69 protein-coding genes and 1 tRNA gene (2 of these 70 cut by a window edge) are annotated in these 51514 nt (G+C 63.2%); 47 read left to right on the top strand and 23 right to left on the bottom strand.

Features of this window, described 5'->3' with window-relative positions; genetic code table 11:
- The 10 genes from ACDI39_RS00980 to ACDI39_RS00935 form a co-directional block, all read right to left on the bottom strand.
- Positions 1 to 313: the 5' end (the start) of a hypothetical protein gene (locus ACDI39_RS00980; protein WP_486537284.1), read on the bottom strand. It extends 377 nt beyond the left edge of the window; the window shows 313 of its 690 coding nt (coding positions 1-313); the start codon lies at positions 311 to 313; the stop codon falls past the left edge of the window.
- A gap of 115 nt (positions 314 to 428) precedes the next feature.
- Complete coding sequence (locus ACDI39_RS00975) at positions 429 to 1028, bottom strand: recombination protein NinG (RefSeq protein ID WP_486537283.1); 600 nt, start codon at positions 1026 to 1028, stop codon at positions 429 to 431.
- On the bottom strand, positions 1025 to 1495 hold the full coding sequence (locus tag ACDI39_RS00970; protein WP_486537282.1) for a hypothetical protein: 471 nt from the start codon (positions 1493 to 1495) through the stop codon (positions 1025 to 1027). Before ACDI39_RS00970 ends, ACDI39_RS00975 begins: the two co-directional genes overlap by 4 nt.
- On the bottom strand, positions 1492 to 1686 hold the full coding sequence (locus tag ACDI39_RS00965; RefSeq protein ID WP_486537281.1) for a hypothetical protein: 195 nt from the start codon (positions 1684 to 1686) through the stop codon (positions 1492 to 1494). Before ACDI39_RS00965 ends, ACDI39_RS00970 begins: the two co-directional genes overlap by 4 nt.
- Positions 1683 to 2069: a phiTE_015 family protein gene (locus ACDI39_RS00960; RefSeq protein WP_486537280.1), complete on the bottom strand. Its 387-nt coding sequence runs from the start codon at positions 2067 to 2069 to the stop codon at positions 1683 to 1685. The genes ACDI39_RS00965 and ACDI39_RS00960 overlap by 4 nt, the downstream gene beginning before the upstream one ends.
- Positions 2070 to 2193: 124 nt before the next feature.
- Positions 2194 to 2478: a hypothetical protein gene (locus ACDI39_RS00955; protein ID WP_486537279.1), complete on the bottom strand. Its 285-nt coding sequence runs from the start codon at positions 2476 to 2478 to the stop codon at positions 2194 to 2196.
- Between the two features lie 2 nt (positions 2479 to 2480).
- A complete protein-coding gene (locus ACDI39_RS00950) occupies positions 2481 to 3311 on the bottom strand; it encodes a hypothetical protein (RefSeq protein ID WP_486537278.1) in 831 nt (276 codons plus the stop codon).
- Positions 3301 to 4284 (bottom strand): phage replication protein, encoded by a 984-nt coding sequence (locus ACDI39_RS00945; protein ID WP_486537277.1) that lies wholly within the window; start codon positions 4282 to 4284, stop codon positions 3301 to 3303. The genes ACDI39_RS00950 and ACDI39_RS00945 overlap by 11 nt, the downstream gene beginning before the upstream one ends.
- Position 4285: 1 nt before the next feature.
- The gene (locus ACDI39_RS00940; RefSeq protein WP_486537276.1) at positions 4286 to 4594 is read right to left on the bottom strand and encodes a CII family transcriptional regulator; all 309 of its coding nucleotides are present in this window, start codon (positions 4592 to 4594) and stop codon (positions 4286 to 4288) included.
- 2 nt (positions 4595 to 4596) lie between these two features.
- Positions 4597 to 4809, bottom strand: coding sequence for a YdaS family helix-turn-helix protein (locus tag ACDI39_RS00935; protein WP_486537275.1), 213 nt, complete (start codon positions 4807 to 4809; stop codon positions 4597 to 4599).
- Between the two features lie 87 nt (positions 4810 to 4896).
- Between ACDI39_RS00935 and ACDI39_RS00930 the strand changes: the two genes are divergently transcribed.
- From ACDI39_RS00930 to ACDI39_RS00845, 18 genes are all read left to right on the top strand, one after another.
- A complete protein-coding gene (locus tag ACDI39_RS00930) occupies positions 4897 to 5580 on the top strand; it encodes a LexA family transcriptional regulator (protein ID WP_486537274.1) in 684 nt (227 codons plus the stop codon).
- Between the two features lie 9 nt (positions 5581 to 5589).
- Positions 5590 to 5826 carry a hypothetical protein gene (locus tag ACDI39_RS00925; protein ID WP_486537273.1) on the top strand — a complete coding sequence of 79 codons (237 nt, stop codon included), beginning with the start codon at positions 5590 to 5592 and terminating at the stop codon, positions 5824 to 5826.
- Positions 5827 to 5968: 142 nt separating this feature from the next.
- Positions 5969 to 6982 carry a P63C domain-containing protein gene (locus ACDI39_RS00920; protein WP_486537272.1) on the top strand — a complete coding sequence of 338 codons (1014 nt, stop codon included), beginning with the start codon at positions 5969 to 5971 and terminating at the stop codon, positions 6980 to 6982.
- A gap of 216 nt (positions 6983 to 7198) precedes the next feature.
- Positions 7199 to 7456 (top strand): DUF1654 domain-containing protein, encoded by a 258-nt coding sequence (locus ACDI39_RS00915; protein ID WP_486537271.1) that lies wholly within the window; start codon positions 7199 to 7201, stop codon positions 7454 to 7456.
- 739 nt (positions 7457 to 8195) lie between these two features.
- Positions 8196 to 8426, top strand: a complete 231-nt coding sequence (locus ACDI39_RS00910) for an Acb2/Tad1 domain-containing protein (protein ID WP_486537270.1) — start codon at positions 8196 to 8198, stop codon at positions 8424 to 8426.
- A 712-nt stretch (positions 8427 to 9138) separates the two neighbouring features.
- Positions 9139 to 9480, top strand: coding sequence for a hypothetical protein (locus tag ACDI39_RS00905; RefSeq protein ID WP_486537269.1), 342 nt, complete (start codon positions 9139 to 9141; stop codon positions 9478 to 9480).
- 20 nt (positions 9481 to 9500) lie between these two features.
- On the top strand, positions 9501 to 9758 hold the full coding sequence (locus tag ACDI39_RS00900) for a hypothetical protein (RefSeq protein ID WP_486537268.1): 258 nt from the start codon (positions 9501 to 9503) through the stop codon (positions 9756 to 9758).
- Complete coding sequence (locus ACDI39_RS00895) at positions 9751 to 10197, top strand: hypothetical protein (protein ID WP_253102966.1); 447 nt, start codon at positions 9751 to 9753, stop codon at positions 10195 to 10197. The genes ACDI39_RS00900 and ACDI39_RS00895 overlap by 8 nt, the downstream gene beginning before the upstream one ends.
- A gap of 263 nt (positions 10198 to 10460) precedes the next feature.
- Positions 10461 to 11213, top strand: coding sequence for a hypothetical protein (locus tag ACDI39_RS00890; protein ID WP_253168228.1), 753 nt, complete (start codon positions 10461 to 10463; stop codon positions 11211 to 11213).
- Positions 11210 to 11707: a siphovirus Gp157 family protein gene (locus tag ACDI39_RS00885; RefSeq protein ID WP_253091064.1), complete on the top strand. Its 498-nt coding sequence runs from the start codon at positions 11210 to 11212 to the stop codon at positions 11705 to 11707. The genes ACDI39_RS00890 and ACDI39_RS00885 overlap by 4 nt, the downstream gene beginning before the upstream one ends.
- A gap of 10 nt (positions 11708 to 11717) precedes the next feature.
- Entirely contained in the window at positions 11718 to 12206 is a 489-nt protein-coding gene (ssb, locus tag ACDI39_RS00880) for a single-stranded DNA-binding protein (protein ID WP_486537267.1), read from the top strand.
- Positions 12207 to 12208: 2 nt separating this feature from the next.
- Entirely contained in the window at positions 12209 to 12370 is a 162-nt protein-coding gene (locus ACDI39_RS00875; protein WP_486537266.1) for a hypothetical protein, read from the top strand.
- 93 nt (positions 12371 to 12463) lie between these two features.
- Positions 12464 to 12652: a hypothetical protein gene (locus ACDI39_RS00870; protein ID WP_486537265.1), complete on the top strand. Its 189-nt coding sequence runs from the start codon at positions 12464 to 12466 to the stop codon at positions 12650 to 12652.
- Between the two features lie 65 nt (positions 12653 to 12717).
- Positions 12718 to 13194, top strand: coding sequence for a hypothetical protein (locus ACDI39_RS00865; RefSeq protein WP_486537264.1), 477 nt, complete (start codon positions 12718 to 12720; stop codon positions 13192 to 13194).
- 116 nt (positions 13195 to 13310) lie between these two features.
- Positions 13311 to 13883 carry an Lcl C-terminal domain-containing protein gene (locus tag ACDI39_RS00860; protein WP_486537263.1) on the top strand — a complete coding sequence of 191 codons (573 nt, stop codon included), beginning with the start codon at positions 13311 to 13313 and terminating at the stop codon, positions 13881 to 13883.
- 52 nt (positions 13884 to 13935) lie between these two features.
- On the top strand, positions 13936 to 14289 hold the full coding sequence (locus tag ACDI39_RS00855; RefSeq protein ID WP_486537262.1) for a four helix bundle protein: 354 nt from the start codon (positions 13936 to 13938) through the stop codon (positions 14287 to 14289).
- A gap of 198 nt (positions 14290 to 14487) precedes the next feature.
- On the top strand, positions 14488 to 15645 hold the full coding sequence (locus ACDI39_RS00850) for an RNA-directed DNA polymerase (RefSeq protein ID WP_486537261.1): 1158 nt from the start codon (positions 14488 to 14490) through the stop codon (positions 15643 to 15645).
- A 59-nt stretch (positions 15646 to 15704) separates the two neighbouring features.
- On the top strand, positions 15705 to 17078 hold the full coding sequence (locus ACDI39_RS00845; RefSeq protein WP_486537260.1) for a DNA cytosine methyltransferase: 1374 nt from the start codon (positions 15705 to 15707) through the stop codon (positions 17076 to 17078).
- On the opposite strand, the gene ACDI39_RS00840 is transcribed toward ACDI39_RS00845, so the two are convergent.
- Positions 17071 to 17313 (bottom strand): hypothetical protein, encoded by a 243-nt coding sequence (locus tag ACDI39_RS00840; protein ID WP_486537259.1) that lies wholly within the window; start codon positions 17311 to 17313, stop codon positions 17071 to 17073. The genes ACDI39_RS00845 and ACDI39_RS00840 overlap by 8 nt on opposite strands.
- Positions 17314 to 17376: 63 nt before the next feature.
- On the opposite strand from ACDI39_RS00840, the gene ACDI39_RS00835 reads away from it, so the two are divergent.
- The 8 genes from ACDI39_RS00835 to ACDI39_RS00800 all read left to right on the top strand — a co-directional run bounded on the left by ACDI39_RS00835 (position 17377) and on the right by ACDI39_RS00800 (position 21263).
- Positions 17377 to 18042, top strand: coding sequence for a hypothetical protein (locus ACDI39_RS00835; protein WP_486537258.1), 666 nt, complete (start codon positions 17377 to 17379; stop codon positions 18040 to 18042).
- Positions 18039 to 18524 (top strand): hypothetical protein, encoded by a 486-nt coding sequence (locus ACDI39_RS00830; protein WP_486537257.1) that lies wholly within the window; start codon positions 18039 to 18041, stop codon positions 18522 to 18524. Before ACDI39_RS00835 ends, ACDI39_RS00830 begins: the two co-directional genes overlap by 4 nt.
- A gap of 81 nt (positions 18525 to 18605) precedes the next feature.
- Positions 18606 to 18902 carry a hypothetical protein gene (locus ACDI39_RS00825; protein ID WP_486537256.1) on the top strand — a complete coding sequence of 99 codons (297 nt, stop codon included), beginning with the start codon at positions 18606 to 18608 and terminating at the stop codon, positions 18900 to 18902.
- Positions 18899 to 19150, top strand: a complete 252-nt coding sequence (locus ACDI39_RS00820) for a hypothetical protein (protein WP_486537255.1) — start codon at positions 18899 to 18901, stop codon at positions 19148 to 19150. Before ACDI39_RS00825 ends, ACDI39_RS00820 begins: the two co-directional genes overlap by 4 nt.
- A gap of 341 nt (positions 19151 to 19491) precedes the next feature.
- Positions 19492 to 20259 carry a DNA-methyltransferase gene (locus ACDI39_RS00815; protein WP_486537254.1) on the top strand — a complete coding sequence of 256 codons (768 nt, stop codon included), beginning with the start codon at positions 19492 to 19494 and terminating at the stop codon, positions 20257 to 20259.
- A 127-nt stretch (positions 20260 to 20386) separates the two neighbouring features.
- A complete protein-coding gene (locus ACDI39_RS00810; protein WP_486537253.1) occupies positions 20387 to 20710 on the top strand; it encodes a hypothetical protein in 324 nt (107 codons plus the stop codon).
- Positions 20711 to 20747: 37 nt separating this feature from the next.
- A complete protein-coding gene (locus tag ACDI39_RS00805) occupies positions 20748 to 20990 on the top strand; it encodes a hypothetical protein (protein WP_253168210.1) in 243 nt (80 codons plus the stop codon).
- A gap of 27 nt (positions 20991 to 21017) precedes the next feature.
- Positions 21018 to 21263: a helix-turn-helix transcriptional regulator gene (locus tag ACDI39_RS00800; RefSeq protein ID WP_253168208.1), complete on the top strand. Its 246-nt coding sequence runs from the start codon at positions 21018 to 21020 to the stop codon at positions 21261 to 21263.
- On the opposite strand, the gene ACDI39_RS00795 is transcribed toward ACDI39_RS00800, so the two are convergent.
- From ACDI39_RS00795 to sohB, 3 genes are all read right to left on the bottom strand, one after another.
- The gene (locus tag ACDI39_RS00795; RefSeq protein WP_253168207.1) at positions 21260 to 22237 is read right to left on the bottom strand and encodes a tyrosine-type recombinase/integrase; all 978 of its coding nucleotides are present in this window, start codon (positions 22235 to 22237) and stop codon (positions 21260 to 21262) included. The genes ACDI39_RS00800 and ACDI39_RS00795 overlap by 4 nt on opposite strands.
- 139 nt (positions 22238 to 22376) lie before the next feature.
- Positions 22377 to 22450 (bottom strand) — tRNA-Cys (locus tag ACDI39_RS00790).
- Positions 22451 to 22603: 153 nt separating this feature from the next.
- Positions 22604 to 23623, bottom strand: a complete 1020-nt coding sequence (sohB, locus tag ACDI39_RS00785) for a protease SohB (protein WP_225790755.1) — start codon at positions 23621 to 23623, stop codon at positions 22604 to 22606.
- Positions 23624 to 23819: 196 nt separating this feature from the next.
- Between sohB and ACDI39_RS00780 the strand changes: the two genes are divergently transcribed.
- The 5 genes from ACDI39_RS00780 (at position 23820) to ACDI39_RS00760 (ending at position 27950) form a co-directional block, all read left to right on the top strand.
- A complete protein-coding gene (locus tag ACDI39_RS00780; RefSeq protein WP_253080875.1) occupies positions 23820 to 24533 on the top strand; it encodes a histidine phosphatase family protein in 714 nt (237 codons plus the stop codon).
- A 57-nt stretch (positions 24534 to 24590) separates the two neighbouring features.
- Positions 24591 to 24908 (top strand): SCP2 sterol-binding domain-containing protein, encoded by a 318-nt coding sequence (locus ACDI39_RS00775; RefSeq protein ID WP_225790757.1) that lies wholly within the window; start codon positions 24591 to 24593, stop codon positions 24906 to 24908.
- Between the two features lie 280 nt (positions 24909 to 25188).
- Positions 25189 to 26256: a phosphotransferase family protein gene (locus ACDI39_RS00770; protein WP_486537252.1), complete on the top strand. Its 1068-nt coding sequence runs from the start codon at positions 25189 to 25191 to the stop codon at positions 26254 to 26256.
- A gap of 37 nt (positions 26257 to 26293) precedes the next feature.
- Entirely contained in the window at positions 26294 to 27061 is a 768-nt protein-coding gene (locus tag ACDI39_RS00765; protein ID WP_225790759.1) for an SDR family oxidoreductase, read from the top strand.
- A gap of 190 nt (positions 27062 to 27251) precedes the next feature.
- Positions 27252 to 27950 (top strand): YoaK family protein, encoded by a 699-nt coding sequence (locus ACDI39_RS00760; protein ID WP_253080878.1) that lies wholly within the window; start codon positions 27252 to 27254, stop codon positions 27948 to 27950.
- A 1-nt stretch (position 27951) separates the two neighbouring features.
- Here ACDI39_RS00760 and ACDI39_RS00755 read toward each other — a convergent pair whose 3' ends face one another.
- Entirely contained in the window at positions 27952 to 28302 is a 351-nt protein-coding gene (locus ACDI39_RS00755; RefSeq protein WP_225790761.1) for a hypothetical protein, read from the bottom strand.
- A gap of 117 nt (positions 28303 to 28419) precedes the next feature.
- Here ACDI39_RS00755 and ACDI39_RS00750 point away from each other — a divergent pair, with 117 nt between their 5' ends.
- Positions 28420 to 28704 (top strand): RcnB family protein, encoded by a 285-nt coding sequence (locus ACDI39_RS00750; RefSeq protein ID WP_225790762.1) that lies wholly within the window; start codon positions 28420 to 28422, stop codon positions 28702 to 28704.
- A gap of 1 nt (position 28705) precedes the next feature.
- Here the strand turns inward: ACDI39_RS00750 and ACDI39_RS00745 are convergent, their stop codons facing one another.
- The gene (locus ACDI39_RS00745) at positions 28706 to 29863 is read right to left on the bottom strand and encodes a GGDEF domain-containing protein (RefSeq protein ID WP_486537251.1); all 1158 of its coding nucleotides are present in this window, start codon (positions 29861 to 29863) and stop codon (positions 28706 to 28708) included.
- Positions 29864 to 30119: 256 nt separating this feature from the next.
- Between ACDI39_RS00745 and ACDI39_RS00740 the strand changes: the two genes are divergently transcribed.
- The 4 genes from ACDI39_RS00740 (at position 30120) to ACDI39_RS00725 (ending at position 34364) form a co-directional block, all read left to right on the top strand.
- Positions 30120 to 30302, top strand: coding sequence for a hypothetical protein (locus ACDI39_RS00740; RefSeq protein WP_225790764.1), 183 nt, complete (start codon positions 30120 to 30122; stop codon positions 30300 to 30302).
- 73 nt (positions 30303 to 30375) lie between these two features.
- Positions 30376 to 30765, top strand: coding sequence for a glycine zipper domain-containing protein (locus tag ACDI39_RS00735; RefSeq protein WP_225790765.1), 390 nt, complete (start codon positions 30376 to 30378; stop codon positions 30763 to 30765).
- 181 nt (positions 30766 to 30946) lie between these two features.
- Positions 30947 to 32797: an SLC13 family permease gene (locus ACDI39_RS00730; RefSeq protein WP_486537250.1), complete on the top strand. Its 1851-nt coding sequence runs from the start codon at positions 30947 to 30949 to the stop codon at positions 32795 to 32797.
- A gap of 142 nt (positions 32798 to 32939) precedes the next feature.
- Positions 32940 to 34364 (top strand): GGDEF domain-containing protein, encoded by a 1425-nt coding sequence (locus ACDI39_RS00725; protein ID WP_486537249.1) that lies wholly within the window; start codon positions 32940 to 32942, stop codon positions 34362 to 34364.
- A gap of 1 nt (position 34365) precedes the next feature.
- On the opposite strand, the gene ACDI39_RS00720 is transcribed toward ACDI39_RS00725, so the two are convergent.
- The gene (locus ACDI39_RS00720; protein WP_225790768.1) at positions 34366 to 35127 is read right to left on the bottom strand and encodes a sulfite exporter TauE/SafE family protein; all 762 of its coding nucleotides are present in this window, start codon (positions 35125 to 35127) and stop codon (positions 34366 to 34368) included.
- 99 nt (positions 35128 to 35226) lie between these two features.
- On the opposite strand from ACDI39_RS00720, the gene ACDI39_RS00715 reads away from it, so the two are divergent.
- Positions 35227 to 36126 (top strand): LysR family transcriptional regulator, encoded by a 900-nt coding sequence (locus ACDI39_RS00715; protein ID WP_486537248.1) that lies wholly within the window; start codon positions 35227 to 35229, stop codon positions 36124 to 36126.
- Between the two features lie 437 nt (positions 36127 to 36563).
- The gene (locus ACDI39_RS00710) at positions 36564 to 36758 is read left to right on the top strand and encodes a hypothetical protein (protein WP_486537247.1); all 195 of its coding nucleotides are present in this window, start codon (positions 36564 to 36566) and stop codon (positions 36756 to 36758) included.
- Between the two features lie 170 nt (positions 36759 to 36928).
- On the opposite strand, the gene cfa is transcribed toward ACDI39_RS00710, so the two are convergent.
- From cfa to ACDI39_RS00690, 4 genes are all read right to left on the bottom strand, one after another.
- Positions 36929 to 38083 carry a cyclopropane fatty acyl phospholipid synthase gene (gene cfa, locus ACDI39_RS00705; RefSeq protein WP_225790771.1) on the bottom strand — a complete coding sequence of 385 codons (1155 nt, stop codon included), beginning with the start codon at positions 38081 to 38083 and terminating at the stop codon, positions 36929 to 36931.
- A gap of 36 nt (positions 38084 to 38119) precedes the next feature.
- Positions 38120 to 38545 (bottom strand): DUF6306 domain-containing protein, encoded by a 426-nt coding sequence (locus tag ACDI39_RS00700; protein WP_225790772.1) that lies wholly within the window; start codon positions 38543 to 38545, stop codon positions 38120 to 38122.
- Between the two features lie 250 nt (positions 38546 to 38795).
- Positions 38796 to 39287, bottom strand: coding sequence for a GNAT family N-acetyltransferase (locus tag ACDI39_RS00695; protein ID WP_253080881.1), 492 nt, complete (start codon positions 39285 to 39287; stop codon positions 38796 to 38798).
- Positions 39288 to 39323: 36 nt separating this feature from the next.
- Positions 39324 to 40214, bottom strand: a complete 891-nt coding sequence (locus ACDI39_RS00690) for a LysR family transcriptional regulator (protein ID WP_225790774.1) — start codon at positions 40212 to 40214, stop codon at positions 39324 to 39326.
- A gap of 102 nt (positions 40215 to 40316) precedes the next feature.
- On the opposite strand from ACDI39_RS00690, the gene ACDI39_RS00685 reads away from it, so the two are divergent.
- Entirely contained in the window at positions 40317 to 40697 is a 381-nt protein-coding gene (locus ACDI39_RS00685) for a cupin domain-containing protein (RefSeq protein ID WP_225790775.1), read from the top strand.
- Positions 40698 to 40732: 35 nt separating this feature from the next.
- Here the strand turns inward: ACDI39_RS00685 and ACDI39_RS00680 are convergent, their stop codons facing one another.
- Positions 40733 to 41638: a LysR family transcriptional regulator gene (locus ACDI39_RS00680; protein ID WP_225790776.1), complete on the bottom strand. Its 906-nt coding sequence runs from the start codon at positions 41636 to 41638 to the stop codon at positions 40733 to 40735.
- 113 nt (positions 41639 to 41751) lie between these two features.
- On the opposite strand from ACDI39_RS00680, the gene gcl reads away from it, so the two are divergent.
- The 3 genes from gcl to ACDI39_RS00665 all read left to right on the top strand — a co-directional run bounded on the left by gcl (position 41752) and on the right by ACDI39_RS00665 (position 45307).
- Positions 41752 to 43527 carry a glyoxylate carboligase gene (gene gcl / locus ACDI39_RS00675; RefSeq protein ID WP_262967494.1) on the top strand — a complete coding sequence of 592 codons (1776 nt, stop codon included), beginning with the start codon at positions 41752 to 41754 and terminating at the stop codon, positions 43525 to 43527.
- Positions 43528 to 43558: 31 nt separating this feature from the next.
- Positions 43559 to 44341 carry a hydroxypyruvate isomerase gene (hyi, locus tag ACDI39_RS00670; protein WP_486537246.1) on the top strand — a complete coding sequence of 261 codons (783 nt, stop codon included), beginning with the start codon at positions 43559 to 43561 and terminating at the stop codon, positions 44339 to 44341.
- Positions 44342 to 44425: 84 nt separating this feature from the next.
- Positions 44426 to 45307 carry a 2-hydroxy-3-oxopropionate reductase gene (locus ACDI39_RS00665; RefSeq protein WP_225789237.1) on the top strand — a complete coding sequence of 294 codons (882 nt, stop codon included), beginning with the start codon at positions 44426 to 44428 and terminating at the stop codon, positions 45305 to 45307.
- Positions 45308 to 45387: 80 nt separating this feature from the next.
- On the opposite strand, the gene glcC is transcribed toward ACDI39_RS00665, so the two are convergent.
- The gene (gene glcC, locus ACDI39_RS00660) at positions 45388 to 46167 is read right to left on the bottom strand and encodes a transcriptional regulator GlcC (protein ID WP_225789236.1); all 780 of its coding nucleotides are present in this window, start codon (positions 46165 to 46167) and stop codon (positions 45388 to 45390) included.
- A 258-nt stretch (positions 46168 to 46425) separates the two neighbouring features.
- Between glcC and glcD the strand changes: the two genes are divergently transcribed.
- The 5 genes in view from glcD to ACDI39_RS00635 are tightly spaced (at most 45 nt apart) and all read left to right on the top strand, a layout consistent with a single transcriptional unit that may run on beyond the window.
- A complete protein-coding gene (gene glcD, locus ACDI39_RS00655; RefSeq protein WP_225789235.1) occupies positions 46426 to 47925 on the top strand; it encodes a glycolate oxidase subunit GlcD in 1500 nt (499 codons plus the stop codon).
- Positions 47925 to 48977, top strand: coding sequence for a glycolate oxidase subunit GlcE (gene glcE, locus ACDI39_RS00650; protein WP_225789234.1), 1053 nt, complete (start codon positions 47925 to 47927; stop codon positions 48975 to 48977). Before glcD ends, glcE begins: the two co-directional genes overlap by 1 nt.
- A 9-nt stretch (positions 48978 to 48986) precedes the next feature.
- The gene (gene glcF, locus ACDI39_RS00645) at positions 48987 to 50204 is read left to right on the top strand and encodes a glycolate oxidase subunit GlcF (protein WP_225789233.1); all 1218 of its coding nucleotides are present in this window, start codon (positions 48987 to 48989) and stop codon (positions 50202 to 50204) included.
- Positions 50205 to 50213: 9 nt separating this feature from the next.
- Complete coding sequence (locus ACDI39_RS00640; protein WP_225789232.1) at positions 50214 to 50612, top strand: heme-binding protein; 399 nt, start codon at positions 50214 to 50216, stop codon at positions 50610 to 50612.
- A gap of 45 nt (positions 50613 to 50657) precedes the next feature.
- Positions 50658 to 51514, top strand: partial view of a malate synthase G gene (locus ACDI39_RS00635; RefSeq protein ID WP_486537245.1) — the 5' portion only. Its footprint extends 1321 nt past the window's final position; the window shows 857 of its 2178 coding nt (coding positions 1-857); it begins with the start codon at positions 50658 to 50660; its stop codon lies off the right edge, out of view.

Genomic DNA, 51514 nt, shown 5'->3' with positions numbered 1-51514 from the left:
TGACCGCTTTGTACCGGAACAGATTCGGCGCCTGGGTCGCGATCAGGGGTACCAGCTTGCCGATAGCATCCACCTTCTTGGCCTTGTGGGTGGAGAACCTGGCCGTCAGTGCATACCAATGCCGCGGGATCAGCTTGCTGTGCAGGCGGGCATGGACCCAGCAGTCCACGAGCATGGCTGCATCCTTCCCGGTTATCTCCCCTTTCAGCTTCGAGGCCTGGACCTTCGGTCCGAAGTCACCACCGCCCACTCCACTCATGGTCTCTGCGGCCAGGGCTCGAACTACCGCCGCCAAAACGCTTTGGTATTTCATCGACCCCGCTCCTTTTTCAGTCGGTCTTGAATTTTCATAGCTCGCCATACGCACCAGTTCGAGAGGACGATGATGGCCAGGATCAACAGGTGAATCAGTTCGCTTGCAGTCCAGTTCATACTGCGACCCTCCGTAGGTCTTTGAGCTTCTGCCTGTACAGGGCCTTGATGGCCTGCAGGTCTTCGATGGTGTAGCGGCGGACTGATTGGTCCCTTTCCAGGGCCTCTACAGCCTCCAGGCCGATGCGCTTGATGAGGCCGATCCGATAGTCCGCCACGTTGCCGGACAGGTACCGGTTGTCGTGCTTGCTTTGGGCGTGGCAGTTGTTTTCATCGAATCGCAAGTGCGGCGCGGCACCGGTACTGCGATAGTGCCCTGCATCTACGGCATTGCCGTTCCAGTCGAGTGGCCGGCCGCTGGAGATGCACGGATACCCAGCCAGGCGGTCACGCTCGCGGATGTACGCATTAAAAGCCTGCTGAGCCTCCCGCAGGTGGTCGCCCTTCGTCTTCAGCTTCTCACGGCGCGCCTTGAGGTCTTCCCTGGCCTGCTTGGTGATGGCCTTGGCGGCAACCTTCTGCAGCTTCGGGTCTTTTGCCATTGCCCGAGCACAGGCCATGCTGCAAACCGTCTGCGTCGACAGAGAGGGCTTGAACCGCTGACCACAGCCTGGCGCCTTGCACTTCTTCGGCTTGACCTCCTTGGCCAGTGTCATGCCGCCTCCTCGCCCAGCAGGTCACTAAACACCACGCCCTGCGGCGCGAACTCCGCCACGATGCGGTCGGTGTACTGGCAGCCCTGGGCCCGGTCGAACAGGCGGGTGACTGGGAAACCATCCGGCCCGAACATCGCGCACGGCCCCATCAGGCGCAGCTTCACCTCATACGGCAGGTGGATGAACGACTCGGCCCAGCCAGTGCGGAACTCAGCGCAGCCGGCGCGCATGATCGGCACACCGAAGTGCAGCTTGCAGTACCGGCGCACGTCCTCGATGTCGCCCATCTCAGTGCTCTTGGCGATGCGGTCGTACATCGCAAACCAAAGTGCATTCTGGTCCAAGGTGCGGTCCTTGCCAGGGCGCATGCTGACCACGACGAACTTCTTGTCGCGGAACATGCGGGTGAGCATGGTCACCGCCTCGGACAGCTTGGCCTGGCTGTTTACGCTGATCTTCTCGCTCATGCGAACCTCCCGTGAGCACCATGCCCGCGCAGCCACTCGCCGCGCTCGTAGTCTTGGTTTGCTCCGACATACGGGCACTGAGTCCACGCAGTACCATTGGCAGCGGCTTCTAGGCCCTCGACAAATGGAGACTTGAAAGGCGGCTCCTCGCCAGTCAGCGCCTTGATGATTTGGTCTTTTTCGGCGGTCATGGCTTCACCTCGACTTTCAGGCCTTGGGCCTCGATTGCCATCCGGGCGTCTTCGATACCGCTATCCCAGGCCTGTTTGTTCGAATTCGTGGCGTCGTTCCACTTTGGTGGCAGCTCCACCACCACGGCCTCGCGCGAGGCCTGCCAGGACCACCACGCCCCATTGGGCACAGGTAGCTCATAGTCATCGCCACTACGAGCTAGCCAGTTGCACCTTATGAACTTGATGGCCGCTTCTCGGGTTATGCCTGGAACTTTCCCGTTGAGGTCGGCGGCACATTTCTCGATGAATGCTGCCTCGAACTGCTCGCGCATCTTGTTGGTGTCCATCAGTGCTTCTCCCATCACAAGATCCTCGTCTTCATCTTTCCGCAGCAGGCGCATTGCAGGTCGTAGTAGGTTCGAGATCGATAAACCTCGCCGCCCCAGGTGTTTTCGAAACGACCAGTGCGAACGGTTTTGTATTCGTGCACCCCGAGGAAGCACCAAAACTTCTGGCTCAGTTTCATCAGTGCTTCTCCTGCGAGGACATGGGGGTTGTGCGCGGGCATGGCAGGCCGAAGTGACCGCCCCACTTGCCGCAGACAAGGCAGCCATCTGCGTAGCCGACGACGTGGTCTTCCTGGGTGTTTTGCAATGGCTCCAGCCCGACCTGAATTGCCAGCTGCCAGAACCTCCAGCACTTCGCGATCATGGGCAGTCGGTACGTGTCGCCCATCCGGTACTGGATGAAATCTTCGACACGCATATCGTGTGCTTCGGCGCAGGCCTTCTCGAATTCTTCCCGGCGCATGCTCACACCCCCTCCCCGGCCGGCTGCCCGGCGCGCTTGATGTTCAACTTGGCCATGGAGCCGCTCTCCTGAAGCTGGGCGAGCGCAGCACGGGTCTGCCGCTTGCGTAGGTAGGTGTCGATACGGCGGCGCTGGGCTTCTTTGGCCCGCGCCCGGTCTTTCCTGACCTTGGCGGCCTCAAGGATGCAGCGCACTTCGGCGATCTTCTCGCGCACCTTGAGGCTTGCCTGGGGCCGCACTTCACCGGTAATCAGGCCGGCGATGGCGTGGCCGTCTTCAGTTGGAGGAGCGATTCGCAGGTGAGCCAGATGCTTGGCGCCTGTCTCCTGGCTGATCAGCCTCGAGCGCACCGCAGACTCGATAGCGGTGACGCGGCGGGCTGGGTCGTAGCCAAGGGAGATTTCCCACTTGGCAGGCAGCGCCTCAGCCCTGGCGGCGATAACCAGACGCTCGTAGGCGCTCATGAAGGCCATGCGGGCGCCTACCTTGTCGCCAGCCTCAAGCACAGGCCCTGATGCGGCCATGGCCTGGCGGATCTCGGCGGTCATCACCACCGTCTCGCTTTCGTCGCTGGCCGATAGCGCGATTGCCCAGGCTTCGTCTTTGCCTGGATGGCCGTCAGCGGCCTGGGCGCGCTTGAGGATCGAGGCCACGGTCAGGCGGCCACCTTCACGCCGGCAAGCGCGAAGCGCGTCTGACAAAACGGCCTCGCTGTACTCACGCAGGTCTTCGACCATCAGCAGTGCTGCGGCCTGGGTGAGCTGTTGGCCCATCACCTCGGCTGTGGCGAACAGGGACAGCAGCAGGTTTTCTTGCTGGGCGTCATTCAGCATGGGTTGCAGCCCTCTTGGCTCGCAGCGCTTCAAGGGCCTGCTCGGCAGCGCTGAAGTTGGCTTGGGTTTGTTCGATCTGGCGGGCGGCGGTGCCCGTCATCTGGCGATTGGTGACCCACTGGGTGTGATAGGCCTCGGCGTTCTGGAGCAGGTCGCCAAGGCTGTGGAGCTTGTTGACCAGCCTGCTGTCGTTGATGGCGACGAAGTAGGCAGCGACATGGTGGGCAACGTCGATCCCGAGACGGTCGATCAGTTGGCCAAGCTGGCCACCAACCTTGGCGTTCCACACCGGCCACGCGCCGTAGCGCTTCCTGTAGGCCATGGCGTAGTTAGCCCAGGACTTGAAAGTTTTGCAGGTTCGGTCTTTTGGGCCGGGCATGTCGGCGGGAATTTCGCAGCGAGGCGCGCCGGGCGAGACCACGACCAGGCCAGCAGGTTGCGACGGCGCAGCCGGGGCGCCCTGCAAGCTGTGACTGGTACCCTGATTGGTATCCTGATTACTGGTATCCTGATTTGTCGGAGATTTTTCCGACCCTGGATCGGATTTTTTTCCGACCTTGCTCGGATTTTTTTCCGAGGTAGATCGGATTTTTTTCCGAGGTGATGGATCGGATTTTTTTCCGACCTTCTCTTTCTTGCTCGGATATTTTTCCGACCCATCCAGCTTCTTGTTCCACTCCTTGCCCTTGGCAGTGAGTTGCACCAACGTGATGTTGTTGGTGCTGGAAAGGTTGATCAGGCCAGCGCCTGCAATTGCCTTCAGCAAGCGATACGCGGTATCCGGCTTGTCGGTGAGCAGCGGCAGTTCTTCAACTATCTTTGCCTTGCTCAAGGCGTAGAAATCGCCATTGTCCGTCTTGACCAACTTGGCCCAGCTAGGGCACTCGTAGACGAACGCGAACAGCATCGCCTGCTGGGCATTCAACCCCCAGTCCAGCGCCTTCGCCTGGTTGATCGTGACGGTGAACTGCATGTCAGTCCCACTCCAGCTGGTCGACGCTTTCAATCTCGACCATGCGCGAGCGTGCAAGCTGGAGGATCGCGCCGATCTCCTTCTCGTCGAAGCACTTCATTTCGTTCGGCACGATCTTCAGGTCGAGAACCGCCAGGATCTTCGCAAACTCCTGAAACTTCTCAGGCTTCATCCGGCTGATGGTCGACTCGTCCACCCCAATGGCCTCGGCCACGGCAAGATTTCCGACAGATGCAAGCTTCTGCATGAGCTGCTGGTAGTTCTTGCGTGCCCTTGCATCCTGTTCCGGGCTTAATTTGGTCGTCGACATGGTTAAGCCACCAGCTCAGCGCGCGAGAGCGCCGGGCAAAGATCAATGGCGAGGAATACGCCGTTGGTTTCAGCCTGCGCTCGCAGCGCCGTCACAGCACTCATCCCATGACGACCCGAAACCCAGCCAGACACAGTCCCCTGCTTAACGCCGAGGGATTCAGCGGTCTTAACCTGGCCGCCAAAGTGGTCGACCAGGCGATCGTAAATGCTCATTGAAAACCCTCCTTATAGGATTTCCTATAAATCTACATATAGGAACACCTGTTTGCAAGGATATCGGCACACCTATATAAGGCTCAAATGAACTACAGCCAGCGAATCAAGGCCGCCCGAAAACACGCCAAGCTCACCCAGGCCGAGCTTGCTAGCGCTGTCGGGATAGCCCAAGCCTCTATCTCTGACCTGGAGAGGGGCAAGTCTGCCTCCTCCACGTACAATGCCAGCATCGCCAAGATTTGCGGTGTGAGTGCCTTATGGCTCGAGACCGGAGACGGATCCATGGTCTCTGCTGCTGATGCGAATAGCTCCTCAATTGCAGTCGACCAAAACGAGAGCAATGTCGAGCCCGGCCCTCCAATCACAACCGCACCTCGAAGGATCGAGATCATGGGTACCGCCCAGCTTGGGAATGATGGCTATTGGGTTGGCCTGGATAACTCGGATGGCTGGGTGGAGACCTGGACGCGCGATGAAGATGCCTATGCACTGCGCCTCAAGGGTGACTCGATGGCCCCGGCGATCCGCAGTGGTTGGGTTGCTGTCTGCGAGCCAAACCACCGGCTGGTGCCAGGTGAGTACGTCATGGTGACCACCACTGACGGCCAGAGCATGGTCAAAGAACTTCTCTTCGAGAGCGAGGACGGCGTGAGCGTGATGTCGGTGAACTCGGCTTACGAGCGCCGGACGATCGCTTGGGCCGACATTGAGAAGATCCACTATGTCGGCGCCATCCTCGGCCCGAGTAAGGTCATGTGCCGTCTCTGAGGAATCGCCATGCCCCTAACCAAGCCCAACCAAGACCTGCGCCGCGACCTTCAGGGTCTGGCCAGCGACCTCAAATGGTCAGTGGTAGAGCTGATGCGGATTGCCGAGCGGCTGAGCCAGGCCGGTAACGAGCCTGACGCCCAGGCAGTGATCAGGATCTGTCAGGTCTTGCAGGCTGGAGAGGATCGGTTGGCGGGGTATGGGGATGAGGTGAAGGCGGGACGGATTGCGAGGGCGAAGGACTGACATGAGCCGGCCTAAGAGGGTGTTCTGGTGTTCGGCGCTGCTCTGAGCTGCGCGGCTCAATTTGCACGCATCTGAAAATGATATTGCAAGATGCGTACAATTTGCGGTATCAATGCACGCATCCAACAAGAGGAATGCAGGCATGGATGAACCTCAAGGTAAGGCAAAAGGTGGAAAGGCGCGCGCCGCCGCGCTGACCCCTGAGCAAAGGTCAGAATCAGCGAAGAAGGCTGCCGCAGCAAGGTGGGCAGCCCCAAAAGCACTTTACGCCGGCGTGCTTTCCATTGGCGAGCTGCAGATTGATTGTGCTGTTTTGCCAGATGGGACTAGAGTTCTCTCGCAGCGAGGCGTCGGGCGAGCGCTTGGGAGATCGCACGGAGGCGCAGACTTCCGCAAGTCGGACGACGATCCTGCTGGTGGAAAACTTCCATTTTTCATGAATGCAAAGACCCTTTTCCCCTTTATTTCCGAAGAGTTACTGCTGCTGGCAAGGTCGCCAATCCAGTATCAGCAAACCAAAGGGGGTGGATTAGCACATGGAATTTCCGCGTCGGCCCTACCTCAAGTGTGCGAAGTTTGGCTTAGGGCGCGCGACGCTGGGGTCCTGACAAAATCTCAGTTACCTGTTGCAGCTCGCGCGGAAATGATAATGCGCGGCCTGGCTCACGTAGGTATCACGGCTCTAGTCGACGAGGCGACGGGATATCAGGACGTTCGTGATCGGCAGGCTCTTCAGGCCATCCTCGATCAGTACCTTCGAAAGGAACTGGCCGCATGGGCGAAGCGCTTCCCTGACGAGTTCTACAACCAAATGTTCCGCCTCAAGAAATGGCAACGGAAGGATCTTAGCTCTCCTTCCAGACGCCCCGGGGCGGCCGGAATGTACACCAACGACCTAGTCTACGAACGTCTCGCACCTGGAATTCTTCAAGAGCTTGAAGCGAGGAACCCGAAGGACGCCAAGGGTAATCGTAAGGGTAAACATCACCAGTTGCTGACTGAAGATGTTGGGCACCCTGCGCTATCACAGCATATTCATGCCCTAATTGCTCTGATGCGCGCCTCTTCCAACTGGGATCAGTTCATGCTCCTGCTGAATGCAGCGTTCCCCAAGAAGAACGATACGCTTTTGCTGGACCTGCAGCCCGCTGAATAGCCCGCCTCGGCGGGCTTTTTCATGCCTGGCAATACGCCACCACCCGTCCTACAATCTGACCAAGCTGAAGGATCAGCACCCATCGCAGAGAGCCCGCCACTGAGCGGGCTTTTTGTTTGGCGCTGCTCGGCTAGAGCACATTTGTGCTCCTTCGGCCTTGCCATTTACCCCTGGATAAAATACTGTTTATCCATACAGTAAATGGAGCATTCCACCATGGCCAAGCAGCAGTCAAAATCGAAAGCCCCTACCCCGCCTACGCCCTACGAGATGATGGGCGCTCGCATCCAGAAGATCATCAACTCACCGGCAGCACAGAAGGCTCGCTCGGTCGTGATCGCCAAGGAAGAGCACGAAGCGCCAGGCGATTGGGAGCGCTTCCTGGATGAGGTAGCCGAGAATGACAACGTGACCCTGGACCATCGCGACGATGGATCCGTACACCTGGCCTGGACCATCCCCGCCGAAGACTGATTTTCGATTCCCTCCTTTGCCCGCCTTGTGCGGGCTTTTTTGTGGGCGCGATAAAAATATAGGAACACCTATTGACTCATAAAATAGGACATCCTATATTTTGCTCATCGAGACGGCAGCTACACAGCCCCTCGGGAGGCCCTCAAGCCTCACCGCTCTTTACACAATCAGCGCAACAACCAACAGACCGCATTGCCTCTACCGGCGACCGGCGCCAGACAGCCCCGAAAGGCTGCCCACGACAGAGAGAACTCTGTACGGCTGACGAAGGTGAAACGCCCTAACTGAGAGAAAGACCCGGGTATGCAATGCGCCCCGCCACCCCGGCGGTAATGGGACAGAACGATTCACTGAAGCACCTGGGCAACCGGGTGCTTTGGGAATCCACTGGAGATCATGGAAATGGGACGAGCAATAACCGTAGAGCTTCAGCCGCTACTCAATGCGGGATGCTCGCTAACGCTTGAGGGTGCAGGGCAACCGCAGGCCTGGCTGAAGGTAACCATCCCAGATGGGCGATTCATTGGCAGCACGTTTGGTGACTGCTTGGTGTTTGACTGCAGGAGTATCGAGCACTCAGCCAACGGCTGGATGGAGGAATGGCTGATTGAGAACAGCGTGCCATATGCGCATGGCTGAGCGATTTCACTGGCTGGCCTTGGCGACAGGGCCAGCCGGGAAGTCAACGAGTTGTAAACCAGAAGCTTACAACTGAACCACAGCCCTGGAGGGCAAGACGATGGACAACCAGCACAAGAAGATCACCGGCTACCGCGACCTCACCCAGAGCGAGATCGACGGCATGAACTCGATCAAGGCCCTAGAGGCAGATGCCGGCGAGCTGTTCAAGCAGATCGGCCAGATCGAAGGCGTGGACCAGCGCACCCTGGCCCTGGCCAAGACGAACCTGCAACAAGGGTTCATGTGGTTCGTCCGCTCCATCGCCAAGCCCGCCGATCCATTCTGCTGATCAACCAACGCCAGGTGCCCGCCCATGCGGGACTTCATCACCAGCGCAGAGCGCCCTGCCCCATAGACAGTTCAGGGGGAGACAGACAGGGCGCTCTGCGGTGTTGATGAATACCCAGGCTGATGGGTAGCGTGAACGATCGGGTGGCCTCTTGCTGGCCAAGATCACACCCGCGTTAGGCGCGAAAGGAAACAAGTGAACCCTTGTACGCGCTGGAAGGTAGCCGCCAGCAAGCCGGAGAACACAGCACCGGCCATCAACACCACCTATCCCTTGACAGCCGGAAAGACGGCCCTATACCGGTGATGGTTGAGGTCCTGGGTGGTCAGGACGAACCCGGTAGACCCACCCGATGCCCTGCTCCCCATCGCAGGCTGCATCGGAGTGTGATCTGGTAGTCGGTGGAGCAGTGTTAACCCTAAAGCGGTCATTCGCGATGGCGCCAGGGGTTGCGTAGGTCCACGAGAACGAAAGGCGGAGTGCACGCTGCCTGACTACTACCAAGGACTGAGGCTTAGCTCGCCATCCGCGGAGGATGGAGGTCGCTCTAGTGAGCCCGGCTACCAGATCACACCCCGATGCATCCCGCATCCCCTTCCCTTCACATCGACCGCATCAGACAGGCTCCAGCCCTGCGCTCTCACGGCGCGCAGTAGGTTTGGTCACCTGCGCTGGCGCCTGGCCAATGCGGCCACCTCAGAACGGAATCACCATGATTAACAACTTCGCATTTGCGGGCGATGTCGTGCCGAGCAAGGCAGGCGTGTACCTGTGCACAACCGATTCGCAGCACTGCTTCGGCTTCTTCCTTGGCTGGTTCAACGGCCAGTACTGGTACGAATACGAGCGCGGCTGCGACGAACCTCACCGACGCAAGCGCAAGAAAACAGCACGTCTCGCAGTAACGGCGTGGTCGCACATCAACGCGTCGATCTTCTCTGCACCGCTGCGCGAAGAGAAGAAAGCGCCGACCGCCCTGCATTACACCCACCCTACCCGCCCTGAAAAGGATCTGTGGAAGCAGTTCCGCGAATCAGGCGCCGAGCACACCTAACCCACCACCTGGAGGCGAACATGCACCCCAGCATTCAAACTCGTCGCGACATTCTGACCACGCTCCGCCAACGATCAGTGATCGCCACGGCTGAAATGTACAGCCTGATCGGCCGAGCAATGCCGGTGATCATGTTCCGGTTCCAGGTTGTGCCCGCGGGCCGCGACTTCTTCCATGTAGTGGATGCCCGCAACGGAAAGGTTCGCGGGTTCCGCCGCGACCACAACGAGGCCTGCGCTCTCGCACGCTGCTTGGAAATGGAGAAAAGCCATGACTGACTTCCTCGAAACCGACGACGGAGCCGACTGGCTCTACGAGGCGATCAACGACCTCATTGGCGGCGAGAACGTCACAGCGCCACGCGCTCACGGCAAGTCGGTGTCGCTGGTCACTCCGCAATCATTGTACGAGGCCCTGGCCGAGCACCTGGGCGCGCAGGAGCACATTGCTCCACTGCTGACCGACAACCGCGAGTATCCAATCGAGAAGATGATCTGCGAGATCATCGCCGACGGTCGCGGCATACACCGGAAGGCATACGACCTGGCGGTCGAGGCTGTAGGGCAATCCAAGTATGGGCGCCCAACTGCACTGCATGATGTAGCAGAGGCCCTTATCCGGCCCTGGGCCAAAGAATACGCCAGGGCTCGAGCCGAAGAGCTTGAAGCCGATCTTGCGGCCGATCGCGCCGAGCAGCTCAAGGCTGACGCAGCATGAGCTACTGGCGCGGCTCATTCTCCATGCTCTTCTCCTGTTCTATTTTCATGCTGGCCAGCGCACTGGCCGGCAGCATCACTTCCTAAATCACACGCACCCGAGTACGGCGGGCCCCGCTGGGGATAACCGTGCCCGCAAGGGAGCGTAAGCGGCGAGAGCGCGCAACCATCCACCGCAGCCAGGGCCTGGAGCGTACCTCCGTGCCTGGGTGACCTGGCAAACCACTTTCCAAATGACGGCGCCGGCCTGGCGCGAGGTGACAAATGTCCAATGCAAACATGCGCATCTGGGACCAGGTTGACACGACCGACCCTAGTGCAACGAAGAACTTCACTGGGATGGGCGGTTTCAAAGGAACCGCAATCAAACCAACATACCTTATGCGCAAGGCAACTGAGGTCTTCGGCCCTTGCGGTGAGGGATGGGGTTGGACGGTGCTTGAGGATCGATTCGATGAGGGCGCCCCGCTTTCAGCTCCTACCAAGGAATGGCCAGAGGCGCCGCGAATCAACGCCAAGCTGCACACGATCAAGATTCAGCTTTGGTACCTGGGAAAAGATGGGCAGAAATGCACTGTCGAGCACTACGGCCACACACCGTTTGTTCTTCTCCAGCAGGGCAAGATCATCACGGATTGGGAGGCTGCGAAGAAGTCTCTCACCGACGCTATCGGTAAGTGCCTTCAGCCTCTTGGCTTCGCTGCTGACATCCACATGGGCATGTTCGATGATGCCTCCTACGTCGAGACGGTGCGCAGCGAGGTGGCCATTGAGAAGGCAGAGGATAAAGCTGCTGAGGAAGAGCGCCAGAAGCAAGAAAGACTGGAGTGGCTCAAGTCTGCTGTAGAAACCCTGGCAGGCGCCGTCACCATGCATGAGCTGAAAATGCTCAATACCAGATACGTGAAGAGCGCCACTGCACGCAACGAAACAGCATTCCTTCGGCGCCTGACCGAGGCATACGAAGAGCGCAAAGCCTTCCTTGAAGGAGACAAGAAGAAGGAGCAGGCCGCATGAGCACTCTTTACGAGCTGACGGGTCAATTCAAAGAGTTGACCGCCCTTATGGATGGGGCCGATGAAGACATGGCCATCGCTGTACGCGACACCATGGGCGCAATTGAGGCGGAGTTCAATGACAAGGCCCTAGCCGTAAGTCGGGTCATCCTGAACATGGATGGCGATATCGAAGCTGTGGAGGCCGAGATCGATCGCCTCCAGGAGCGAAAGCGGATCATGTCCAATCGCAAGGGACAGATCATCGACTACCTGCGCGAGAACATGGAGGCGGCGAACATCACCAAGATTAGCTGCCCCCTCTTCACCATCACTCTGGCCAAAGGCCGCGAGTCAGTAATCATCGACGACGAAAAGTCCCTCCCTGACGATTTGGTCGATTCGCGCGTGACCTATGTCCCTGACAAGAAGGCTATCTCCGAACGGATCAAGTCCGGCCAGGAGGTAAAGGGCGCTCACCTGGAGCGCGGAAAGTCTTCGATCCGCATCAAGTAAGAGATAACTCATGCCAACACTTACCGATATCGGCCGCATTGGCCGCGACGCTGAACTGCGCTACACCCCAAACGGCGATGCCGTCTGCAACCTGGCAATCGCCTGCGACTACGGCCGCAAGGGCCAGGATGGAAAGCGCCCCACCCAGTGGGTGGATGCCACGCTCTGGGGCAAGCAGGCTGAGGCCATGGCTCCGTACCTGGTTAAAGGCCAGCAGGTGCACTTCACCGTCGATGATGCGCACGTAGAGGTTTTCACGAAGTCCGACCAGACGCAGGGCGTGAAGCTCACCGGACGGGTGATCGTCATCAAGTTCGCCGGAAGCCCGCCTCAGCAATCGCAGGGCAACCAGCCACCCCAGCAGCCCCGACAGCAACAGCGCACCCAGCAGCGCCCGGCCGCCCAGCAGCAGAGCCAGCAAGGCACGAACGGTCCGGACTACGAAAGCTTCGATGACGATATTCCGTTCGCCCCGCTCCACAGCCTCGCCGGTGCGTAGCCATGAAGCGCCGGCAGATGGTTCACCCCGCCGCGTACTACCTCGGGCGGGCCTGCCGCGACAACAACCAGTCACGCGATGCCCAGCCATACGGCTGGATGACCGTGAACTGCGGCTGGTGGCTTGCTGGCTGGCATGACCGAGATATGGAGCTTTCCGCTTGAAACGCATCACCGCGCGCGTCCGGCACGGCCGGCGCCAGCAGTACATCAATCTGCCGCCCAGCGGGCTATCAGAAGATCGAGGAGACGCACCGCATGAGAATCGACCTTCCGGGCCAGTTCGATCTGCCGATCCAGGTTGCTCACCAGCCGCCGGCAGCGCCAACCGGTAGCAAAGAAGAACTGGCCCTGCGCATCGCCAAGGCTCTCGTCAAGTACGAAGTGCGGCCCTCGTCGGCGCTCTGGATCGAGATCCAGGCGTGCGCAAAGGCCATCCTGAAGTAACGCCCCCCGCATCACCACTTCACCGCCACCAGATATGGAGGGCGGCCTACACCCTGGAGAAAGTCATGACCCAACCTGTACCGCAATTCATCGCTACTGCTGACCTTCCCGAGCGCGGCCAACCGCTCGCCGGCGGCATCTTCGTCACTCGCTACTGGCTGAACGGCCAGGAACGCGCCTTGATCCAGCTGGACGACGAGCTCAAGGGGCCCTGGGGCGAATACGGGGTGAAGATTCCGGGCGCCGACAGCTACAGCGACGGTGAAGCGAACACCCGCGTCATGGCCGAGGCCGGCTGCGAGATCGCCATCAAGGCTCTGGAGCTGGGCGCGCATATCCCGTCCTGCCTGGAAGGTCAGCTGGTGATGGCCGCGAAGGCTGACGGCCTGGTGACCCTGCGTGAAGACCGCTTCCACTGGCTGAGTACGCAGTTCTCCGCCGGCTACGCCTACTGCGTGGGCTTCGAGGGTGGCTGGCTCTACGACGGCGTCAAGTACGGCGAGCGTCTTGTCCGTCCCGTCCGCAGCCTTCCCATTCAGTAATTCACCCCTTCATTCCTTTCTCTGCAGGCGATTCCGGGTTCGTCGGAATGGCGATCAGACCAGAAGCACGCCGGGAAGCGCCGGCCGCCTGCCCCTATTTCCATCAGGAGCAACCCATGGAGCAAGTCAGCATCAGCATTGACGCCAACGTGGCGTCTCGAATCATCCAGCGCGAATTCGACCGGCTGCTGAATTATGCAGCGCTCGATGCAGTGCCTTCCGGTGTGCCGGCCTTGGGCTCGTACTGGCCAGGGCAAGGCGGCTATAACGCCGGCCTGGTGCGCGGCGAGAACGGAGCGCCGGACTACTACCTGATCGTTCCAATCCTGACCGAGCAACTGCGGGCTGAATGGGGTGGCTACGGCGAGGAGTGCGAAGGCGCAACCAGCATGAGCGACGGTCTGGCCAATACCAGAGCGTTGCTGGCTGACACCAACGAACACCCGGCAGCCAAGCTGGCCAGCGAGTTCACTGCCGACGGCCACAGCGACTTCTACCTGCCCGCTCGGCGCGAACTGCAGGTCGCAGAGGCGAACGTGCCGGAGCTGTTTGAGAAGGCCTATCACTGGTCATCTTCGCAGTTCTCCGCCGACAGCGCCTACGACGTGGTCTTCGAGAATGGCTGGCTCGACAGCCACGGCAAGTTCCTCGAGCGTCTTGTCCGTCCCGTCCGCAGATTTATTCCGTAATCCAATCCTTCATTCCTGGGCGCCTCGGCGCCCTCGCTTCTAGGAGGCCAGGATGGCCCTGCACACCCAGTTAGAGATCCACAAGGTGGCCGAGGAGCTGTTCCAGCTTTCCCTCACCTTGGTTCGGCACATCCCACGCGACCTGAAGCAGATCGCGGGCAACAAGATCCGAGACGTATGCCTCGAAATTCTGTTGCTGATCGGTCGAGCCAACATGGCGCGTGACAAGCGCCCGCACCTTACCCAGGTGATCGAAAGCACCTGGGCGCTCAACTACCTGTTCAGGGCGCTTTCCGATTGCGGCGCTATCAGCCGTGGCCAACACGCGAAAGTAATGAAACTCACGGCCTCCGTAGGCCGTCAGGCGAACGCCTGGAAGAAATCCGCAACCGCGCCCGCCGCTTGAGGGTTACGGCTCTCCTGCCTGTGCGCTGAATCTGGTCGTGCCGCTGATCTGTGATCACCGCCATGCGCAGCACGGATACCGCCAGCGGATGCTGGTAGGTCCGGCGCAGTTTCCAGGCTGAGCAATCGTCCTGGCGACGTGGATAGCACGATAGGTCGCAGTTCTCCGCCAACAACGCCTACAACATGGACTTCGAGAATGGCTGGCTCAACAACAACGACAAGAACAACGAGCGTCTTGTCCGTCCCGTCCGCAGACTCATCGGTTGCGCCCTTCACTTTCGAGGAATTGGTCCAGGCCTACTACGACTGCCGGCGGCACAAGCGGAACACCGCGAGCGCTCGCCGCTTCGAAGTGGACATGGAGGACAACCTCCTCGACCTATTCGACGAGCTCCAGGGTGGCACCTACCAGCCTGGCCGCTCGATCTGCTTTGTGGTCACCCGGCCAAAGGCCCGCGAGGTATGGGCCGCCGAGTTCCGGGACCGCATCGTGCACCACCTGCTGTACAACCGCATCGGCCCCGCCATCGAGCGCAGTTTCATAGCGGACAGCTGCGCTTGTATCCCAGGGCGCGGCACGCTGTACGCCGCGAAGCGCCTCGAGGCGAAGATCCGCAGCCAGACGCAGAACTGGTCGCGGCCGGGCTTCTACCTGAAATGCGACCTGGCGAACTTCTTCGTGTCGATCGACAAGCGTGTGCTCGGGCGGCAGCTGGCCAACCGCATCGACGATCCCTGGTGGCGGCAGCTTGCCTTGCAGGTGCTGATGCACGACCCACGCGAGAACTACGAGCTGCGCAGCCCTGCTGGCCTGTTCAACCGGGTTCCGCAGCACAAGCGGCTGACAGCGCAGCCGGCATACCTGGGCCTGCCGATCGGCAACCTGTCATCGCAGTTCTTCGCCAACGTCTACCTCGACGCCCTGGACCAGTTCTGCAAGCACAAGCTCAAGGCCAAGCACTACATCCGCTACGTCGACGACTTCGTGCTGCTGCATGAGTCGCCGCAACAGTTGAACGAATGGCTGTTCCAGATTGAGCAGTTCCTGCCCAGCCTGGGCGTCAGGCTCAACCCTTCGAAGACCATCCTGCAGCCAATTGACCGAGGCGTGGACTTCGTTGGGCACGTGATCAAGCCCTGGCGGCGCACCACCCGCAAGAAGTCGGTAGCCCAGGCCTTGAAGCGAGCTGCTGCGGCGCCAGCGGAAAGCCTGCGCGAGACAGCCAACAGCTACTTCGGCCTGCTTGGCCAAGCCAGCCACAGCCAGAAAGACCGCGCCGCGCTGGCCAACCTAGTGCTGCGCCGGGGGCATGTGGTCAATGGCGCGCTGACGCAGACCTACCCGAAACGATAGCGCTGCCCGCCAGCGCCTTCCCCTATTCAACGATAACGCCTCCCCGGCGAGGATCATCAATGCCCATAACCTACGGAAGTGTCTGCAGCGGCATTGAAGCTGCGACAGTCGCCTGGGAGCCGATCGGGTGGCAGGCGTCCTGGTACGCCGAGATCGAGCCATTCCCCAGCGCGGTACTGGCCCACCACTACCCCGCCACGCCGAACCACGGCGATATGACCCGCCTGGCAGCCATGGTGCTGTCCGGCAAGATCCCGGCGCCTGAGGTACTGGTCGGCGGCACGCCCTGCCAGGCCTTCAGCGTGGCCGGGATGCGAGAAGGCCTGGCCGACCCGCGCGGCGCCCTAACCATCAAATACGTGGAGCTGCTCGATGCAATTGACCATGTTCGAACCATGCACGGTCAGCCCGAGGCCGTCTGCCTCTGGGAAAACGTCCCCGGCGTCCTCTCCGACAAAGGCAACGCGTTTGGCTGCTTCCTCGGCGCCCTGGTGGGCGAATCCGAAGAACTCCAGCCGCCAGGGGGCAAATGGAAGGACGCTGGTTGTGTGTATGGACCCACGCGAACAGCCGCATGGCGGATTCTGGATGCCCAATATTTCGGCCTGGCCCAACGACGCCGCCGCGTGTTCGTTGTCGCAAGTGCTCGAGCAGGGTTCGATCCCCTCGAAGTACTTTTTGAGCGCGAAGGCCTGCGCCGGGATACTCCGCCGCGCCGAGGCGAGGGGCAAGACGTTGCCTGCACCCTTGATGCACGCACTGAAGGCGGCGGCTTCCCAGGAACAGACGGAGCTACAGGAGGCCACGTAGTCTCACCACCAGATTGGCCGAGGGTATTCGGAGGAAACAACACAAGCGGTCCGATTGATGTAGCGCCAGCTCGCAACGCATGCGCCAGCGCCAGCGGAAGGATGGACTTCGAGAGCGAAGCCTTCGTGGTCCACGGCACGCAAGACCCAGATGTCAGGCATGAGCAAGCGCACACGCTTGGGCGGAACAACGGGATGGAGAATGCCCTGCTCGCCTTCAGCTGTAAGGACCACGGCGCCGATGCTGGCGACTTGGCACCGACGCTTCGTGCCATGGGTCACGGCGCCAGTCATGCCAACGCCGGCGGCCAGGTCGCGGTGTGCATCACTGGCGATATCACCCACACGCTGAAGGCCGAAGGCTTCGACGCCAGCGAAGACGGAACGGGCCGTGGCCAGCCAATGACCCTGGGAGGGGCTGGTGTGCGTCGCCTCACTCCCATCGAGTGCGAGCGACTCCAGGGCTTTCCTGATGACTACACGCTGGTCCCGTATCGCGGAAGGGTCGCAGGGTTATGCCCCGATGGCCCGCGCTACAAGGCGATCGGCAACAGCAAGGCCGTGTTCGTCGTCCGCTGGATTGGTCGCCGTATGCAGCGTCAACTGGAAAGGCTCATCAGATAAGCCAGACTGCGTTCTCCATCGTAACTCGTGGCTCCAGTGAGCCGTTCTGGCGTTCTTTGCTCAGCCAGGCACTCATGGCCGCGCCATTCAGCCTTCTGCCATCCCTGATCGCCAGTAAGACCGGCGCGGCAATACTGAACTTGTCACATCCCGCACAGACCACCTTCCAATGGTCGTGAGCCTCTTCAAGAACCTGAATGTAGTCGCCGCAGATCCAGCATCTCGGAAAAGTCATGACGGCCTCCTTCAAACTGAACCTGAAAATTCTAGACCTGCTTTCGCAGGCGCGAGGTATCCCATGCCCACAGAAAACCGATCCAGCAACACCGACGTGCCTTTCCAGCGCGAAGACCGCTACATCGTCATCAAGCGCAGCGACTTGGACAAGCTGTCTCCCATTGATCGTGACTTGGCACTGTCCAGCCTCGAACACGTCGACTCCATCATGGCGGCATGGGATTGTCCGGCGCGCAAGTGCCTGGTCATCGAAAGTGACTGGCCTGAGTACGAGCCGACCTGGGCAGCCATCGAGGCGCGGGTCACCGGCAAGCCAGCCGAGCAGCACCAGGGCGAGCCAGTGGCGTGGCGCTACCAGGTGCGTGCTGGTGGTGAGTGGTACGTGACGACTACTGAGCCGCATGCTCGAATGTTCTCCAACACCGAGGATGGCGGTTGCCGTGAGCCTCTCTACCCCCACGCCGATCCTGGCGAGGTTGAGCGGCTGCGCTACAAGGCTGAGCTGTACGACGAAGTGTGGGAACTGGCCACCGGGCTGGGATTCATGAACGTCACAACGGCAATCAGCAAGCTGCGCACTCAGCTGGCCGAGCGGGATGCGCTGCTGCGTGAGGCGTCCGAATGGATCAAGACCAACAGCTTCCACGGTACCGACGCAATTGACTTGTGGGAGCGGATCGACGCTCTATCCGCCAGCGCAGAGCCAACCGAAGGGGGTGCACAATGAGCGCGAACAAGACCATTAAAGCCCTGCGCGAAGAGCGCAATCAGCTGTATGCCGAGATTCGACGCCTGCAAGCCCTTGCGGGCGAGCAGCCCACAATTCGAGAGATGGAAAGGGCTGGCATCAAAGCAGAGCCGAGCGCGCCGGTTGAGCGCGATGAGCGGGCTTCCTTCGAGTATCACCACCGGGTCTGCGACCTGGTGCGGGATGAAGACTGCCCAGAGGACTACCGGAACCAAAGCGTTCAGGATTCGTGGGAAGGCTGGCAAGCCCGCGCCGCCCTGGAGCACAAGCCCTCCACGTCCGACGACCTCGCCGCCTTCAACGCCGCATTCCAGAAGGCCATGGAAACCGGATGGGATGATCCCATCGACCTGGCCCTCCAGCTGTGGAACGCCCGTGGCGGCCTGGAGCGCAAGCCAGCGCTCGATCCAAAGATGATCGGCATCGTCCACACCCCACCGGCTGAGTACGACGAACCCTGAAGGAGTACATCCGTACTCTTTTTCTGCTGCAACCCCTCTTCCCCCTATTCACTGCCGCGATATGGCGGCCAAGGAATCCCCGTGACTGCAAAACAGTATCCGCTGGAGGTGCAAAGCGTCGGCAGCGACACCTACATCGCGATGAGCAAGGGTCACCACGACCTTGAAGTGTTCATGGCCGCGGCTGTAGAGGAATGCCCAGGCTGGTTCTTGGGCGGTCCACAGCACAAATGGTGCAAGACGGTGCCGGATCGCTCGGGCGAGTTTGCGCACCGATACGTGTTCGTGGAGGAAGGCACACCAGGGGCCTGGCCGGCAACCTACTGCTGGGAGTTCGGCGAGGACTACAAGCGCTACAACGCCGAGGTGCAGCCATGACCCGCCTCGCCCTCTGCCTCCTGCTGCTGGCCACCGGCGCCAGCGCAACCGAGAACGTAATCGACGTGCAGCACGACAGCCAGCGTGGCGTCACCTGCTACATCCTCAATGGCGTCGGCATCAGCTGCATCCCCGACAGCCAGCTGCAGGCCGGCAACGAGCGCCAGCTCTCCCCGCACGAAACCCAACCCGAGCCTACACCCGCTCTGGCGCCTGGGCGCTGGATTGATGAGAGGTATCAGCTGTGAGCAAACCGCATTGGATCGACGCGCCAGAGTGGGCCGAATGGCTTGCCCAGGACAGCGACGGCGAATGGTTCTGGTGGGAGTCGATGCCGATCTTGATACCTGGTAAGGCTGGATGGACTGGCGGCGGTCGTTACAAGTGGGCGCGAAAAACGCCCAACTACCACCCCTTCGGACTGACATTGGAGCGCCGCCCATGACCGACCTGATCGAAGTGAAGACCTGCACCTGCCCATCCGGCAACGGCTCGCTGCGCTGGCCTTGCCCAGTTCATCCGCCGAAGGAGAAGCAGCCATGATCCTGCCCCTGATGTACATGGCCTACCTGATCTACAGGGGGCCGCGATGAGCGAAGTCAGCCTCTACCACGGTGACTGTCTGGAGGTAATGAAGTTGATCCCAGATGCCAGCGTCGACATGGTGCTGGCTGACCTGCCATACGGCACCACGCAGTGCGCCTGGGATGTTGTCATCCCCTTCGAGCCGCTGTGGGAGCAGTACCTGCGGATCGCCAAGCCCGATGCCGCGATTGTGCTCTGCGCAGCCCAGCCTTTCAGTTCGCTGGTGGTGGCCAGCAACCCCCGAGACTATCGCTACGAGTGGATCTGGGAGAAAGGCAACGCAACTGGTTTTCTCAACGCCAAGAAACAGCCACTACGGGCGCACGAAAGCGCCCAGGTCTTCTACCGGCGCCAGCCCGTGTACAACCCGCAGATGACCACGGGCCACGAGCGACGTACTGCAAAGCGGAAGACGGTCAACTCGGAGTGCTACGGCAAGGCCCTGTCACTCACCGAGTACGACTCAACGGACCGATACCCACGGTCGGTGCAGTTCTTCTCGAGCGACAAGCAAACGGCCAACTTCCACCCGACACAGAAGCCAGTGGCCTGGATGCAGTTCCTGATCGCCACCTACAGCAATCCGGGCCAGATGGTGCTCGACAACACCATGGGCAGCGGCACTACCGGCGTTGCCTGTATCCAGCTGGGTCGGCGATTCATCGGCATCGAGCAGGACGAGGCGCACTTCGTTACCGCTCAGCAGCGAATTGCCGAGGCCATAACCATTCGCGACACCCCGGCAGCGCAGATCGAGCTGTTCGAAGCGTGAGCCTAGCCCCTCCCTTACTACTCAAGGCCGCCAGCCAGGCGGAACCATATCGGCGACCCCGACGAAATGGTCACACCCAACCACTACTCAAGCCCGCCGACATGCACGGGCATGGAGAGCTATTGCCATGACGAAAGAAGAACTGGCCAGCCTGCCTGCAAAGATCCGCATTGCGACTGAGGCAGGCAAGGCCGCAGCCGCTGCGTGCACCGATGATGGGGGCAGCGCCAACCTGGACCGTGTTGTCATCCCGCTGCGCGGTCTGCGCGCCAATCAGATCAAAGGCCTGCCTGGCGAGGTCTACCCGGCCAGCACCTATCACCCGCGAGGCCTGCACCTGTCAGTGCCGTTCACAGGCATCGGCAACCGTCGGTACGCCGGCGTGCAGGCCATGTACCGGTCGCTCAAGGACCAGGGCGTCGACTGCTACGTCTACTACCAACTGGACTGACCACCAACCTGCCGCCACCGGCGGCGTGGAGACCTGCATGACTACACCATTCAAGGCCTACACCCTAGGCGATGACTTCGCCGTCAGGGAGGTCATCATCGTGCGAAAAGGCCTGTTCTGCGTAGACAGCAAAGGCGTAAAGCACCCGAGGCCGAAGCTGTTCACCAGCGCCAAGGCTGCACAGGACAAAGCCAGGAAGTGGCTCGCTGACCGTGAGGCGCAGTTGGCCAAAGAGAACGAGCTGCATGAGCAGCGCAAAAAGATAGTCGCATCCTACTGATGCCGCCGGGTGCGGCAGGAGCCCTACATGGAACAAGAGATCATCCACATCCCCGAACTGGCCAAGTTGCTTGGTCGGTCAGAATCCGCCATCCGCAGCGCCCGGCAGGTCGGCGCACCCTGGCTGCCGCCATTCTTCAAGCAGGGCGCCCGGATCTGCTGGAGGGTCAGCACGGTTCGCCAGTTTTTGCAGGAGTGCGAGAGGGGGATGCACACGCCGGCGAAGCCCGGTCGGAAGCGCCAGGCGCCGCCGACGCTGGCCAGCGTGCGCTAGCCGAGCTTGTCAGCCAGGGTATCGGGGCACAGATGCGTATAGCGCTTGAGCATGCTCAAGGACTTGTGCCCCGTGATTGCGCTGACCTCCATCATCGACAGGCCTTTTTCGAACAGCCTCGACGTGCCTTCGTGTCGAAGGTCATGGAAGTGCAGGTCTTCGACATTGGCAGCCCGGCACGCCCGGGTGAAGTACTGGCTGACCGAGTGCGGCACCAGAGAAAACACCTTGCCATCCAAGCGCGCTGGAAGAGACTCGAGCAGGTTTCGAGCCCGGACGGACAGCGGCACCAGTCGGCGGGAGCCGTTCTTGGTGTCTTCCAGGATCACGTGCTTCGCCTTGACGTTCTCACGACGAAGAGTCAGCAGTTCGCTACGGCGCATCGCCGTCTCGACCGCAATACCGATGATCGCCGGCATCTCAGCGTGGATATCACCAGCCGCCTTAATCACATCCTTCAGTTCCTGGGCAGTCGGCCGCCGATCACGCGACTTCGCCCCTTTCGGCATCCTCAGCCGAGCCACCGGGTTGCTCAGCCCCTCAATACCCCAGTCCTTGATGGCCACTGTAAAAAGGTGGCTGATCACCGCTAGGTCGAGCTTGACCGTAGCGGCGGACTTCCCTTCCTTGAGCTCATCATCCCTATATGCAGCCATGTCGCTGGAGCGGATTGCGGCCAGGCCTTTCTTCGCTAGCCTGTGCCTCTTCCACTTGGCGATGCGGGTCATTTCCTGCTTGGCGCCCTTCTTGGCCGAGGTCACTTCGCGAGAGTAACGGTCAAGCGCCTCCTCCAGGGTGGTGCTCTCCGCCTCGCGCATGTCCACGAACCTGGCGCGCGACATGTCGCCCTCGATCTCAGCCGCCCAGCGCTGGGCCTCGGCCTTGGTATCGAAGGTCGCGGAGAGGGTCGGATATCCTTTTCGGCGGATCTTGGTCCGCCATGCCCCGTTGGGGCGCTGCTCGATAGTGGCCATGCACCGGATTTTGCCGGGGACACGTGGGACATGCAATTTCTTCCAGTGTCCCAGAATTGTCCCAAATGGCCGGGGCCAGCAAAATCCGCAGGCATGAAAAAAGCCCCGCAACCTCAATGGCTGCGGGGCTTTCGAATGGTGGAGGCCGAGGTCGGAATCGAACCGGCGTAGACGGATTTGCAATCCGGAGCATAACCACTTTGCTACTCGGCCTCAAAGTTCGGATCTAGCTGCTCACGCTTCGCTATCTCCTTGAAACATCAGGACTTTTTCAAGTCAGCTGCGTTTCGATGGACGCCATTATGTCTGCATTCGCAGAACCTTGCAACCCCCTTGTCAGAAAAAATCTTCAAGGGGTTCAAGGTGTTAGCGCAGGCGGCCGAGTTTGCTCCAGAGGCCGACCAGGGTGTTCTCAACGGTACCGCTGGCGGCGATACCGATACGCTCCTGCAGACTCTTGCGCTCGGCGTAGTGCAGATGGAACAGGTTGGCCTCTCGCGCCCGCTCGCTCAGATACTCATCGCTGGTACGCACTTCGTCGACCAGTTTGCGGTTCAGCGCGGCGACGCCCAGCCAGACCTCGCCGGTGGCCACCTCGTCGATATGCAACTGCGGGCGGTAGCGGGCGACGAAATCCTTGAACAACTGGTGGGTGACGTCCAGGTCTTCCTGGAATTTCTCACGGCCCTTCTCGGTGTTCTCGCCGAATACCGTCAGGGTGCGCTTGTATTCACCGGCGGTGAGCACCTCGAAATCGATGTCGTGCTTCTTCAGCAAGCGGTTGACGTTGGGCAACTGCGCCACCACGCCGATCGAGCCAAGCACCGCGAAGGGCGCGCTGATGATCTTTTCGCCGATACAGGCCATCATGTAGCCGCCGCTGGCAGCGACCTTGTCGATGCACACGGTCAGCGGAATACCGGCCTGGCGGATACGCGCCAGCTGCGAGGCCGCCAAGCCGTAGCTGTGGACGAGGCCACCACCGCTCTCCAGGCGCAGCACCACTTCGTCACGTGGGGTGGCGAGGGTCAACAGCGCAGTGATCTCGTTGCGCAGGCTCTCGGTAGCCGAAGCCTTGATGTCGCCATCGAAATCGAGGACGAACACCCGGCTCTTGTCGTCGCCCTTGGCCTTTTTCTGCTGTTTTTCCGCCTTGGCCTGCTGCTTGCGCAGGGCCTTGAGCTGGGGCTTGTCGAGCAGGCCTGCCTCGAGGCGCTCGCGCAGGTCCTTGTAGAACTCGTTGAGACGGGTGACCTGCAATTGCCCGCCCGGCTTGCGCCGCCCCTTGCCACGCATGCCGGCGATGGCCGAAAGGACCACCAGGATGGCGATCACCAGGGTGGCGGTTTTAGCGAGAAAGCTTGCGTATTCGGCAAGAAACTCCACGTTGACTCCTTGATAGACCAGCGCCCAACGGCGCGAAACTGTTCCAAGCATACCGGTGCGCCTGTGGCGCTGCCAGCCACGGAAAACGGCAGCAATACAGTTCAAACAACCTTTTCAAACGCTTGTATGTTTTTTCATTGACAGCCTTCGTGCCGCATCCTAACCTCGCAGCAACTTCACCAGGCCGGACTCCTCCGTGGGCAACATCTACCTGATCCGACATGGCCAAGCCTCCTTCGGTGCCGACGACTACGACGTCCTGTCGCCCGTGGGCGTGCGCCAGAGCCAGGCCCTGGGCGAGCATCTGGCCCAACTGGGCCTGTGCCTGGACCACTGCGTGGCCGGTACCCTGCGGCGCCAGCAGGACACCGCGCGCCTGGCGCTGGAGGCGATGCACGCCAACGGCTGCCAGGTACCGCCCATAGAGACCGACCCGGCGTTCGACGAGTTCGACGCCGATGGCGTGATCCGTGCCCTGCTCCCCGGCCTGCTGCCCGAAGAACCCGAAGCGCTGCATGTTTTGCGCAACGGCGCGCAGAACCGTAGCGAGTTCCAACGCCTGTTCGCCCTGATGGTGCAACGCTGGTACGACGGCGAGCATGAAGAAGAGGATGGTCTGGAGACCTGGCAGGCCTTCACCGCCCGTGTCGAGACGGGCCTGGGGCGTGTCCTGGAACGCGCCAGCAGCGGTGACGACATCGCCATCTTCACCTCAGGCGGTACCATCGCCGCCCTGCTCCACCTGGTTACCCGGATCACCCCCAGTCAAGCCTTCGCGCTGAACTGGCAGATCATCAACACGTCGCTCAGCCAGCTGAAGTTCCGTGGCCGCGACGTGACACTGGCTTCCTTCAACAGCCAAGCCCATGTGCGGCTGCTGAAGGTGCCGGAGCTCGTCACCTATCGATGAACCCGGCCTGTTGTTGTCCCTGCGGGGACGTGAATATCACTCTATAAGGAATGCGCCATGACCTCCGTAGCTGATGCCGTCAAGAAGATGCAAGAGAAGTTCAACCCATCCGCTGCCGCCGGCCTGGACCTGGTGTTCGGCTTCAACATCACCGACGAGGACAAGCACTACGCCCTGCTCGTCAAAGACGGCACCTGCCAATTGCAGGAAGGCGAGAACCCGGATGCCAACTGCACCCTGGTGATGGACAGCGAGACCCTCAAAGGCATCGTCAGCGGCGAAACCGATGGCATGCAGGCCTTCATGGGCGGCAAGCTGCGCGTCGAGGGCGACATGATGCTGTCGATGAAGCTCAGCGAGCTGTTCCCAGCCTGAGTGGCGGCCACGAACGCCGACGAGAAAACCGAAGCCTGATGCGCTTCGGTTTTTTTTTGCCTCTGCCGGCCGTTGCCTTTGGGCAAGCCCTCTCCCACGGGGTCCTTCGTCGGCCGTATGTTTTCTGCACGACAGAACAGCCCGGGGTCTGGGCTGGCCCATCAGGTGCATTGATCGCCCGGCAACACCCTTACCAATAAGGCGCCTGGCACGCTTGTACCAGCGGCGGCAGGAAATTAGATTAGCCAATAGTCCTTGCGATCGAGAATAAGGAAAACGCATGACGCTCACCGACCAGTCCACCCAGGTACGCCCCGGCGAAGAACTCGATGCGGCCGTCATCGATCCCTACCTCAAGGCTCATATTCCAGGCCTTGCCGGCACGCCGACGATCAGCCAGTTCCCTGGCGGGGCCTCCAACCTCACCTACCTGGTCAGCTACCCGGGCCGGGAGGTCGTGCTGCGCCGCCCGCCTTTCGGCCAGAAGGCCAAGTCCGCCCACGACATGGGCCGCGAGTTTCGCATCCTCAACCAGCTCAACAGCGGCTTCCCCTACTGCCCCAAGGCCTACGCGCACTGCACCGACACCTCGCTGATCGGCAGCGAGTTCTACGTGATGGAACGGGTCAAGGGCATCATCCTGCGCTCGGACATCCCGCCGTCCCTGGGCCTGGACGCCAGCCGCACCGAAGCCCTGTGCAAGAGCTTCATCGATCGCCTGGTAGAGCTGCACCAAGTCGACTACACGGCCTGCGGCCTGGCCGACCTGGGCAAGCCAGAGGGTTACGTGCAACGCCAGATCGAAGGCTGGAGCAACCGCTACGAGAAGGCCCTGACCCCGGATGCCCCCCGCTGGACGCAGGTGACCGCCTGGCTGCACGAGAAGATGCCCGCCGACCATCCGCGCCCGGGCATCGTGCACAACGACTACCGCTTCGACAACGTCATCCTCGATGCCGACAACCCCATGCGCATCATCGGCGTGCTGGACTGGGAGATGGCGACCCTCGGCGACCCGCTGATGGACCTGGGCAACAGCCTGGCCTACTGGATCGAGGCAGACGACCCGGCGCCGGTGCAACTGATGCGCCGCCAGCCGAGCAACGCGCCAGGCATGCTCAGCCGCCGCCAGTTCGTCGACTACTATGCCGAGCGCGCCGGCATCCAGGTCGACAATGTCGACTTCTACTACTGCTATGGCCTGTTCCGCCTGGCCGGCATCGTCCAACAGATCTACTACCGCTTCTACCATGGCCAGACGCAGGACAAGCGCTTCGCCCAGTTCATCCACATGAACCGGCTGCTGGAGCAGATGACCCTGCAAGTGATCGACAAGTCCACCCTGTAAACAGCGCCCCCTGGGACAGACAAGAAGGAAAACCGGCATGTCCAAGACCCACCTGTTCGACCTCGATGGCAAGATCGCCTTCGTCTCCGGCGCCAGCCGCGGCATCGGCGAAGCCATCGCCCACCTGCTGGCCCAGCAGGGTGCCCATGTGATCGTCTCCAGCCGCAAGCTCGAAGGCTGCCAGCAGGTCGCCGACGCCATCATCGCCGCCGGCGGCAAAGCCACCGCGGTGGCCTGCCACATCGGCGAGCTGGAGCAGATCCAGCAGGTGTTCGCCGGTATCCGCGAGCAATTCGGCCGCCTGGACATCCTGGTCAACAACGCCGCCACCAACCCGCAGTTCTGCAACGTACTGGACACCGACCCAGGGGCGTTCCAGAAGACCGTGGACGTGAACATCCGCGGCTACTTCTTCATGTCGGTGGAAGCCGGCAAGCTGATGCGTGAGCACGGCGGCGGCAGCATCATCAACGTGGCCTCGATCAATGGTGTGTCCCCGGGCCTGTTCCAGGGCATCTATTCGGTGACCAAGGCCGCGGTGATCAACATGACCAAGGTCTTCGCCAAGGAATGCGCGCAGTTCGGCATCCGCTGCAACGCCCTGCTGCCGGGCCTGACAGACACCAAGTTCGCCTCCGCCCTGGTGAAGAACGACGCCATCCTCAATGCCGCCCTGCAGCAGATCCCGCTCAAGCGCGTGGCTGAGCCGAGCGAGATGGCCGGGGCGGTGCTGTACCTGGCCAGCGAGGCCTCCAGCTACACCACGGGTACGGCGCTCAATGTCGATGGGGGGTTCCTGTCCTGAGCCGAAGGCTTCACGGGCGTAATTGGGGCGCGAAGCGGCCCCAGCAAAGCCGAACCGCTCCCATCAACTCCGGCTGACCGCTCGGGTATACTCCCGCTTTCAGCGTATTCACGGGCATCACCGTCGAACGCGGGAAGTACGAGCGGCTAATGGCCCATATCGCCGCCTGGGCTGAGACGGAGGAAAAACGATGCTACCGGGGAGCGTGTCGGTCAACGGCCAGTGCCAGAAGCGCGTGCAGCGCCGTGGCACGGTCGGCCTGTATTTCGTCGCCTGCCTGTCGGTCCTGGCCGGCATGACCGACGCCATTGGCTTCATGGCCACCGGCGATTTCGTTTCGTTCATGAGCGGCAACACCACCCGCCTGGCGGTCTCGCTGGGCAACGCCGAGCTGGGGCCGGTCATACGCCTGGCGCTGGTGATCGGCGCCTTTGTCGCCGGCAACGCCCTGGGTGTGATCATCGCGGTGAAGACCGGGCGCCGGCCATGGCCCCTGCTGACCCTGATCGCCGCCCTGCTGGCGGTGGCCGGCCTGCTGCCGGCCCCCCTGCAACTGCCGGCGCTGCTGGCAGCGGTCACGGCCATGGGCATGATCAACGCGGTGGTCGAGGAAGTGAACGGCCTGCCGATCGGCCTGACCTACGTCACCGGCGCCCTGTCGCGCTTCGGCCGTGGCCTGGGCCGCACCCTGCTGGGCCAGCGCCGGATGGGCTGGCGGGTACAGCTGGTGCCCTGGTGCGGCATGTTCCTGGGTGCCATCGGTGGCGTGCTGCTGGAGCAGCAGTTCGGCCGCTCCGCCCTGTTGGCCAGCGCCCTGCTCACAGCCCTTTTGGGCCTGGTATCGCTGAAGATCCCGCGGCGCTGGCAGCTGCGCTACATGCCTCGCTGAATCACAGGCAGGTCGCGGCGGCCGCGCGGCGGCGCAAGGCCGTGGAATCCTGCTTCTGCGCGTAGTAGTCGACCCGCGTGCCGCCAGCCTGCGGGTAGATGTCGGCGAACGACTCGGCCTCGCGGGTATAGACGGTGAACCCGCCCTGCTTGCGCCGCTCCAGGTAACCGCTGGCGTCGACACCGAACACCGCCTCCTCCTGCCAGCTGAACTGGATGCACTGGGCAACGATGTCCGCCGTCTTGTTCGAATCGAGCTGGGCGGTGGGTGCACCGCCACGCGCCGCATCCATGGTTGCGGAAGCACAACCGACCAGCACCAGCGCTGCGGCCATCGGCAGAATTGCTCGCATGTTCCATCCTCGGGGCAAAAAAGAAGGCGACTCTAGCACTGGCGCCATGGCGAGTGAATTGTCCTGCGTGCACCGCTGTCGCAGATAAGGCATGTATCGCCACGGAGGAGACACCCCATGAAGCTGCGCCCATCGCTGTCGGCCCTGTTGCTCGCTGCTACCCTGCCCTGCCTGCCCCTGGCGGCGACGGCGGGCGAGGACAGCGTCACCGCCCCGCAAAGCCAGCGGGAACTGAAGGTCGGCGACAAGGCGCCGGACCAGTACAAGCGCGACGACCAGGCCATACGCGACTGGCGCGCCAAGGGCCTGCCCGCGCCTGAAAAGGAAAGCCACTGGGTACGCCTGGGCGAGCGTTACGTGCTGGTGCAGATCACCAATGGGGTGATCCTGGCCATCCACTGACCTAGCCCCCTAGCAGGGCCGCCATGCGCACGGCATCGCGCCCACCGGCCTTGGCCTGGTACAGCGCCGCATCGGCCTGGGCGATCAGGCTGGCGATGCTGTGGTGCGACCCCGGCACGCCACACCACAGCCCGACACTGAAACGCAGTTCGATATCGCCCCCGGCAAAGCGCGCGGGGCTTCGGGCAATGGCCTCGCGCAGGCCCTGCAGGGCGCCCAACGCACCTTCGCGATCGGTGCGCGGCAACAGCAGCAGGAACTCTTCGCCGCCATAGCGCCCGAGGCTGTCGCCCTGGCGCAGGCGCTGCTGCAACTGGCGCACGCAATGGCAGAGCACTTCGTCTCCGGCCAGGTGGCCATGCAGGTCGTTGATGCGCTTGAAATGGTCGATGTCGATCATCGCCACCGCCAGCTCGCTCTGCTCGTCCCGGGCCCGCTCCAGCTCCACGGCGAAACGCTCGAGGATCGCCCGGCGATTGTAGGTGCCGGTCAGCACATCGCGCAGGGCCAGGTGCTGCAGGCGCGACTCGCTCCGCTCCTTGGCCATCAGCACCAGGCCGATGGCGTACATCATCACCGTGACCGTACCGATGCTGACGGAAATGGTCTGCTTGAGATTGCTGGTGTCATAGCGCATCTCGGCCGCTTCGCCAAAGACCACCGCCAGCACCCGCATTCCCAAGCCCACCAGGCTGATCAGCGCGCCGATCATCAACAACAGGTGCGCCCGCCCCTGATGTTCGGCCCGACGCCGCGCCCAGCACAGGATCAGCGAACACTGCAGCATCAGCACCAGGGTGGCCAGTAGCATGCGCGGCTCCAGGGTATCGAGCAGCAGCATCAGGCCCGCCAGCATGAAGAACGGGATGACGAAGATGGACCGCCACGGCACCCGTTGCTCGCGCACCCGGAACAGGCTGGCCGAATAGAAGGCCAGGGCCAGCGACAGCAGGCTGTTGCCCAGGCCATAGCTGATCCACAGCGGCGCATGGCCATACAGGGTGTAGCAAACATAGGCCAGGGCATGGGCGAGCAGCCCGTACCCGGTCAGCAACAGGTTGTCGCGGCGGTTGAGCTGGCCGACCAGCAACAGGCAAAAGGCCAGGATCGTCGCAACCAGGGCAACGGCAGCGAACAGCGTGGGGGTATGGGCGATCATCGTGATTCACCGTGTGGCAGATGGGCCGTCTTGGTTCCGGCCTGGCGTTATACCGCGCCTGCGGGGGCGGCAATGGCTGAAGTCTAGAGTGCGCCGCACGCCCAAGCCATGGCCCAACGGGACAGAACAGCAGCCGCCAGGCACGCCCATTCATCGCTCGCGCGACAAAATCTTGCGTGGCAGAGAAACCAAATCGATCGTTCCCTGTCTCATGAGGTGTCCCGTAAACCTTTGCGGATCAAGGACCTATATCGTGATGACTCGCCTTGCAAGCCTTTCCCTGATTGCTGCCGTGCTCCTGGTCGGCGGCTGCCACAGCCACCACTACCACGACAAGGATGGCTGGCGTGATCGAGATCGTGACCGTGGGCACCGCCATCATCAGCGTCACGACCGTGATGATGATCGCCGTAACTACCGTGACCGCCATTACCGCTGAAGCGTCCTTGCCATCCTGATGGCCACCCGTGCCGCGACATCCTTATCCTGATGATTCCTTCGAGGTTCATATCATGCGTCTGACTCTGCCTTCCCTCGCCCTCGGCCTGCTGCTGTGCCAGGGCGCTTTCGCCGGTGACGGCACCGCAGCCATCGGCGGCGGCCTGGGGGGCGCCCTGGGCAACGTCGTTGGTCAACAGATCGGCGGCAGCACTGGCGCGGCCATCGGTGCCGGCCTTGGCGGTGCCGCTGGCAGCGCGGTCGGCGCGCGCAAGGGCAACCGTACCGAAGCGGCGATCGGCGGCGGCCTGGGCTCGGCCGGCGGCTCCGTGATAGGCGGCAAGCTCGGCGGCTCGACCGGCTCCACCGTCGGTGCGGGCCTGGGCGGTGCGGCTGGTGGCGCCATCGGCAACCACCTGGGCGATGACAACGGCCGCAAGCACAAACGTCGTCATCGCCACTGACCGGGGTACTCCCCTCGCGGGCAAGTCCGCTCCCACAGGCCCTGCGCAGCTCTTGAAATAGGCGCGGGGCCTTTGGAAGCGGGCTTGTCCATGGAAACCTTGGCAGCAAAAACCTGCAACACATCAACACCTCCTTCACCGCAAGCTGCCACACTGGGCACAATCGTCTTCCGTGCCTCGAGTGAAGGAACACCCCCTCCCCAAGAACCATGAGCTGCTCTGGGTCCTTGGCCTGCTGGTCATCGTCGTCACCCTGTTCGTCGTCAATCGTCCACGCATGGATGTGGTCGCCCTGCTGGTGATCCTGGCCCTGCCACTCTCGGGCATTCTCACCGTCGAACAAGCTCTGGCCGGGTTCAGCGACCCTAACGTGATCCTGATCGCCGCACTGTTCGTGATCGGCGAGGGCCTGGTGCGTACCGGCATCGCCTACCGCATCGGCGAGTGGATGAGCGAGCGCGCCGGCAACAGCGAGGCACGCCTGCTGGTGCTGCTGATGGTCGCGGTTGCCGGCCTGGGCTCGGTGATGAGTTCCACTGGCGTGGTGGCGATCTTCATCCCGGTGGTGCTGAGCATCGCCGCGCGCCTGCAACTTTCACCGAGCCGGCTGATGATGCCGCTGAGCTTCGCCGGCCTGATCAGCGGCATGCTCAGCCTGGTGGCCACGCCACCCAACGTGGTGGTGCACAGCGAACTGGTGCGCCATGGCGAACAGGGCTTCAGCTTCTTCAGCTTCACCCCTTTCGGCCTGGTGGTACTGGTTTTGGGGATCGGCTACATGCTGCTCACCCGCCATTGGCTCAAGGGCGAGGTGCGCAAGGACGGCCGCCTGGAAACCCGCCGCACCCTGCTCGACCTGGTGCTGGACTACAAGCTCAACGGCCGCGAACGGCGCTTGCGCATCCGCCCCCGTTCGCCGCTGATCGGCCACACCCTCGGCGAACTGGAACTGCGCACCCGGCATGGCGCTAACGTGATCGGCATCGAGCGCCAGCACAAGTTCACCACCCGGGTGATCAGCGTCGACTCCGGCACCGTGCTGCACCAGGGCGATGTGCTGCTGCTCGACCTGTTCGCCAACCGCGACGACCTGCGCAGCCTGTGCCAGACCATGCAACTGGAGCCCCTGCACTTCAAGGCCGCCTATTTCATCGACCAGTCCCAGGAGCTGGGCATGGCCGAAGTCTCGCTGCCGCCTGGCTCGCAACTGATCGGCAAATCCCTCCTGGAGCTGGCCTTTCGCAGCCGCTTCGGCCTCAACGTGGTGGGCCTGCGCCGGGAACAGACCGCCATCGAGGAGCAATTGGTGGAAGAAAAGCTGCGCCTGGGCGATACCTTGCTGGTGGTCGGCCCATGGAAGGCGGTACGCCAGCTGCAGAGCCAGCCGAAAGACTTCCTGGTGCTGAGCCTGCCAGCGGAAATCGACCAGGTAGCCCCGGCTCGCACCCGTGCGCCCTTTGCGCTGGTGAGCCTGGCGGTGATGGTCGGCCTGATGGTCAGTGGCGCCGTGCCCAATGTCGTCGCCGCGCTGATCGGCTGCCTGTTGATGGGTGCCGGCCGCTGCATCGACATGGACAGCGCCTACCGCGCCATCCACTGGCAGAGCCTGGTGCTGATCGTTGGCATGCTGCCCTTCGCCCTGGCCCTGCAGAAGACCGGCGGCATCGACCTTGCGGTCAGCGGCCTGGTCGGCCTGCTCGGCAATGCCGGCCCCAGCGCCATCCTCGCCTGCCTGTTCGCCGTCACCGCGCTGATCGGCCTGTTCATCTCCAACACCGCCACCGCGGTGCTGATGGCCCCGGTGGCGATCAGCACCGCGCAACAGCTGGGCATGTCGCCCTACCCGTTCGCCATGACGGTGGCCCTGGCGGCCTCGGCGGCCTTCATGACACCGGTGTCCTCACCGGTCAACACCCTGGTGCTGGGCCCCGGCCAGTACCGCTTCGCCGACTTCGTCAAGGTCGGGGTGCCGTTCACCTTGCTGGTGATGCTGGTGACCGTGCTGATGGTGCCGTGGTTCTATGGACTCTAGGGGCGCAAGAAAGTGGCAAAATGGCATTATCCCCGCTGTTCGCGACACGATAATATCCAATTGACATCAACTACCCTCTCGAAACACACTGGCGCCTATTGACCCAGGTGCCTTCAGCCGTCGTCCTGGATTCCGTCTCCGCTTGCCGGTCGAGCCCATGGTGTTTCCAGTCCAGTCGCGCCTGCTGCCCCCCTTCGTCCTGTTCGGCCTGACCTTTGCCCTGACCCTGGGCGGCATCCTCGCCCGCCCGATCGAATCGCTGTCGCTGTTCTGGCCGGTCAATGCGGTGCTGGCGGGTGTCCTGCTGCGTTACCCACGGCAGGCCACCCTGCCAGGGTTCGGCCTGGTCTGGATGGCCATGGTCGCCGCCGACCTGGCCTGTGGCAGCGCCTGGCCGCCCGCGCTGTGGTTCAACCTGTGCAACCTGGGCGTGATCGTCACCCTCTGGCAACTATTGTCGCGTCTGCCACGCCCGCACCGGCGCCTGCGCACGCCCCAGGGTGTACTCTGCGTGTTCGGCGCCTGCGCCGCCGGGGCCGCAGTGGCCGCCAGCCTGGCCTGCATGATGGCCGCCCCATGGTTCGAGCAGTCGCTGCGCGCTACCTGGCTTGCGTGGTTCAGCGAACAGTTCTCCACCAACGTGCTGGTCCTGCCGGTGCTGCTCACCGCCCCCTCGCTGCGCGCCCTGGTACGCGGTGGCGGCCAGGCGATCCGCCTCGCCCCGCTGCTGGTGCTGCTGGCCTCGCTGGCCCTGAGCATCGCCTTCGGTGGGCCCGGTGCCATCGCCTTCCCCATCGCCGCGCTGTTGTGGTGCGCCTGGACCTACTCGCCGTTCCTGGTCTCGTTGCTGGCGCTGACCGCCGGCAGCACCCTGATCGTCGCCGTAGCCCACAACCTCATGCACTTCAGCGTGCCGCAGAGCGAATCCGGCGTCACCACCCTGGTGTCGGCGCGCCTGGGCATCGCCATGCTGGTGCTCGGGCCACTGGTGGTGGCCTGTGTCAGCAATGCCAACCGCAGCCTGCTGGCGCGTCTGGCGCACCAGGCCACGGTCGACCACCTGACCAGCACCCTGACCCGCAGCGCCTTCACCCGCCGCGCCAGCGCCCTGCTCGACAACCGCCAGCAGCACGTGCCGGCCTTGCCGCTGACCCTGATGATGCTCGACATCGACCACTTCAAGGGCATCAACGACCGCCACGGCCATGCCGTGGGTGACCAGGTGCTGCGCCAGTTCGCCCGCACCCTGCAAGACCAGTTGCATGAGGGTGAGCTGTTCGCCCGCTTGGGCGGCGAGGAGTTCGTGGTCATTCTCCCGGGGCTGGCGCCGGAGCAGGCCAAGTTCACCGCCGAGCGCCTGCGCCGCGCCGTGCAGGACCTGCACGTGCAACTGGCCGACCAGCGCCTGCAGATCACCGTCAGCATCGGCCTGGCCGGCTGCGCCGAGGGCCAACCCGCGCCCAGCCTGGACGAGCTGCTGGCCCACGCCGACCAGGCGCTGTACCGGGCCAAGGCCCATGGCCGCAACCGGGTCGAACAGGCCGAGGCACAGCGTCAGGTGGTCTGATTCATCCTGCCAGCAGGTCCCACGACAGCTTGGCGATCAGCACGCACAGCAGCACCAGGAACAATCCACGCACGAACCCCGCACCCTTGCGCACTGCCAGCCAGGTCCCGGTCAGCGCGCCGAGGATATTGAACGCCGCCATGGGCAGGGCGATGGCCCAGAGCACGTTGCCAGACGGGATGAAGAACACCAGCGCCGCCAGGTTGGTGGCGATGTTGACCAGCTTGGCCGAGGCCGAAGCATGCAGGAAGTCCAGGGCGAAGAAGCGGATGAACAGGAAGATCAGGAAGCTGCCGGTGCCCGGCCCGAACAGGCCGTCGTAGAAGCCGATCGCGCCGCCGATCAGCACCGCCAGGCACTGCTCCTTGCGGCCGATGCGGGCCGGTGTGTGCAGGGTGCCAAAATCCTTCTTGCAGAAGGTGTAGAGGGCCATGAGCACGATCAGCACCAGCACCGCCGGGCGCATCACGCTCGGCGGCACCAGGGAGACCGTGGCCGCGCCAACGAACGACATGACGAAGGCGCTGAGCATCGCCGGCACGATCAGCCCCCAGTCCAGCTGCACCTTGCGGATGAACGAGCGCGCGGCAAAGCTGGTGCCGCACACCGAAGCCAGCTTGTTGCTGCCCAGCAGAGCCGCTGGTTGAGCGTTGGGCAGCACGTTGAACAACGCCGGGATCTGGATCAGCCCGCCGCCTCCCACGGCAGCGTCGATCAGGCCGGCGGCGAAGGCGAACAACGAAAGCAGGACGATATCCATCATGGGCGCGGTTCCAGGCAGTAAAAACCCGGCCAAGGCTAATCAAAGCGTCGCGCTTGTGTTGAAATGCCACGTTGCAAAAACTGCAATCAGGAGTCGTCCATGGCATTGGACATGTTGCGAGAGATCCAAGCCTTCGTCAGTGTCGCGCACAAACGCAGCTTCGTCGCCGCAGCCCGTGCCCTGGGCCGCTCGCCCAGCGCCGTGACCCGTGCGGTACAAGCTCTGGAGGACAACGCTGGCGCCAAGCTGCTCAACCGCAACGCCAGCGCCGTGACCCTGACCGAAGCCGGCGAGCGCCTGCTGCCCCATGCCGAGCGCTTGCTGGATGTGCAACGCGATGCCGCCGACGAACTGGCGGCGCTCCGTGGCACGGCGCAAGGCTGGATCCGCTTCGCCGCGCCGGAACTGCTCGGCCAGCAGGTGGTGCCGGCGGTGCTCGCCGAGTTCTCTCGGCGCCATCCCCAGGTGACCCTGGACGTGCAGTTCAGCGACCAGCCCCTCGACCCGCTGCAAGGCAAGTTCGACTTCGTCGTGCGCGGCGCTTTTCCCCAGTCCAGCGAACTGATCGGCTACCCGCTGTGGAGCTACCGACGCCACCTGTACGCAAGCCCCGGCTACCTGGCCCGCGAAGGCACGCCCCAAGAGCCGGAAGCGCTGGCTGGGCACGCGCTGATCCTGCACACCGCGCCGCGCATCCTCAAGGCCTGGCACTTCTGCCGTGACGACCAGATCACCAGCCTGCGGCCGCATCCACGGCTGCGCCTGAGCGCCGGCAGCGCCGTGCTGCAGAGCGCGCTGGCCGGCGCTGGTATCGCCCGCCTGGCCGACTGGGTCGGCGAACCTGAGGTCCGTGCCGGCCGCCTGGTGCGCGTCTGCCCCGAGTACCGCCTGACCTCCAGCAGCGGGCAGGATCCGCAGATGCATGCGCTGTACCCGGCCGGTGAGATGCCGACGCGGGTCCGGGAGTTGCTGCAGGCGTTGCGCCGAGCGCGGCCGTGAGGCGGTCGGGTAGTCAGTACTGGGGCTGCGAAGCGGCCCCATGCAAGCCATACCGCAGGTTCATCTGATCTGCTTTTTTCCATCGAACCTGCCTCTGTAACCGTATCAGCCCAGGCCCGACAATATCCCCCGTTCCGTCATCACACACAGAGGTTCCGATGGGCAAGCTCGCACTGTTCCTGGGTGGTTTCCTGCTGCTGACAATCCTGGTCGGCCTATTGGGCACCATCCCACCAAGCTGATATACCCCAGCGGCCCGTCTAATCCGCCAGGCGGGCCTGGCCCTTCCCCTCCTGCATGCCCCCTCCCCCTTGCAACACCTGGACAAGCGGTATCTGCAAGTAATTCTCAAGCGCAAATGACTCGTGTAACCTCGCGCCGCCGTCGAGCGGCCTCTCACGCAGGGGCCGGCCATTTGCCTTGGAGTCGATCGATACATGGAATGCAAGAAAGGCACTGCAGCAATGCTGGAGTGGCGCAGCCGTTTTCTCGGGGAAAGCATCCTAGAGGAGGATAAGTACGATCAGGCCTTGCGCTGGGCCGAAGACCTGGAACGTCGCGGCGTGATCAGCACGAACGAGTGGATCGAACTGGTCAGGCAGGCCAACGCGGCCCTGCTGGACGTGCGATAAGTCATTCTTTGCGTTGGGAAATCTGTCCACAAAAAACGTGGGTAGGTCTGTGGATAAAACGCTGTAAGTCACGCCGGCGGCGGCCTCTGTTAAATTGAACAGAATTTGTACAGCAGTGTCGCCACCTCTCGCGGGGGTCAGGCAGGGGCCGCCAAGCGGCCCCTGCTCACTCAACTGACCCGCTGATACCCACCGACCACGCCGCGCCGCGACATCACCCACTGCCACAGCTGGATATCCCGGGCGCGGAACGCCCCGGCGCACGACAACAGGTAATAGCGCCACATACGCCGGAAACGCTCCCCCAACTCGTTGGCGAAGTATTGCCAGTGGGCTTCGAAGTTGTCATGCCAGGCCATCAGCGTGCGGTCGTAGTCGGCACCGAAGTTGTGCAGGTCCTCGACCACCAGCAAGCCATCGGCGGCATCGCCGATCTGGCCGATCGAGGGCAGGTCGCCATTGGGGAAGATGTACTTGTCGATCCAGCGGTCCGGTACGTCGCGGCGACGGTTCTTGCCGATGGTGTGCAGCAGCAACAGGCCATCATCCCCCAGGCAACGCGCCGCGACTTCCATGAAGGTGCGATGGTTCTTGCGCCCGACATGCTCGAACATGCCGATGCTGACGATACGGTCGAAGCGTTCGTCCAGCTCACGGTAGTCCTGCAGGCGAAACTCCAGGGGCAGGCCTTTGTAGCGTTTCTCGGCCCATTGGCACTGCTCGCGGGAGATGGTCACGCCAACGCATTCGACGCCATAGCGTTCGGCGGCAAATCCCATGAAGCTGCCCCAGCCGCAGCCGATGTCCAGCACACGCATGCCGGGGCGCAGGCCGAGCTTGCGGCAGATCAGGTCGAGCTTGGCTTCCTGGGCCTGGGCCAGGTCGCTGGCCTCCTTCCAATAGCCGCAGGTATAGGTCATGCGTGGGTCGAGCATGGCCGCGTAGAAATCGTTGCCCAAGTCATAGTGGCGCTCGCCCACGGTCCAGGCACGCCGGGCCGTCTGGCGATTGAGCAGGCGGGCCTGCAGGGCATGGTAGATCAGCGCCAGCGGGCTGACCTGGTCGGCCACCCCGGAGCGCAGCAAGCGGGTGAAGAACTCATCCAGCTGTTCGCAATCCCAGTCGCCGTCCATGTAGGCCTCGCCCAGGCCAAGGTTACCCTGGGCCAGGGCGCGCTGGGGCACGTCGGCGGCGTGCAGTTGCATGTCCCAGGGCTGCTCGCCCTCCAGGCCGAGGCCGGCCTGGGCGAGCAACGAACGGGCGAAACGGGTGGTGCGATTGGCCGGCGCAGCGCTGCGCAGGTCGGTGGAAAGCTCGGAAGGCATGGTGTGTCCTTGTCAGTATTGGAGATCGGACGCGCTTCAAACGTCGGGGGTGTCCTGGTGCAGCCGCAGCACCACGTCCAGCTCCTGGCGCAGCCAGTCCTGTTCGATCAGGGGCAGGCGCGCCTGCAGTTGCCGCGCCACCCAACGCTGGCCGCGGGCGATGAACTGCAGGCGCTCGTGGAGGTCGGGGATGGCCATGGCCTTGGCGTAGAACTCGCCCACGCCAGCGCCGGGCTTGGCACCGAGCCGCTCCAGGCAATGACGCAGGCGCTGGCAGCTCTGCGCCTCGCCGTCGTGCAAGCGCTCCAGGCGCTGGAGCAGCACGGGGTCGTCGGTCTGCCGGGCGCTGTCGAGCATCAGCCGGGCACCGGCACGCTCGGCGCGCATGAGCAGGCGCAGCCAGTCGACCAGATCATCGGAAGGGGGTGTGGCGGGGTCCTGTGTTTCACAAGCATGCGACATGGGAAAACTCCTGAAGCCGCTGGACTGCGCGGCGACAGGAGGAGCTTAGAGCGCTGGCTTGCTGAAATTAATTGAAATTAAATGGGGCTTGAGTGCAACAAAATGAATATATGTAACCAAGGCGAAACACCCGAAACCAGCGCCTATCTCCAGCGCCCCATGGCCTTGGGCTTATTTGCAAGAGGCCATCATTGCGGTATCGATGCAATTTTTTTGCATCAAGGCCACGTTTGCGACAGCAACCGAGGACTTAGAGCGGCATGACCATCTCATGCCAGGCCATGCCGCCATGGTCGGAGGCCGAGGGCCGGACATAGCGATAACCCATTTTCTCGTACATCCCCACGTGCCGCGCCTTGCACATCAGGTGGATGCTCGCCTTGCCACGCTGGCGCATCTGCGCGACGAAGCGAGTCATCATCTGTCCGGCAAAACCACGGCCCTGGAACGCCGGGTCGACGACCACCGACATGATCACCACATTGGCGCCCTGCGGGTCATGGCCGACCAATTCCTTGAAGGCTTCGTCGGACATCACGACCTCATCGGCACAACCGCTGTTGATAAAGCCAATCACCTCGCCGTCGAGCTCGAGCACCAGGAACCCCTCGGGGTACTGTGCGATGCGCGTGGCGATCTTCTCGCGGGTGGCGGCCTCGTCGCCTTCGTAGGCGGCGGTCTCGATCTGGTAGCAGCGGTCCACATCGCGGGACGTGGCCTGACGGAAGGTCGGGGTACTCATGAGCGGTATCCGTGAAACGACAAGGGAGGCGATATTCTAGTGGCTTGCGTGGCGGATGCGTGCAGGCCGCTGCAGCACCTGCCGATAGTGATCCCTGATGATCTGCGCAAGCCCTGACACAGCCGGGCTCGCATTGCTTTCCACCTGCAAGCGAATCGCAAAATCAGGCAACACCGGCAACCCGGCGTCCAGGACAAGGCCCTTCGCCTCGACAGGCACAAGGCTGCGCAACCAAGGGGTTACCGCCAGGTCATTGATGACCATCGATAGCGTGGTATCCACCGATGCATTCTCGAACACCACCTTGCACGCGGTGCCCGCCTCGTCCAGGCGCTGGGAGACGGTATCCCGAAAGGCACAATTGGCCGTCAGGAAGCACAAGGGCAATGGCCGCCGTGCCGAGACCGCCTCGTTGCCCAACCACACCAACTGATCCACAGCCAGGCGCTCGCCCAATGCGACACTCACCGGGCCTTGGCTCAGGGCCAGGTCGAGTTCACCGTTGGCGAACGCCTGCACGATATCCAGCGACGAGGCGCTGACGATCTTCACCTCAGCCCACGGAAACGCCTCACCGAAGGCCTTGAGCAAGGGCGCCAGCGGGGCGCCGGCCATGTCGAAGGGCAGCCCCAGGCGCACCGGATCGGCAGACGCCCTGTCACCCATGCGGGCACAGAGGCGGTCGTTCATCCGCAACAGGCGTCGGGCATCGGGCAACAGTGATTGCCCTTGCCCGGTCAGGCGACTGCCCTGGGCATCTCGCGTCAGCAACTGGCAGCCGAGGAAGGCTTCCAGCCGCTTGATTCGCTGGCTGACAGCCCCCTGGGTCACATGCAGGCGCTCCGAGGCGACGCTCATGCTGCCGGTATCGGCCACCTCCACGAAGGCACGAAGCAATGCAAGGTCGATGTGGTGGACTTTTGGCATGTCTGGTCATTAGCGACGTTAATGGGGGCATTATAATTCGTCGCTACGCAAAGGCCATGCTCCCCTTTAGATTTCAAGCCTCAGCCTAACGGGAGCATGCACATGACCAACACTGTGACCAACATCGATCCACAACGCGAGCTGGAGGCGATAACCGAGTACTGGAAACCGCGGGTTATCGGCCGGGTCAACAACCAATTCATCAAGATCGCCAAGTTGAAGGGAGAGTTCGTCTGGCATGCCCATGAACATGAGGACGAGATGTTCTCGGTGATCTATGGCACGCTCCGGATTCAACTCGAGGATCGCACCATTGTCCTGAACGCCGGGGAGTTCTGCGTGATCCCCAAACAGGTGCAGCACAAGCCGATCGCCGAAGAGGAATGCGCGGTCATGCTGATCGAAACGGACACGACACTGCATACCGGTGGCGAACGTTCGTCACGCACGGTCTCGATAGAAGAGCAGTTGTACCCGCGTTGACCGCCGTCCGACGATAGCACGGTCGGGCGCGCCGCCTACTGGGCCCAATACCCAGGGCTCTGGTACACCGCCTTGAGGTACTCGATGAAATGGCGCACCTTGGCCGGCAGGAAGCGCTGCTGGGGAAACACCGCCTGGATATCGTAGTCATCGAGGGCGAAGTCATCCAGGACGGTGACCAGCTCGCCGCTCATCAACTCGTTGTGGATCTCCCAGGTCGAGCGCCAGCCGATCCCAAGCCCCTGGCGCATCCAGGAGAACAACAGCTCGCCATCGTTGCAGGCCAGGTTGCCACTGACCCGCATCGCCACCTGCCGGCCATCGCGCTGGAACACCCAGCCCCGTTGCTGCCCGCCCTGGAGGGTGAAGGCCAGGCAGTTGTGCTCGGCCAGTTCCTCCAGGGTGGTTGGCCGGCCATGACGGGCGAAGTATTCCGGTGTGCCGCAGACCACCCGACGATTACCGAACAGCTTGACGGCCACGTAGTTGGGGTCGGTCACCCCGCCGATACGGATGCTCATGTCGTAGCCCTCGCTGACCAGGTCGACAAGGCTGTCGGTGAGGTTGAACGAGAGTTTCAGGTTGGGGAACTGCTGGTGAAAGCCCAGGGCATGGGGCGCGACGTGCAGCCTGCCGAACGAAGCCGGCGCCGAGACCAACAGGTTGCCCTTCACCATCGAGCCGCAGCCGCTGATATCCGCTTCCATGTCGTCGAAGTCGCGCAGCAGCAGCCTGGCCCGCTCCAGCAGTTGCTCACCCAGCTCGGTCAGGCGCAAGCCGCGGGTCGAACGGTGCATGAGTTTCACGCCCAGGCGTTTCTCCAGCGCATCCAGGCGCCGGCCGAGGATCGCCGGGGTCACCCCCTCGCTCAGGGCGGCGGACGCGAAGCTGCCCTTCTGGGCGACCTGGACGAAGCTGTGCAGTTCTGTGTACCGGGCCATTCGATACCTTTCATATCGACAGAAAACAATTTTCAGGTGTTCTACCGCACGGAAGCCTAATACAGACTGGCATCCACTACAAAAATTATCGACCCGTGCGAAGGAGTACACATATGGCCAACATGAAAGCGATCGAGGCCGCCGTTCTGGTCATGCGCCGTGAAGGTGTAGATACCGCGTTCGGCATCCCCGGTGCCGCCATCAACCCGTTCTACGCTGCGCTGAAGAAAATCGGTGGCATCGACCACGTGCTGGCCCGTCATGTCGAGGGCGCCTCGCACATGGCCGAGGGCTACACCCGCGCCAACCCCGGCAACATCGGCGTGTGCATCGGCACCTCCGGCCCTGCCGGCACCGACATGGTCACCGGCCTGTACAGTGCCTCGGCCGACTCCATCCCGATCCTCTGCATCACCGGCCAGGCCCCGCGCGCACGCCTGCACAAGGAAGACTTCCAGGCCGTCGACATCACCAACATCGTCAAGCCGGTGACCAAGTGGGCCACCACCGTCCTGGAACCGGGCCAGGTGCCCTACGCCTTCCAGAAAGCCTTCTACGAAATGCGCACCGGCCGCCCGGGCCCCGTGCTGATCGACCTGCCGTTCGACGTGCAGATGGCCGAGATCGAATTCGACATCGACGCCTACGAACCCCTGCCGGTCCACAAGCCAGCGGCCAACCGCGTCCAGGCCGAGAAGGCCCTGGCCATGCTCAATGAAGCCGAGCGCCCGCTGATCGTCGCCGGTGGCGGCATCATCAACGCCGACGCCAGCGACAAGCTGGTCGAGTTCGCCGAACTGACCGGCGTGCCGGTCATCCCGACCCTGATGGGCTGGGGCACCATCCCTGACGACCACCCGCAGATGGTCGGCATGGTCGGCCTGCAAACCTCGCACCGCTACGGCAACGCCACCCTGCTCAAGTCCGACCTGGTGTTCGGCATCGGCAACCGCTGGGCCAACCGCCACACCGGTTCGGTCGACGTCTACACCGAAGGCCGCACCTTCATCCACGTGGACATCGAACCGACCCAGATCGGCCGCGTGTTCACCCCCGACCTGGGGATCGTCTCCGATGCCGGCGCCGCGCTGGATGCCTTCATCGAAGTGGCCCGCGAGTGGAAGGCCGCCGGCAAGCTCAAGAACCGCGGCGAGTGGCTGCAAGACTGCCAGCAGCGCAAGTCGAGCCTGCAGCGCAAGACCCACTTCGACAACGTGCCGGTCAAGCCGCAGCGCGTCTACGAAGAGATGAACCAGGTGTTCGGCAAGGACACCTGCTACGTCAGCACCATCGGCCTGTCGCAGATCGCCGGCGCGCAGTTCCTGCACGTGTACAAGCCGCGTCACTGGATCAACTGCGGCCAGGCCGGCCCGCTGGGCTGGACCATCCCCGCCGCCCTGGGCGTGGTCAAGGCCGATCCCAAGCGCAAGGTCGTCGCGCTGTCGGGTGACTACGACTTCCAGTTCATGATCGAAGAGCTGGCCGTGGGCGCGCAGTTCAACCTGCCCTACATCCACGTGCTGGTGAACAACGCCTACCTGGGCCTGATCCGCCAGGCCCAGCGCGGTTTCGACATGGACTATTGCGTGCAACTGTCATTCGAGAACGTCAATGCCCCGGAGCTGGGCAGCTACGGCGTGGACCACGTGGCCGTGGTCGAGGGCCTGGGCTGCAAGGCGATCCGCGTGTTCGACGCCAGCCACCTGCAAGCTGCTTTCGCCAAGGCCACCGAGCTGATGGAGACCTTCCGCGTGCCGGTGGTGGTGGAAGTCATCCTCGAGCGCGTCACCAACATCGCCATGGGCACCGAGATCAACGCCATCAACGAGTTCGAGGCGTTGGCCAGCACCGCCGCCGACGCCCCGACCTCGATCATGCCGCTGGACTGATCCGCCCACGCCAAGCCATCAGGAGCCAACCATGCCCCGTTTCGCTGCCAACCTGTCCATGCTGTTCACCGAACTGGACTTCCTCGACCGCTTCACCGCCGCTGCCCAGGCCGGGTTCCGTGGCGTCGAGTACCTGTTCCCCTACGACTACCCAGTCGAGGAACTGCGCGCCCGCCTGGACGCCAACCAACTGCAGCAGGTGCTGTTCAACCTGCCTGCGGGCGATTGGGCGCAAGGCGAGCGCGGCATCGCCTGCCACCCCGACCGCGTCGAGGAATTTCGCGCCGGTGTCGACAAAGCCATCGAATACGCCAAGATCCTGGGCAACACCCAGGTCAACTGCCTGGCGGGCATCGCGCCAGAGGGCGTCGACCCGTTCGTGGTGCAGAACACCCTGCTCAACAACCTCGAATACGCCGCCAACCGACTCGAGGCCGTGGGCATCAAGCTGGTGATGGAGATGATCAACACCCGCGACATCCCCGGCTTCTATCTCAACACCACGCCCCAGGCGCTGGCCATCCGCGAGCAAGTCGGCAGCGCCAACCTGTTCCTGCAGTACGACATCTATCACATGCAGATCATGGAAGGTGACCTGGCGCGCACCATGAAAACCCACCTCGCTGCGATCAACCACATCCAGCTGGCCGACAACCCTGGCCGCAACGAACCCGGTACCGGCGAGATCAACTACCGCTTCCTGTTCGAACACCTGGACCGCATCGGCTACCAGGGCTGGGTGGGTGCGGAGTACAAGCCACTGACCACCACCAAGGCGGGCCTGGGTTGGCTGAAGACCCACAACGCGATCTGAGGATGCTCTCGAAGGGGCAGCGCCCACACTGCCAGCGTCGCCTGCCCCATCGAGATTTCAATCAATACGACGAGGTAATTTCTCATGGCTAAAATCGGTTTCATCGGCACCGGCATCATGGGCAAACCCATGGCCCAGAACCTGCAAAAGGCAGGTCACGAACTGTTCGTATCCACCCATCACGACCCGGCCCCGGCCGATCTCGTCGCCACGGCATTGCCGACCCCGCAAGCCGTGGCCCAGGAAGCCGAGTTCATCATCGTCATGGTCCCCGACACCCCACAGGTCGAAGCCGTCCTGTTCGGTGAAAACGGCGTGGCCGAAGGCGTTGGCCCGAACAAGATCGTGATCGACATGAGCTCGATCTCGCCCACCGCCACCAAGGTCTTCGCCGAGAAGATCAAGGCCACCGGCGCCGCCTACCTGGACGCCCCGGTCTCCGGCGGTGAAGTCGGCGCCAAGGCCGGCACCCTGAGCATCATGGTCGGCGGCTGCCCGAACGCCTTCGAACGCGCCCTGCCGCTGTTCGAGGCCATGGGCAAGAACATCACCCGCGTCGGCGGCAATGGCGACGGCCAGACCGCCAAGGTGGCCAACCAGATCATCGTCGCCCTGAACATCCAGGCCGTCGGCGAGGCCCTGCTGTTCGCCGCCAAGAACGGCGCCGACCCGGCCAAGGTCCGCGAAGCGCTGATGGGCGGCTTCGCCTCCTCGAAGATCCTCGAAGTGCATGCCGAGCGCATGATCAAGGGCACCTTCGACCCGGGCTTTCGCATCAACCTGCACCAGAAGGACCTGAACCTGGCCCTGCAAGGCGCCAAGGAGCTGGGCATCAACCTGCCCAACACCGCCAACGCCCAGCAAGTGTTCAGCACCTGCGTCGCCCTCGGCGGCGGCAACTGGGACCACTCGGCGCTGATCAAAGGCCTGGAGCACATGGCCAACTTCTCGATTCGCGGGGAGTAAGCGGCAAGCTTCAAGCGGTAAGCTGCAAGTAGAAGCCGATCAGCTTTTTCTTGCAGCTTGCCGCTTGAAGCTTGCAGCTGCTACTTCCACCCCTCCAAACGCATGGTCGCCCGAACGAGGCGCTGTTCTTCTTGCTCGATCTCGCGCAAGTTGTCGCGGACGCTGTTGATATGCTCCCGCGCCGCTCGCTGGGCCTGTTCGGGCAACTGCTCCATCACCGCATGGTAGAGCCGTGAGTGCTGGCGATCGATCTGTCGCTTCTGCGCGGGCCGACAGTAGAGATTATTGACCGAGGCGAAAACGGTACTCAGCATCAAATCGCTGAGTGATTGCAGGGTATGCACCAAGACCGGGTTGTGCGACGCCTCGCTGATCGCCCGGTGGAAGGCATGGTCGCGCCGGGCGTGCTCTTGCGGGTCATGTGAGTAGGGATGCTCCTGGGCATCGACCATCTCGTCGTAGCGTCGCTTGATCAGCACCCGGTCGACATCGGTGGCACGCAACGCGGCCAGCCTCGCCGACTCCGCCTCCAGGAGCGCCCGCACCTCCAGCAAATCGAACAAGGTGCGTGGCTGCGAGCTGAACAGATGCATCAGCGGCGTCGCATTCCCTGTTCGGCTCAAGTCTGCGACGAACGAGCCTCGCCCTTGCTCGGTCTCAACGATACCCCTCCCACGCAGCACCCGCAGGCCTTCGCGCAACGCCGAGCGGGAGCAGCCCAGTTTCTCCACCAGGCGCCGCTCGGAAGGCAATGCCTGGCCTACCTTGAGCACACCATCGACGATCAGCTTTTCGATGCGCTCGGCCACCTGGTCGGCGACTTGCGTCTTGCTTTGCTTGCGTGAATCAACGGTGTCCATCGCCACCTCTCAACTGGTCGGACCAGCTTCTTGTTATCGTGCGCTTCGGGGAAGAGTTTCACGCAAAAAACCTGATGCTACTACCCACATTCGCCCCTCACGCCAAAAAAGTGGTCCGACCAGTTCACCCGCTCATCGACTCACAGGCTCGGAACGCGCAGCCTACGCTCGACGTCGGCCCGGTGGGCCAGCTTCGGGCGGACCAGGCCCCAAGCGCACCGGCTGCCGCCAAGAACAACAAAAATACAAGTGAGCCTTATGAACATTCTCTACGACGAGCGCGTCGATGGCGCACTGCCTCGAGTCGACAAGGCCGCCCTGCTCTCGGCACTACGCCAGGCCCTGCCTGACCTGGAGATTCTCCATAGCCAGGAAGACCTGCGCCCTTACGAATGCGATGGCCTCAGCGCCTACCGCGTGGTGCCCCTGCTGGTGGTGCTGCCCGAGCGCCTGGAGCAGGTGCAGGCCCTGCTGAAGATCTGCCACGCCCGCCAGGTGCCGGTGGTGGCCCGCGGCGCCGGTACCGGGCTGTCCGGCGGCGCCCTGCCGCTGGAGCAAGGCATCCTGCTGGTGATGGCGCGCTTCAACCGCATCATCGAGATCAACCCCGAAGGCCGCTTCGCCCGCGTCCAGCCAGGGGTGCGCAACCTGGCGATTTCCCAGGCCGCGGCCCCCCACGGCCTGTACTACGCCCCCGACCCATCCTCGCAGATCGCCTGCTCGATCGGCGGCAATGTCGCCGAGAACGCCGGCGGCGTGCACTGCCTGAAGTACGGCCTGACCGTGCACAACCTGCTCAAGGTCGAGATCCTCACCGTCGAGGGCGACTACATGACCCTGGGCAGCGACGCCCTGGACGCACCCGGCTTCGACTTGCTGGCACTGTTCACCGGCTCCGAAGGCATGCTCGGCATCGTCACCGAGGTGACCGTCAAGCTGCTGCCCAAGCCCCAGGTCGCGCGGGTGCTGCTGGCCAGCTTCGACTCGGTGGAAAAGGCCGGGCGCGCGGTAGGCGACATCATCGCCGCCGGCATCATCCCCGGGGGCCTGGAGATGATGGACAACCTGTCGATCCGCGCCGCCGAAGACTTCATCCACGCCGGCTACCCGGTGGATGCCGCCGCCATCCTGCTGTGCGAGCTCGACGGCGTGGAAGCCGACGTACAGGACGACTGCGTGCAGGTCGAGGCGGTGCTCAAGGCCGCCGGCGCCACCGACGTGCGCCTGGCCTGCGACGAGGCCGAGCGGGCACGCTTCTGGGCCGGGCGCAAGAACGCCTTCCCCGCCGTGGGGCGCATCTCCCCGGACTACTACTGCATGGACGGCACCATCCCGCGCCGCGCACTCCCCGGGGTGCTCAACGGCATCGCCGAGCTGTCGCACGAATATGGGCTACGCGTGGCCAACGTGTTCCATGCCGGCGACGGCAACATGCACCCGCTGATCCTCTTCGATGCCAACCAACCTGGCGAGCTGGAGCGCGCCGAAGCCCTGGGCGGCAAGATCCTCGAACTGTGCGTGGCGGTCGGCGGCAGCATCACCGGCGAGCACGGCGTGGGACGCGAGAAGATCAACCAGATGTGCGCGCAGTTCAACAGCGACGAACTGACCCTGTTCCACGCGGTCAAGCATGCCTTCGACCCGCAAGGCCTGCTCAACCCCGGCAAGAACATCCCCACCCTGCACCGCTGCGCCGAGTTCGGCTCGATGCACGTGCACCACGGCAAGCTGCCGTTCCCTGAACTGGAGCGTTTCTGATGCGACACGATCACGACGCCAGCGCCGCCCTGCTGGAGCAGGTCAACCAGGCGCTCAACGAACGCACGCCGTTGCGCGTCCAGGGCAGCAACAGCAAAGCCATGCTCGGCCGCCCGGTGAGCGGCGACGTGCTCGACACCCGCAGCCACCGCGGCATCGTCAGCTACGACCCGACCGAGCTGGTGCTGACCGCGCGGGCCGGCACGCCGCTGCTGGACATCGAGGCCGCGCTGGATGCCGCCGGGCAGATGCTGCCCTTCGAGCCGCCGCACCTGGGCCGCGAGGCCACGTTGGGCGGGATGGTCGCCGCCGGGCTGTCCGGCCCGCGCCGCCCGTGGGCCGGCTCGGTTCGCGACTACGTGCTCGGCACCCGCGTCATCACCGGCCACGGCAAGCTGCTGCGCTTCGGCGGCGAGGTCATGAAGAACGTCGCCGGCTACGACCTGTCGCGCCTGATGGTCGGCAGCTTCGGCTGCCTGGGGCTGCTGACCGAGGTTTCGCTGAAAGTGCTGCCCAAGCCGCGCAAGTGCCAGAGCCTGCGCCTGGAGATGGACGTGCACCAGGCCCTGGGCGAGCTGGCCGAATGGGGCCAGCAACCGATCCCGATCAGCGCGGCCTGCCATGATGGCAAGGCCCTGCACCTGCGCCTGGAGGGCGGCGAAGGCTCGGTGGCCTCGGCGGTCGAGCGCCTGGGTGGCGAGGCCCTCGATGGCCGCTACTGGGCTGACCTGCGCGAGCAGCGCCTGGGCTTTTTCGAAGCGCCCGAGCCGCTGTGGCGCCTTTCGCTGCCGCACAACAGCCCACCGCTCGAACTGCCGGGCCGGCAACTGCTGGACTGGGGCGGCGCGCAGCGCTGGCTGAAGTCCGACGCGCCGCCTGTGCTGATTCGCCAGGCCGTGGCCCGCCTGGGCGGCCACGCGACCCTCCACCAACCAGACCCGGCCCCTTTCCACCCACTGGCCGAACCGCTGCTGCGCTACCACCGCAACCTCAAGCAGCAACTCGACCCCCAGGGCATCTTCAACCCGGGCCGTCTGTACGCCGAAGTCTGAGAGCGCGCCATGCAAACCAACCTGAGCGAACAAGCCAAAAGCCTTCCCCGCGCCGAGGAAGCCGAGCGGATCCTGCGCTCGTGCGTGCACTGCGGGTTCTGCACCGCCACCTGCCCCACCTACCAGTTGCTGGGCGACGAGCTGGACGGCCCGCGTGGGCGCATCTACCTGATCAAGCAGGTGCTCGAGGGCCAGGAGGTCACCGCCAAGACCCAGACCCACCTGGACCGCTGCCTGACCTGCCGCAACTGCGAAACCACCTGCCCCTCCGGCGTGCAGTACCACGACCTGCTGGACATCGGCCGTGCCGTGGTCGAAGCACGAGTACCGCGTTCGTTCGGCGAGCGCCTGCTGCGCGAAGGCCTGCGCACGGTGGTGCCTCGGCCGGCCGTGTTCAAGGCCCTGACTCGCACCGCCAAGGCCTTCCGCCCGCTGCTGCCGCAGACGCTGCAAGCCAAGCTGCCGCGCCATCCGCACCCGGCCAAGCCGCGTCCCCAGGTGCTGCATGCCCGCCGCGTGCTGATGCTCGAAGGCTGCGTGCAACCGTCCCTGTCCCCCAACACCAATGCCGCCGCCGCCCGCGTGCTCGATCGCCTGGGCATCTCGGTGACGCCAGCCCGTGAGGCCGGTTGCTGCGGCGCGGTGGACTATCACCTCAATGCCCAGGACAAGGGCCTGGAACGCGCCCGCCGCAACATCGACGCCTGGTGGCCGGCCATCGAGGCCGGTGCCGAGGCCATCGTGCAAACCGCCAGCGGCTGCGGCGCCTTCGTGCGTGACTACGGCCACCTGCTCGAGCACGACCCGGCCTACGCCGCCAAGGCCGCACGGGTCAGTGCCCTGGCCCGCGACCTGGTCGAGGTGCTGCGCGCCGAGCCGCTGGAGCGCCTGGGCATCCACGGCGACCGGCGCCTGGCCTTCCATTGCCCATGCACCCTGCAGCATGCGCAGAAACTCGGCGGCGCCGTGGAAGACGTGCTCGAACGCCTGGGCTTCAGCCTGACCCAGGTGCCCGACAGCCACCTGTGCTGCGGCTCGGCCGGCACCTACTCGCTGACCCAGCCCGAGCTGTCACGGCAATTGCGCGACAACAAGCTCAACGCCCTGGAAAGCGGCAATCCGGAAGTCATCGTCACCGCCAACATCGGCTGCCAGACCCACCTCGACGGCGCCGGGCGCACGCCTGTGCGCCATTGGATCGAGCTGGTGGAAGAAGCACTCGTCTAGGAGAACGCCATGCAACGCAAAGCTGTACTCGAGCAGGCCGACGTCGCCCGCATCCTCGCCGCTGCCCACGAAGAGGCGCAGCGCAACCAATGGGCGGTGTGCATCGCCGTGGTCGATGACGGCGGCCACCTGCTGGCCCTCCAGCGCCTCGACGGCTGCGCGCCCATCGCGGCCTACATCGCCACCGAGAAGGCCCGCAGCGCGGCCCTCGGCCGGCGTGACACCAAAGGCTATGAAGAGATGGTCAACGGCGGGCGCACAGCGTTCGTCAGCGCGCCGCTGCTGACCTCGCTCGAAGGCGGCCTGCCGCTGCGGGTGGACGGCCAAGTGGTCGCCGCCGTGGGGGTTTCCGGCGTCAAGGCCGAGCAGGACGCCCAAGTGGCCGCAGCCGGTATCGCCGCGCTCTGAGCGCGGCTTCAAGAACAGATGGACCCAGTGATAGGAGAGACGAGCATGACCGAACGCGTGCCTTGCCAGCGTTTGCAGGTGGCGGAGAACTTCAAGCGTTTCATCGAGGATGAGGTGCTCCCCGGGACCGAGGTCGCAGCGGAGCGTTTCTGGAAGGGCCTCGATGCCCTGGTGCACGACCTGGCCCCGCGCAACCGCGCCCTGTTGGCCGAACGCGACCGCCTGCAGGCCGAACTGGATACCTGGCACAGGGCGCATCCTGGGCCGGTGACCGACATGGACGCCTACCAGCACTTTCTCACCCGCATCGGCTACCTGCTGCCGCAACCTGAAACGGTCAAGGTCGGCACCGAGCACGTCGACAGCGAGATCACCGTGCAGGCGGGGCCGCAACTGGTGGTGCCGGTGATGAACGCGCGCTATGCCCTCAATGCCGCCAACGCCCGCTGGGGCTCGCTGTACGACGCCCTGTACGGCACCGACGCGATCGCCGAAGACGACGGTGCGGCCAAAGCCCCCGACTACAACCCGGTACGCGGCGCGCGGGTGATCGCCTTCGCCCGCGCCTTCCTCGACCAGGCCTTCCCGCTGCAGGGCGCCTCCCACGTCGAGGCCAGTGCCTACCAGGTGGTGGCCGGCCAGTTGCAGGTCTCGCTGAAAAACGGTGAGGCGACCGGCCTGGCCCAACCGGGTCAGTTCGTCGGCCACCAGGGCGAAGCCTCGTCGCCAGCCGCCGTACTGCTCGTGCACCACGACCTGCACGTGGAAATCCAGATCGACCCGACCAGCCCCATCGGCAGCACCGACGCCGCCGGGATCAAAGACCTGCTGCTGGAGTCGGCGCTGACCACCATCATGGACTGCGAAGACTCGGTGGCCGCGGTCGATGCCGACGACAAGGT

The sequence above is a fragment of the Pseudomonas sp. Tun-23181 genome (genome assembly GCF_057415455.1).
This window is presented reverse-complemented; position numbering and strand designations above follow the sequence as displayed.

Excerpts from the sequence above, each read along its gene's own strand:
- ACDI39_RS00950 (WP_486537278.1), bottom strand. The coding sequence starts at position 3,311 with ATGCTGAATGACGCCCAGCAAGAAAACCTGCTGCTGTCCCTGTTCGCC.
- ACDI39_RS00755 (WP_225790761.1), bottom strand. The coding sequence starts at position 28,302 with ATGCGAGCAATTCTGCCGATGGCCGCAGCGCTGGTGCTGGTCGGTTGT.
- glcE (WP_225789234.1), top strand. The coding sequence starts at position 47,925 with ATGCGACACGATCACGACGCCAGCGCCGCCCTGCTGGAGCAGGTCAAC.
- ACDI39_RS00760 (WP_253080878.1), top strand. The coding sequence starts at position 27,252 with ATGCTACCGGGGAGCGTGTCGGTCAACGGCCAGTGCCAGAAGCGCGTG.
- ACDI39_RS00910 (WP_486537270.1), top strand. The coding sequence starts at position 8,196 with ATGGACAACCAGCACAAGAAGATCACCGGCTACCGCGACCTCACCCAG.
- ACDI39_RS00895 (WP_253102966.1), top strand. The coding sequence starts at position 9,751 with ATGACTGACTTCCTCGAAACCGACGACGGAGCCGACTGGCTCTACGAG.
- ACDI39_RS00940 (WP_486537276.1), bottom strand. The coding sequence starts at position 4,594 with ATGTCGACGACCAAATTAAGCCCGGAACAGGATGCAAGGGCACGCAAG.
- ACDI39_RS00935 (WP_486537275.1), bottom strand. The coding sequence starts at position 4,809 with ATGAGCATTTACGATCGCCTGGTCGACCACTTTGGCGGCCAGGTTAAG.
- ACDI39_RS00840 (WP_486537259.1), bottom strand. The coding sequence starts at position 17,313 with ATGACTTTTCCGAGATGCTGGATCTGCGGCGACTACATTCAGGTTCTT.
- ACDI39_RS00740 (WP_225790764.1), top strand. The coding sequence starts at position 30,120 with ATGACTCGCCTTGCAAGCCTTTCCCTGATTGCTGCCGTGCTCCTGGTC.
- ACDI39_RS00665 (WP_225789237.1), top strand. The coding sequence starts at position 44,426 with ATGGCTAAAATCGGTTTCATCGGCACCGGCATCATGGGCAAACCCATG.
- ACDI39_RS00775 (WP_225790757.1), top strand. The coding sequence starts at position 24,591 with ATGACCTCCGTAGCTGATGCCGTCAAGAAGATGCAAGAGAAGTTCAAC.
- ACDI39_RS00945 (WP_486537277.1), bottom strand. The coding sequence starts at position 4,284 with ATGCAGTTCACCGTCACGATCAACCAGGCGAAGGCGCTGGACTGGGGG.
- ACDI39_RS00720 (WP_225790768.1), bottom strand. The coding sequence starts at position 35,127 with ATGATGGATATCGTCCTGCTTTCGTTGTTCGCCTTCGCCGCCGGCCTG.
- glcC (WP_225789236.1), bottom strand. The coding sequence starts at position 46,167 with ATGGACACCGTTGATTCACGCAAGCAAAGCAAGACGCAAGTCGCCGAC.
- gcl (WP_262967494.1), top strand. The coding sequence starts at position 41,752 with ATGGCCAACATGAAAGCGATCGAGGCCGCCGTTCTGGTCATGCGCCGT.
- ACDI39_RS00920 (WP_486537272.1), top strand. The coding sequence starts at position 5,969 with ATGGATGAACCTCAAGGTAAGGCAAAAGGTGGAAAGGCGCGCGCCGCC.
- ACDI39_RS00820 (WP_486537255.1), top strand. The coding sequence starts at position 18,899 with ATGACCCGCCTCGCCCTCTGCCTCCTGCTGCTGGCCACCGGCGCCAGC.
- ACDI39_RS00735 (WP_225790765.1), top strand. The coding sequence starts at position 30,376 with ATGCGTCTGACTCTGCCTTCCCTCGCCCTCGGCCTGCTGCTGTGCCAG.
- ACDI39_RS00815 (WP_486537254.1), top strand. The coding sequence starts at position 19,492 with ATGAGCGAAGTCAGCCTCTACCACGGTGACTGTCTGGAGGTAATGAAG.
- ACDI39_RS00830 (WP_486537257.1), top strand. The coding sequence starts at position 18,039 with ATGAGCGCGAACAAGACCATTAAAGCCCTGCGCGAAGAGCGCAATCAG.
- ssb (WP_486537267.1), top strand. The coding sequence starts at position 11,718 with ATGCCAACACTTACCGATATCGGCCGCATTGGCCGCGACGCTGAACTG.
- ACDI39_RS00960 (WP_486537280.1), bottom strand. The coding sequence starts at position 2,069 with ATGCGCCTGCTGCGGAAAGATGAAGACGAGGATCTTGTGATGGGAGAA.
- ACDI39_RS00890 (WP_253168228.1), top strand. The coding sequence starts at position 10,461 with ATGTCCAATGCAAACATGCGCATCTGGGACCAGGTTGACACGACCGAC.
- ACDI39_RS00745 (WP_486537251.1), bottom strand. The coding sequence starts at position 29,863 with ATGATCGCCCATACCCCCACGCTGTTCGCTGCCGTTGCCCTGGTTGCG.
- ACDI39_RS00975 (WP_486537283.1), bottom strand. The coding sequence starts at position 1,028 with ATGACACTGGCCAAGGAGGTCAAGCCGAAGAAGTGCAAGGCGCCAGGC.
- ACDI39_RS00905 (WP_486537269.1), top strand. The coding sequence starts at position 9,139 with ATGATTAACAACTTCGCATTTGCGGGCGATGTCGTGCCGAGCAAGGCA.
- ACDI39_RS00860 (WP_486537263.1), top strand. The coding sequence starts at position 13,311 with ATGGAGCAAGTCAGCATCAGCATTGACGCCAACGTGGCGTCTCGAATC.
- ACDI39_RS00915 (WP_486537271.1), top strand. The coding sequence starts at position 7,199 with ATGGCCAAGCAGCAGTCAAAATCGAAAGCCCCTACCCCGCCTACGCCC.
- ACDI39_RS00765 (WP_225790759.1), top strand. The coding sequence starts at position 26,294 with ATGTCCAAGACCCACCTGTTCGACCTCGATGGCAAGATCGCCTTCGTC.
- ACDI39_RS00810 (WP_486537253.1), top strand. The coding sequence starts at position 20,387 with ATGACGAAAGAAGAACTGGCCAGCCTGCCTGCAAAGATCCGCATTGCG.
- ACDI39_RS00805 (WP_253168210.1), top strand. The coding sequence starts at position 20,748 with ATGACTACACCATTCAAGGCCTACACCCTAGGCGATGACTTCGCCGTC.
- ACDI39_RS00885 (WP_253091064.1), top strand. The coding sequence starts at position 11,210 with ATGAGCACTCTTTACGAGCTGACGGGTCAATTCAAAGAGTTGACCGCC.
- ACDI39_RS00875 (WP_486537266.1), top strand. The coding sequence starts at position 12,209 with ATGAAGCGCCGGCAGATGGTTCACCCCGCCGCGTACTACCTCGGGCGG.
- ACDI39_RS00690 (WP_225790774.1), bottom strand. The coding sequence starts at position 40,214 with ATGCCAAAAGTCCACCACATCGACCTTGCATTGCTTCGTGCCTTCGTG.
- ACDI39_RS00800 (WP_253168208.1), top strand. The coding sequence starts at position 21,018 with ATGGAACAAGAGATCATCCACATCCCCGAACTGGCCAAGTTGCTTGGT.
- ACDI39_RS00930 (WP_486537274.1), top strand. The coding sequence starts at position 4,897 with ATGAACTACAGCCAGCGAATCAAGGCCGCCCGAAAACACGCCAAGCTC.
- ACDI39_RS00680 (WP_225790776.1), bottom strand. The coding sequence starts at position 41,638 with ATGGCCCGGTACACAGAACTGCACAGCTTCGTCCAGGTCGCCCAGAAG.
- ACDI39_RS00685 (WP_225790775.1), top strand. The coding sequence starts at position 40,317 with ATGACCAACACTGTGACCAACATCGATCCACAACGCGAGCTGGAGGCG.
- ACDI39_RS00835 (WP_486537258.1), top strand. The coding sequence starts at position 17,377 with ATGCCCACAGAAAACCGATCCAGCAACACCGACGTGCCTTTCCAGCGC.
- glcD (WP_225789235.1), top strand. The coding sequence starts at position 46,426 with ATGAACATTCTCTACGACGAGCGCGTCGATGGCGCACTGCCTCGAGTC.
- ACDI39_RS00700 (WP_225790772.1), bottom strand. The coding sequence starts at position 38,545 with ATGTCGCATGCTTGTGAAACACAGGACCCCGCCACACCCCCTTCCGAT.
- ACDI39_RS00640 (WP_225789232.1), top strand. The coding sequence starts at position 50,214 with ATGCAACGCAAAGCTGTACTCGAGCAGGCCGACGTCGCCCGCATCCTC.
- glcF (WP_225789233.1), top strand. The coding sequence starts at position 48,987 with ATGCAAACCAACCTGAGCGAACAAGCCAAAAGCCTTCCCCGCGCCGAG.
- ACDI39_RS00795 (WP_253168207.1), bottom strand. The coding sequence starts at position 22,237 with ATGGCCACTATCGAGCAGCGCCCCAACGGGGCATGGCGGACCAAGATC.
- ACDI39_RS00970 (WP_486537282.1), bottom strand. The coding sequence starts at position 1,495 with ATGAGCGAGAAGATCAGCGTAAACAGCCAGGCCAAGCTGTCCGAGGCG.
- ACDI39_RS00845 (WP_486537260.1), top strand. The coding sequence starts at position 15,705 with ATGCCCATAACCTACGGAAGTGTCTGCAGCGGCATTGAAGCTGCGACA.
- ACDI39_RS00925 (WP_486537273.1), top strand. The coding sequence starts at position 5,590 with ATGCCCCTAACCAAGCCCAACCAAGACCTGCGCCGCGACCTTCAGGGT.
- ACDI39_RS00900 (WP_486537268.1), top strand. The coding sequence starts at position 9,501 with ATGCACCCCAGCATTCAAACTCGTCGCGACATTCTGACCACGCTCCGC.
- ACDI39_RS00850 (WP_486537261.1), top strand. The coding sequence starts at position 14,488 with ATGGCTGGCTCAACAACAACGACAAGAACAACGAGCGTCTTGTCCGTC.
- ACDI39_RS00865 (WP_486537264.1), top strand. The coding sequence starts at position 12,718 with ATGACCCAACCTGTACCGCAATTCATCGCTACTGCTGACCTTCCCGAG.
- ACDI39_RS00710 (WP_486537247.1), top strand. The coding sequence starts at position 36,564 with ATGGAATGCAAGAAAGGCACTGCAGCAATGCTGGAGTGGCGCAGCCGT.
- ACDI39_RS00750 (WP_225790762.1), top strand. The coding sequence starts at position 28,420 with ATGAAGCTGCGCCCATCGCTGTCGGCCCTGTTGCTCGCTGCTACCCTG.
- ACDI39_RS00955 (WP_486537279.1), bottom strand. The coding sequence starts at position 2,478 with ATGCGCCGGGAAGAATTCGAGAAGGCCTGCGCCGAAGCACACGATATG.
- ACDI39_RS00695 (WP_253080881.1), bottom strand. The coding sequence starts at position 39,287 with ATGAGTACCCCGACCTTCCGTCAGGCCACGTCCCGCGATGTGGACCGC.
- ACDI39_RS00855 (WP_486537262.1), top strand. The coding sequence starts at position 13,936 with ATGGCCCTGCACACCCAGTTAGAGATCCACAAGGTGGCCGAGGAGCTG.
- ACDI39_RS00870 (WP_486537265.1), top strand. The coding sequence starts at position 12,464 with ATGAGAATCGACCTTCCGGGCCAGTTCGATCTGCCGATCCAGGTTGCT.
- hyi (WP_486537246.1), top strand. The coding sequence starts at position 43,559 with ATGCCCCGTTTCGCTGCCAACCTGTCCATGCTGTTCACCGAACTGGAC.
- ACDI39_RS00965 (WP_486537281.1), bottom strand. The coding sequence starts at position 1,686 with ATGACCGCCGAAAAAGACCAAATCATCAAGGCGCTGACTGGCGAGGAG.
- ACDI39_RS00770 (WP_486537252.1), top strand. The coding sequence starts at position 25,189 with ATGACGCTCACCGACCAGTCCACCCAGGTACGCCCCGGCGAAGAACTC.
- ACDI39_RS00715 (WP_486537248.1), top strand. The coding sequence starts at position 35,227 with ATGGCATTGGACATGTTGCGAGAGATCCAAGCCTTCGTCAGTGTCGCG.
- cfa (WP_225790771.1), bottom strand. The coding sequence starts at position 38,083 with ATGCCTTCCGAGCTTTCCACCGACCTGCGCAGCGCTGCGCCGGCCAAT.